This is a genomic window from Pseudovibrio sp. Alg231-02, assembly GCF_900143565.1.
GTDB lineage: Bacteria > Pseudomonadota > Alphaproteobacteria > Rhizobiales > Stappiaceae > Pseudovibrio.
On the sequence record NZ_FREX01000011.1, the window covers coordinates 115,344 to 171,493 of the forward strand.

The 56,150-nt window shown below is 51.3% G+C and carries 47 protein-coding genes (1 of these 47 only partly in view); 22 read left to right on the forward strand and 25 right to left on the reverse strand.

What is annotated here, in order from left to right:
* Window positions 1-59 carry the 3' portion of an Lrp/AsnC family transcriptional regulator gene (locus DHN43_RS23230; protein ID WP_108820223.1) on the forward strand. 394 nt of this gene lie to the left of the window's left edge, so 59 of the gene's 453 nt are visible here — the last part of the coding sequence; its start codon lies beyond the left edge, outside the window; its stop codon occupies window positions 57-59.
* Here DHN43_RS23230 and DHN43_RS23235 read toward each other — a convergent pair.
* The 7 genes from DHN43_RS23235 to DHN43_RS23265 form a co-directional block, all read right to left on the reverse strand.
* A complete protein-coding gene (locus tag DHN43_RS23235; RefSeq protein WP_108820224.1) occupies window positions 56-562 on the reverse strand; it encodes a GNAT family N-acetyltransferase in 507 nt (168 codons plus the stop codon). The genes DHN43_RS23230 and DHN43_RS23235 overlap by 4 nt on opposite strands.
* A 23-nt stretch (window positions 563-585) precedes the next feature.
* Window positions 586-2,070, reverse strand: coding sequence for a Na+/H+ antiporter NhaC (gene nhaC / locus DHN43_RS23240; RefSeq protein ID WP_108820225.1), 1,485 nt, complete (start codon window positions 2,068-2,070; stop codon window positions 586-588).
* Between the two features lie 118 nt (window positions 2,071-2,188).
* Window positions 2,189-3,121, reverse strand: coding sequence for a carbamate kinase (arcC, locus tag DHN43_RS23245; RefSeq protein ID WP_063295328.1), 933 nt, complete (start codon window positions 3,119-3,121; stop codon window positions 2,189-2,191).
* Entirely contained in the window at window positions 3,121-4,125 is a 1,005-nt protein-coding gene (argF, locus tag DHN43_RS23250; RefSeq protein ID WP_108820226.1) for an ornithine carbamoyltransferase, read from the reverse strand. Before argF ends, arcC begins: the two co-directional genes overlap by 1 nt.
* Window positions 4,126-4,181: 56 nt before the next feature.
* Window positions 4,182-5,408: an arginine deiminase gene (arcA, locus tag DHN43_RS23255; RefSeq protein WP_063290799.1), complete on the reverse strand. Its 1,227-nt coding sequence runs from the start codon at window positions 5,406-5,408 to the stop codon at window positions 4,182-4,184.
* Window positions 5,409-5,530: 122 nt separating this feature from the next.
* Window positions 5,531-6,931, reverse strand: coding sequence for a YfcC family protein (locus DHN43_RS23260; protein ID WP_057464770.1), 1,401 nt, complete (start codon window positions 6,929-6,931; stop codon window positions 5,531-5,533).
* 304 nt (window positions 6,932-7,235) lie between these two features.
* On the reverse strand, window positions 7,236-8,420 hold the full coding sequence (locus tag DHN43_RS23265; protein ID WP_108820227.1) for a GAK system CofD-like protein: 1,185 nt from the start codon (window positions 8,418-8,420) through the stop codon (window positions 7,236-7,238).
* A gap of 372 nt (window positions 8,421-8,792) precedes the next feature.
* Between DHN43_RS23265 and DHN43_RS23270 the strand changes: the two genes are divergently transcribed.
* Complete coding sequence (locus tag DHN43_RS23270; protein WP_108820228.1) at window positions 8,793-10,619, forward strand: AMP-dependent synthetase/ligase; 1,827 nt, start codon at window positions 8,793-8,795, stop codon at window positions 10,617-10,619.
* An 84-nt stretch (window positions 10,620-10,703) separates the two neighbouring features.
* Here the strand turns inward: DHN43_RS23270 and uxaC are convergent, their stop codons facing one another.
* From uxaC to DHN43_RS23295, 5 genes are all read right to left on the reverse strand, one after another.
* Entirely contained in the window at window positions 10,704-12,119 is a 1,416-nt protein-coding gene (uxaC, locus tag DHN43_RS23275) for a glucuronate isomerase (RefSeq protein WP_108820229.1), read from the reverse strand.
* Between the two features lie 96 nt (window positions 12,120-12,215).
* Window positions 12,216-13,694: a mannitol dehydrogenase family protein gene (locus tag DHN43_RS23280; RefSeq protein WP_108820230.1), complete on the reverse strand. Its 1,479-nt coding sequence runs from the start codon at window positions 13,692-13,694 to the stop codon at window positions 12,216-12,218.
* Between the two features lie 15 nt (window positions 13,695-13,709).
* A complete protein-coding gene (locus tag DHN43_RS23285) occupies window positions 13,710-16,109 on the reverse strand; it encodes a glycoside hydrolase family 31 protein (protein ID WP_108820231.1) in 2,400 nt (799 codons plus the stop codon).
* Window positions 16,110-16,162: 53 nt separating this feature from the next.
* Window positions 16,163-17,485, reverse strand: a complete 1,323-nt coding sequence (locus tag DHN43_RS23290; RefSeq protein WP_108820232.1) for a TRAP transporter large permease — start codon at window positions 17,483-17,485, stop codon at window positions 16,163-16,165.
* An 11-nt stretch (window positions 17,486-17,496) separates the two neighbouring features.
* Complete coding sequence (locus DHN43_RS23295; protein WP_063304239.1) at window positions 17,497-18,021, reverse strand: TRAP transporter small permease; 525 nt, start codon at window positions 18,019-18,021, stop codon at window positions 17,497-17,499.
* Between the two features lie 655 nt (window positions 18,022-18,676).
* Between DHN43_RS23295 and DHN43_RS23300 the strand changes: the two genes are divergently transcribed.
* From DHN43_RS23300 to DHN43_RS23325, 6 genes are all read left to right on the forward strand, one after another.
* Entirely contained in the window at window positions 18,677-20,476 is a 1,800-nt protein-coding gene (locus tag DHN43_RS23300) for a glycoside hydrolase family 2 protein (RefSeq protein ID WP_108820233.1), read from the forward strand.
* Between the two features lie 13 nt (window positions 20,477-20,489).
* Entirely contained in the window at window positions 20,490-21,254 is a 765-nt protein-coding gene (locus DHN43_RS23305; protein ID WP_057464761.1) for an FCD domain-containing protein, read from the forward strand.
* Between the two features lie 59 nt (window positions 21,255-21,313).
* Window positions 21,314-22,498, forward strand: a complete 1,185-nt coding sequence (uxuA, locus tag DHN43_RS23310; protein WP_108820234.1) for a mannonate dehydratase — start codon at window positions 21,314-21,316, stop codon at window positions 22,496-22,498.
* A 176-nt stretch (window positions 22,499-22,674) separates the two neighbouring features.
* A complete protein-coding gene (locus DHN43_RS23315) occupies window positions 22,675-23,427 on the forward strand; it encodes an ATP-binding cassette domain-containing protein (protein ID WP_208995598.1) in 753 nt (250 codons plus the stop codon).
* Entirely contained in the window at window positions 23,420-24,235 is an 816-nt protein-coding gene (locus tag DHN43_RS23320; RefSeq protein WP_063286938.1) for a metal ABC transporter permease, read from the forward strand. Before DHN43_RS23315 ends, DHN43_RS23320 begins: the two co-directional genes overlap by 8 nt.
* Before the next feature lie 119 nt (window positions 24,236-24,354).
* Window positions 24,355-24,780: a Fur family transcriptional regulator gene (locus DHN43_RS23325; RefSeq protein ID WP_063295352.1), complete on the forward strand. Its 426-nt coding sequence runs from the start codon at window positions 24,355-24,357 to the stop codon at window positions 24,778-24,780.
* Here DHN43_RS23325 and DHN43_RS23330 read toward each other — a convergent pair.
* Both DHN43_RS23330 and DHN43_RS23335 read right to left on the reverse strand, forming a co-directional pair.
* On the reverse strand, window positions 24,766-25,518 hold the full coding sequence (locus DHN43_RS23330) for a hypothetical protein (protein ID WP_063309748.1): 753 nt from the start codon (window positions 25,516-25,518) through the stop codon (window positions 24,766-24,768). The genes DHN43_RS23325 and DHN43_RS23330 overlap by 15 nt on opposite strands.
* A gap of 253 nt (window positions 25,519-25,771) precedes the next feature.
* Complete coding sequence (locus tag DHN43_RS23335) at window positions 25,772-26,527, reverse strand: response regulator transcription factor (protein WP_208860220.1); 756 nt, start codon at window positions 26,525-26,527, stop codon at window positions 25,772-25,774.
* A gap of 148 nt (window positions 26,528-26,675) precedes the next feature.
* Here DHN43_RS23335 and DHN43_RS23340 point away from each other — a divergent pair, with 148 nt between their 5' ends.
* Window positions 26,676-27,323 (forward strand): TetR/AcrR family transcriptional regulator, encoded by a 648-nt coding sequence (locus DHN43_RS23340; protein WP_057464755.1) that lies wholly within the window; start codon window positions 26,676-26,678, stop codon window positions 27,321-27,323.
* Between the two features lie 61 nt (window positions 27,324-27,384).
* Here the strand turns inward: DHN43_RS23340 and DHN43_RS23345 are convergent, their stop codons facing one another.
* Both DHN43_RS23345 and DHN43_RS23350 read right to left on the reverse strand, forming a co-directional pair.
* On the reverse strand, window positions 27,385-27,666 hold the full coding sequence (locus tag DHN43_RS23345) for an SCP2 sterol-binding domain-containing protein (protein ID WP_057464754.1): 282 nt from the start codon (window positions 27,664-27,666) through the stop codon (window positions 27,385-27,387).
* A 188-nt stretch (window positions 27,667-27,854) separates the two neighbouring features.
* Window positions 27,855-28,214, reverse strand: a complete 360-nt coding sequence (locus DHN43_RS23350) for a cupin domain-containing protein (RefSeq protein WP_108820236.1) — start codon at window positions 28,212-28,214, stop codon at window positions 27,855-27,857.
* 112 nt (window positions 28,215-28,326) lie between these two features.
* Between DHN43_RS23350 and DHN43_RS23355 the strand changes: the two genes are divergently transcribed.
* The 5 genes from DHN43_RS23355 to DHN43_RS23375 all read left to right on the forward strand — a co-directional run bounded on the left by DHN43_RS23355 (window position 28,327) and on the right by DHN43_RS23375 (window position 35,466).
* The gene (locus tag DHN43_RS23355; RefSeq protein WP_208995591.1) at window positions 28,327-29,004 is read left to right on the forward strand and encodes a pseudouridine synthase; all 678 of its coding nucleotides are present in this window, start codon (window positions 28,327-28,329) and stop codon (window positions 29,002-29,004) included.
* 533 nt (window positions 29,005-29,537) lie between these two features.
* Entirely contained in the window at window positions 29,538-32,207 is a 2,670-nt protein-coding gene (gene adhE, locus DHN43_RS23360; protein WP_108820237.1) for a bifunctional acetaldehyde-CoA/alcohol dehydrogenase, read from the forward strand.
* A 111-nt stretch (window positions 32,208-32,318) separates the two neighbouring features.
* On the forward strand, window positions 32,319-32,777 hold the full coding sequence (locus DHN43_RS23365) for a thiol-disulfide oxidoreductase DCC family protein (RefSeq protein WP_108820238.1): 459 nt from the start codon (window positions 32,319-32,321) through the stop codon (window positions 32,775-32,777).
* Between the two features lie 5 nt (window positions 32,778-32,782).
* Window positions 32,783-34,435: a DUF4166 domain-containing protein gene (locus tag DHN43_RS23370; RefSeq protein ID WP_256387197.1), complete on the forward strand. Its 1,653-nt coding sequence runs from the start codon at window positions 32,783-32,785 to the stop codon at window positions 34,433-34,435.
* Between the two features lie 383 nt (window positions 34,436-34,818).
* Window positions 34,819-35,466 carry a DUF1062 domain-containing protein gene (locus tag DHN43_RS23375; protein WP_108820240.1) on the forward strand — a complete coding sequence of 216 codons (648 nt, stop codon included), beginning with the start codon at window positions 34,819-34,821 and terminating at the stop codon, window positions 35,464-35,466.
* Window positions 35,467-35,537: 71 nt separating this feature from the next.
* Here DHN43_RS23375 and DHN43_RS23380 read toward each other — a convergent pair whose 3' ends face one another.
* Entirely contained in the window at window positions 35,538-36,923 is a 1,386-nt protein-coding gene (locus DHN43_RS23380; RefSeq protein ID WP_108820241.1) for an aminotransferase-like domain-containing protein, read from the reverse strand.
* 117 nt (window positions 36,924-37,040) lie between these two features.
* On the opposite strand from DHN43_RS23380, the gene DHN43_RS23385 reads away from it, so the two are divergent.
* Window positions 37,041-37,916, forward strand: coding sequence for a DMT family transporter (locus DHN43_RS23385; protein ID WP_108820257.1), 876 nt, complete (start codon window positions 37,041-37,043; stop codon window positions 37,914-37,916).
* Between the two features lie 51 nt (window positions 37,917-37,967).
* Here the strand turns inward: DHN43_RS23385 and DHN43_RS23390 are convergent, their stop codons facing one another.
* Window positions 37,968-38,969 carry a succinylglutamate desuccinylase/aspartoacylase family protein gene (locus DHN43_RS23390; protein ID WP_108820242.1) on the reverse strand — a complete coding sequence of 334 codons (1,002 nt, stop codon included), beginning with the start codon at window positions 38,967-38,969 and terminating at the stop codon, window positions 37,968-37,970.
* A 186-nt stretch (window positions 38,970-39,155) separates the two neighbouring features.
* On the opposite strand from DHN43_RS23390, the gene DHN43_RS23395 reads away from it, so the two are divergent.
* Entirely contained in the window at window positions 39,156-39,929 is a 774-nt protein-coding gene (locus tag DHN43_RS23395; protein ID WP_108820243.1) for a class I SAM-dependent methyltransferase, read from the forward strand.
* A gap of 141 nt (window positions 39,930-40,070) precedes the next feature.
* Window positions 40,071-41,261, forward strand: coding sequence for a cation:proton antiporter (locus DHN43_RS23400; protein WP_063294677.1), 1,191 nt, complete (start codon window positions 40,071-40,073; stop codon window positions 41,259-41,261).
* Between the two features lie 43 nt (window positions 41,262-41,304).
* Here DHN43_RS23400 and DHN43_RS23405 read toward each other — a convergent pair whose 3' ends face one another.
* Window positions 41,305-41,937, reverse strand: a complete 633-nt coding sequence (locus DHN43_RS23405; protein ID WP_108820258.1) for a tetratricopeptide repeat protein — start codon at window positions 41,935-41,937, stop codon at window positions 41,305-41,307.
* Between the two features lie 165 nt (window positions 41,938-42,102).
* Between DHN43_RS23405 and DHN43_RS23410 the strand changes: the two genes are divergently transcribed.
* The 3 genes from DHN43_RS23410 to DHN43_RS23420 all read left to right on the forward strand — a co-directional run bounded on the left by DHN43_RS23410 (window position 42,103) and on the right by DHN43_RS23420 (window position 44,646).
* Window positions 42,103-42,687 carry a TetR/AcrR family transcriptional regulator gene (locus tag DHN43_RS23410; RefSeq protein ID WP_208995592.1) on the forward strand — a complete coding sequence of 195 codons (585 nt, stop codon included), beginning with the start codon at window positions 42,103-42,105 and terminating at the stop codon, window positions 42,685-42,687.
* A gap of 149 nt (window positions 42,688-42,836) precedes the next feature.
* Window positions 42,837-43,892, forward strand: coding sequence for a DUF418 domain-containing protein (locus tag DHN43_RS23415; RefSeq protein WP_108820244.1), 1,056 nt, complete (start codon window positions 42,837-42,839; stop codon window positions 43,890-43,892).
* Between the two features lie 85 nt (window positions 43,893-43,977).
* Window positions 43,978-44,646 (forward strand): HAD family hydrolase, encoded by a 669-nt coding sequence (locus tag DHN43_RS23420; protein ID WP_208995593.1) that lies wholly within the window; start codon window positions 43,978-43,980, stop codon window positions 44,644-44,646.
* A 195-nt stretch (window positions 44,647-44,841) separates the two neighbouring features.
* On the opposite strand, the gene DHN43_RS23425 is transcribed toward DHN43_RS23420, so the two are convergent.
* Together DHN43_RS23425 and DHN43_RS23430 are read right to left on the reverse strand one after the other, a co-directional pair.
* The gene (locus DHN43_RS23425; RefSeq protein ID WP_108820245.1) at window positions 44,842-45,168 is read right to left on the reverse strand and encodes a hypothetical protein; all 327 of its coding nucleotides are present in this window, start codon (window positions 45,166-45,168) and stop codon (window positions 44,842-44,844) included.
* Between the two features lie 481 nt (window positions 45,169-45,649).
* Complete coding sequence (locus DHN43_RS23430) at window positions 45,650-46,531, reverse strand: calcium-binding protein (RefSeq protein WP_108820246.1); 882 nt, start codon at window positions 46,529-46,531, stop codon at window positions 45,650-45,652.
* A 481-nt stretch (window positions 46,532-47,012) separates the two neighbouring features.
* Between DHN43_RS23430 and DHN43_RS23435 the strand changes: the two genes are divergently transcribed.
* Window positions 47,013-48,485 (forward strand): DEAD/DEAH box helicase, encoded by a 1,473-nt coding sequence (locus DHN43_RS23435; protein WP_108820247.1) that lies wholly within the window; start codon window positions 47,013-47,015, stop codon window positions 48,483-48,485.
* A 42-nt stretch (window positions 48,486-48,527) separates the two neighbouring features.
* Here DHN43_RS23435 and DHN43_RS23440 read toward each other — a convergent pair whose 3' ends face one another.
* Together DHN43_RS23440 and mgtE are read right to left on the reverse strand one after the other, a co-directional pair.
* The gene (locus tag DHN43_RS23440) at window positions 48,528-48,935 is read right to left on the reverse strand and encodes a cupin domain-containing protein (protein ID WP_108820248.1); all 408 of its coding nucleotides are present in this window, start codon (window positions 48,933-48,935) and stop codon (window positions 48,528-48,530) included.
* A gap of 56 nt (window positions 48,936-48,991) precedes the next feature.
* Window positions 48,992-50,398, reverse strand: a complete 1,407-nt coding sequence (gene mgtE, locus DHN43_RS23445; protein WP_108820249.1) for a magnesium transporter — start codon at window positions 50,396-50,398, stop codon at window positions 48,992-48,994.
* Window positions 50,399-50,659: 261 nt separating this feature from the next.
* On the opposite strand from mgtE, the gene DHN43_RS23450 reads away from it, so the two are divergent.
* Complete coding sequence (locus tag DHN43_RS23450) at window positions 50,660-51,775, forward strand: extracellular solute-binding protein (RefSeq protein ID WP_057464736.1); 1,116 nt, start codon at window positions 50,660-50,662, stop codon at window positions 51,773-51,775.
* Window positions 51,776-51,872: 97 nt separating this feature from the next.
* On the opposite strand, the gene DHN43_RS23455 is transcribed toward DHN43_RS23450, so the two are convergent.
* Together DHN43_RS23455 and DHN43_RS23465 are read right to left on the reverse strand one after the other, a co-directional pair.
* Entirely contained in the window at window positions 51,873-53,483 is a 1,611-nt protein-coding gene (locus DHN43_RS23455; RefSeq protein ID WP_057464735.1) for a BCCT family transporter, read from the reverse strand.
* 1,122 nt (window positions 53,484-54,605) lie between these two features.
* Complete coding sequence (locus tag DHN43_RS23465) at window positions 54,606-55,583, reverse strand: aldo/keto reductase (protein WP_108820250.1); 978 nt, start codon at window positions 55,581-55,583, stop codon at window positions 54,606-54,608.
* Window positions 55,584-56,150: the final 567 nt, after the last annotated feature.

The following is a 56,150-nucleotide window of genomic DNA, read 5'->3' on the forward strand; positions in this document are numbered from 1 at the left end:
ATGTAGCGCAGACATCTACATTCGTTTGTATGGAGCAGGTCAAAGACAGGCCGTTCTAGTCGACACCACGCTGCATGTAGTGTGCATTCGCTCCATATGCTCTGAGTTTATCCTTGAGCAGTTGTTCGTGCACTGTTCGAAAGCCACGTGCCCGCCAGAACTCATTGGCGGTGCCCAGAGCAACCAGCGCAAACTTGTTGATGTACAGACTACGCGCCACCTGACTCAGTTGCTCAAGAACATCTCGGGCTGCGCCAATGCCTTGTGACTCCGGCAGCAGGGCTATGTCGTGAATGTAATAGACTTCGGCCTTAAAGGGCAGGGAGCCCAGTAAGCTGGAGAGCGGTGGGATACTACGATTTTCCCATGGATGCGAGATGATGTAGCCGAGGATGGCGTCTCTATCGTTTTGTCGCAGCACCTGACAGCCATGAGGAAACAGTCGCACACGTTCCCGAATACAGTCGATATCCTCCGGCAAATGCGGATAGGTCTGCTGCATGATCTGGTCGATCTCGTGCAGGTCGTCTTCTTGCATCTGGTGCCAGCTAAAATTCTCCATGGCGGTGCTGCATTTCTCACTAATCAGGCTTCTTGCTCATCATCCGGCAGCACAATACGCTCAGGCTTGTGATCTGTCATCGTCAACATTCTCCATCCCATCACGGCAAACAGAATTGTCAGGAGGGGGCTGACAATGTTGAAGAAGGCAAATCCAGCAAAAGCCAGCGTTGGAACACCAAGTGTAGCCGCCATATAAGCGCCACAGCTGTTCCATGGAATGAGAGCGGAGGTCACTGTTGCGCTATCCCCAACCGCACGGGACAGAACCTCAGGTCGCAATCGGCGTTGACGGAAAGACTTGCGGTACATCCTGCCCGGAATAACAATCGCAATGTACTGGTCTGCCGCCAAAATGTTAGTCGCGATTGCGGTTGAAACCAGCGACAACACCAGCGCACCAGTGGTTTTAGCTGCGTGCAGGATCGGGCCGATAATCCGGTCCAGAATACCGGCTTTCTCAACCACCCCACCAAACGCCAAAGCTGTCATGATCAACCAAATGGTCGTCAGCATATTGCCCATGCCACCACGGCTCAGCAGTGCATCAATAGAAGGGTCTCCTGTCACGCTCACATAACCGTTAGACATGGCGATCCAGACGCCTTTGATCACCTCCAGTGTGTAGGGCAGCGCCGGAGAGGCAGCAAGGCCAACCACTTTGTCTGGGTCCATGATGACTGCATAAAGACCGCCCGCCAATGCACCAATAAAGATGGTCGTAAACGGCGGGTAGCGGACAATTGCCAGTCCCAAAACCAGCAGGAGCGGAAGGAAATTGAGCAAGGTAATGTCGTAGTGCTGCTCAATGCTGGTTAACGTGCCTTGTGCGACAAAGTCTCCGGGTTCTCCGAGCCACCAGAAGAGGGCTAGCGAAATGATGAGAGCAGGTATGGACGTCCAGAGATTTTCTTTGATGTGCGTGTAAAGATTAGATCCCGCCGCCGCAGTTGCCAGATTAGTTGCATCAGAAAGTGGGGAGGACTTATCTCCGAAATAGGCGCCCGACAGGATAGCGCCGGCAGTGATAGCGGGATCGAGACCCATCTTTGTTGAAATCCCCATCAAACCGATGCCAATGGTTCCTGCTACAGTCCACGAGCTACCGATGCTGACTGAAACAAGGGCACAAATAATGACGGTCGTGAAGTAGAAGTAATTCGGGCTAAGGAGCTGTAATCCATAATAAACCATCGCCATGATGGTGCCGGACATAGCCCATGTGCCGATCAACGAGCCCACTGCAAATAAAATGAAGATCGCATGAAGGCCGGTGCTCACGCTATCAACGACAGCATCCTTCAGTTCATCAAAGTGAAAACCATGAAACAGCGCCACAAAGCTGGCGATCAGGGCACAAAACAAGAGCGCAATCTGGTTTGGTCCTGAGGAGGCTTCATCTCCAAACAGATAGTAGGAAAGCGCAAGCAGGATAACGAGCGAGGCAACGGGAATGATCGCTCCGACCAGCGACATTTTTTGAGAATATGGAGCTGGCACTTTGGCCATATGCAATTCGTCCTTTGTGTTCCTGTTGTTTTTGATGGGCAAAATGAAGCCCAAGGACAATCAAATGCATTTGAAAACAGGAACGCCCCAAAGCTCACTCAGCTTCGGGGCATCCATCTCAGTAAAACGTGGTGTCACCAGCCGCTGTGGTGATTGAAGTCCCTTTCTCTCCCAAAATTGCTTGAGGCACTTCAGCGAGCGTGCATATGACGGATTTTTTGCCGGTTTGCCGAGCAAAAGTCTGTGCTGCTTCTACCTTTGGTCCCATAGAACCTGCGGCAAAACCATATGCATCCAGTGCATCCGGAGAAGCCGATTTGATCGCGCGTTGGCTCGGTGTACCCCAATCCAGATAAACGGCATCCGCATCTGTCGCCATAATGTAGACGTCAGCATCTATCTCTTTGGCAAGAAGGCCTGAACACCGGTCTTTATCGATCACACATTCCACACCAACGAGCTTCTTTTCTTCGTTGTACATAGTTGGAATGCCGCCCCCACCTGCTGCGATGACAAGCACATCATGGTCCAGAAGCCACTTGATAGGCCGGATCTCAAAGATGTGTTTGGGTAAGGGGCTTGGCACAACGCGCCGCCACTTATCTCCATCTTCTCGAATGGACCAGCCTTTCTCATCGGCTAGTCTCTCCGCTTCTTCTTTGGAATAAAGCGGACCGATGGGCTTTGTTGGATCTTTGAAAGCAGGATCGTTTGGGTCAACTTCAACCTGCGTGAGGATCGTGGCAAATGGCTTTTCAAAGGGCAGCAGGTTCCCAAGCTCCTGCTCAATCATGTAGCCAATCATGCCAACTGTTTCAGCACCCAACACATCCAGAGGGTAGGCCTCAACCTGCTCGTAAGCAGCACCTTGCAGTGCCAGCAAGCCGACCTGAGGGCCATTCCCGTGCGTGATGACCACCTCATGACCATCATCATAAAGTGGCGCTAGCGCTTCTGCGGCGATCCGCGCATTCTTTCGTTGGTTTTCGGCAGTCATTGCCTCTCCACGCCGGAGAAGGGCATTTCCGCCAAGAGCGACGACAACACGCATTATCGGCCTCCAATCGTCGCAACCATGATGGCTTTAATTGTGTGGAGCCGGTTTTCAGCTTGCTCAAACGCCAGATTACGATCTGATTCAAAGACATCTTCAGTCACTTCCATCTCGGAGATCCCGAACTTCTGGAAGATCTCTTCGCCCACCTTAGTTTCCCGGTTATGGAAAGCTGGCAAGCAATGCATGAAGAATGTGTTCGGGTTACCGGTGCCTTCAATCAAGGCCTTATTGACCTGATAGTCACGCAGCAACTTGATCCGGCTGTCCCAGACATCCGGCGGCTCACCCATGGAGACCCAGACATCTGTATGGATGAAGTCAACACCCTCAGTACCTTCTTTGGCATCATCTGTAATCGTGATGCGCGCACCATACCGCTTTGCATTGACTTCAGCTGCTTTCAACACATGCGGTTCAGGGTGCAGTTCTTGCGGGCCAATAATGCGAACATCACAGCCACATAGAGCGCCCAGCATCAGCAATGAGTTGCCCATGTTGTTGCGGGCATCGCCCAGATAGGCAAACGAAATTTCATGCAACGGCTTGGGGCTGTGTTCGGTCATTGTCAACATGTCAGCGAGCATCTGGGTTGGATGCCAGTCATCAGTCAACCCGTTATAGACCGGGACGCCAGAGTACTCGGCGAGGGTTTCAACGGCCTTTTGCCCGGAACCGCGAAACTCAATGGCATCGAACATCCGACCCAGCACACGTGCGGTATCCTTCATGGATTCCTTGTGGCCGATCTGAGAGCCGGATGGATCCAGGTAGGTGACATGTGCTCCCTGATCGTGAGCGGCAACCTCGAAGGCACAACGGGTACGGGTAGAGGTTTTTTCGAAGATCAGACAGATGTTCTTATCGACAAGTGTCTGCCGTTCTGTTCCAGAGTATTTGGCTCGCTTGAGATCACGGGCCAGATCCAGCATGTAAAGCACTTCGCGTTGGCTGAAGTCTTTGAGCTTGAGGTAACTGCGACCTTTCAGATTGAAAGCCATTTTTCCTTACTCTCCATCTCTTGGATGTTTTTATTGTTCAACGGAGTTTGAAAACACTAGAACTCCACGGCGTCACGCACTGTTGGACAGGTCATGCAGTGTCCACCACCGCGACCACGACCAAGTTCAGACCCGTCAATGGCGATGACTTCGACACCAGCTCGTTGGAGTTTTGAGTTTGTGTAGGTGTTTCGGCGATACCCAACCACGACACCAGGTTCGAGGCAGACAACGTTGTTGCCATCATCCCATTGCTCGCGTTCCTGGTCATAAGCATTGCCGCCTGTGGTCACCACATGCAGCTTCTGCATACCAAGTGCATTGGCGATGACATCGAACAGATGTCCCTCATCCTGCCTGTAATCGACACTCTCGGGTTTGTCTCCGGGACGGATCGAGAAGCAAATAATCTCATCACAAACGCCTGAGAACGCTGTTGCTTTGTCGCGATCAAGAAGGGTGAAAACAGTGTCCAAGTGCATCGCTGCACGGCTCTTTGGCATCTGGCAGGCAATGACGCGAGTTGCCGCCTTATTGCGGAAGAGGGCACGCGCCACCTGACCGACAGCTTGAGGTGTGGTGCGCTCACCCATCCCAATTAATACAACCCCATTGCCGATTGGCATGACGTCGCCGCCTTCCACGGTAGATTCATGGAAGTCCTCATCCGGATCACCCCACCAGAAATTGACCTTGCCCTTGAAATGAGGGTGGAATTTGTAAATTGCAGTGGTGAGGAGCGTCTCGTTCTGGCGCGCCTGCCAGAACATCGGATTAAGCGTAACGCCGTTATAGATCCAGCAGGTCGTATCGCGGGTGAACAAGGTATTCGGTAAGGGCGGAATGACAAAGTCGTTCGGGTCCAGATAACTGCCAAACACACCTGTTGGTTTGAACCCCAACTCACACCGCGCAATGCCGCCAATCAGATGATCCGCGAGAAACTTCTCGGGCTGCTCGTAAAGCCAGGCCCGCAGGTCCTCGGCCATGCCATAGCCAACGCGATTGTGTGTGATGCGCCGTTCCAGCACCCACTTACGAGCTTCCTGATCCTCCAGCGTCTCTTTCAGAAGATTGTGCATCTCCAGCACATTCACACCGCGCTCTTCCATTCTGAGGCAGAAGTCGTAGTGGTGTTTTTGTGCTTCTCGAACCCAGATCACATCATCAAACAGCAACTCCTGACAGTTGCCGGGCGTAAGGCGCATATGCGCAAGCCCGGGACGGCAAACCATCACTTCTTTCAGTTTGCCAACTTCCGAATGAACACCAAATTCAGTCATGTTGCAGACTCCGTTCCAGAATTCTTGTTTGTGAGAGATCAGTGTCTCTATGTTTGGTTCAGAGGTTTGATTTGTGCGGCGCAGAGGCATGCTTGCCTCTGCGAAGATTGGAGAAACCGCCTTTAAACGCTGAGCGACAGCGCAAGTGAGATCAAAACGAACAGAATGATCACGAGCGGGATGGCAAACCGAAGCCACTTGTCATAAGGCACGCGCCCAATCGCAAGCCCGCCCATCACAACGGCAAAGGTGGGGTTGAACAGGTTCAACAGCCCACTGGCGGATTGGAAGGCCGTGACCACATATTCCGCCCCAACATTGGAGAACCCTGCCAGCGGTGCCATAATCGGCATGGACAACACGGCAAGACCTGAGGAAGAGGGCACGAAGAACGACAGCACCAGTTCCAGCCAGAACATCACATTGATAAAGGCAACTTTGCTCAGTCCACTGACGGCCTGTTCGGACCAGTAAAGGATCGTGTCGGTAATCGAACCAGCATCCATCACCACAACGATACCGCGGGCAACCCCGATGATCAGCGCGACACCAAGCAGATCACGTGCACCATCCAGGAAGTTGTCAACGAACTCGTGTTCACCTTGTCGGGCAACGATCCCCACGAGTATAGAGGCAGCAAGGAAAAGGGCAGCCATTTCGCCCATCCACCAGCCAAGAACAGCAACGCCGTAGATCAACAGGCCGAATGTGACGACGAAGATCGTCATGATCCAACCGTGCTTCGCCGTGAAATCGGGAATGTCGTCCGTTGAGACACCTTGCAGGAAGTGTTTTTCGTTTTCATCCTTCATTTCGGAAACAAGGGAAGAAGTGTGATCAGCTTTCACCTTTGCAGCGTAACGCATGACCCAAGCCACACAGACCAGCCAACCAACAATCAAGATAAGGAAGCGAAGACCGATGCCGTCTGTAAAAGGCACACCAGCTGCATTCGAGGCGATTACAGTTGCAAACGGGTTGATCGTTGAGCCAAGCGTTCCGATGCCTGCACCCAAAAGAATAACGGCAACACCCGTCATAGAGTCATAACCAGCGCGGATCATCACGGGAATGATGAGCGCGTAAAACGCAAGACTTTCCTCCGCCATCCCATAGATCGTGCCCCCAGCTGCAAAGAAGGCCATCAATATGGGGATCATCAGGTTCTCTCGCCCCTTCAATCCCGTCATAATCTTGGCGATCCCTGCATCAATTGCACCTGTTCGGGTCACAACCATCAGGAAGCCACCAATCACAAGAACAAAGACCGCAACATCGATTGCATTTGCCGTGTAGGAGATCGGGTCATAAAGACCTGCAATTGGAGCCATAAAGACTTCAACAGGGCCTTGAGGATTAGCCTCGACCAGATGATAGGTGCCGGGGACCGGCACTTCCTTGTCGAGGATTGGGTTGATCACCCGATCGTACTTACCAGCAGGAACGAACCAGGTTGCTATCGCAACGAGAATGATGAGGGCAAATAGAATTGTAAACGCGGTAGGAAACTTGAACTTCGACATTTGCTTTTCCGCTTGGTTATGTGTCGAATGTAAACATGCTCCTGCTACCTAATATCTATGCGTATACTTGCGTCAACATGTCTTCTGTTTCTTGATTAAGCGTCATTGCAAATAAAATATTGTGAAGTGTTGGGGGGGTTTTAAGTAAAGTTGAAGATGATGTTCGAGATGATCTAACTAAGTTGCAACAACAAACCTACGATAGCGCAAGGCAAACTATTGCAAATCATCTGCTTCTGTCAGATGTTGCATGCGAAAGACATAAATCACGAATTTACAGTGAGTTAACTGAACGAAAAGGACTTCAGAGAAAACTCAATAACATGCAAACTAGTTTTTCCGGGTCGTAATAAGGAACCGAATGCGTGCTTGTCAGATCAGCACCAATCAGGGAAATGCCCTGTGCTTCCAGCTCAGCCCAATCAAATTCAGCAGCATGTTTTTCATCTGTGACGACAAAATTGAGCAGCTTGTCTGTTGGCGTATCTTCCCCCGCATCAGCGCGCAAATGTTTCAAGAGTGCATCTACCGTCTCATTTGGACTCATCCCGAATTGCTCGGGATCATTGCCGAGGTTGGGGACATACACTTTCGGATTTGGGCTACGTGCAATGGACTTACCCACGCCCATTGGCAGTAGGTTTGCAATCAGGCTGCTGTGAAAGCTTCCCGGAGGATAGCAGATCATGTCTGCAGTCTCGATAAGATGCTGCTTTTTAGGAGAGACCTCAATCTCCACCGGATCACCTCCGGCCAGAGAGCGGGTCAGATAGGTCCGTTTAATCCTGCTTGCAATGGGCGAGGTTTCTTTGCCAGTCATATTATGCTGGCCCACAATGATCTCACCAGAATCCAGCTCAACAGCCAGATGTAAACGTGCATCAACAGTCGCCAGAACCGTGCCGAGTGTGTTCACCAGTTTTGAGAACAGGAAGATGATCGGATCAAGCTTCTGATTGTTGTTCAGATACCCCCCGGCAAGGATCAGATTTCCAATGCTGGCGCCTCTTAGATCGAAGTCTGATGGCATCGCATCATGAAAAAATGCCAGCTGATGCCGGATCAGGCGTCGCATTGGGTTGGGAACTCGTGCGATCAGTTGATCATGCCCTTCCAACAAATCCACCAGTTCACCGTGCAAGTCCTCAAGAGAAGCCGTTTTTGGAAACCGATGTGTGAAAAGACGGTAGATCTCGGACTGCCCAAGAACACTTTCATCTGCCAGTGCGATCAAACGCGAGCGTAGGTCTCCAATTGCGGGCATACCAAAGGCGTGACGCAAAACAGCAGAACTTCCACCGCTATCAAACGGTGTCATCAGGTGAATGGAGTTGTGGGTGTACTGCTTCAAAGCGCGAGCTGTTGGATTAAGCGCGCTTCCTCCGCTGAAGAACAAGAGGGCAGGGCCAAGTTCTGGCAGACGCTTGTAGCGACTGATGCGAACAGGATCTGGTAGGTTTAGACCGCGCGTAACACTGAACTGCTGCATAAATGAACTTGCCCGACTGAGTGATTGTCGATCCCTGTTACCATAGGAGATCTATTCCTCTGGTTTACCGCTAAATTGCAGAAACCACTCAACTAAATAAGCAGCATCCCCAAAGAACTCTAGCGATAATGATTAATCTTTAATGCCTCTAAGAAGCATTAAAGTAAATTTCCAATTAGATATATCAGGAATTCAGTAAAAACTCTGTCAAATCAAAAATGAATATTCGTTGCTCATGAACCAGAGAGATGAAAATAAGAGAAAATACCTGTAGTTCTTGTGGGTTTGATGGGTATTCTTGGTATCTGTATTTGACACCGACAAATTCAGAGGATGTAAAGCTCTGGAAATAATAAAAATAGAGAGAATAACATGAGTTCGCAGGCCCGGCCCGTTGCTCAAGCACAAGCTCAAAACACGTTTAAGTCCATTCCCCAAGCATTCATGGAATCTGTCGAACGCCTTGCCGACAAACCAGCATACTTTGTTCGTGGGAAAGATGGATGGGAAGCAACGAGCTGGACTGAATATGGCGAGCAGGTACGTAACGCTGCAAAAGCACTGCTCGCACTGGGCGTTAATCCCGGCGATGCCGTTTGTATTTTAAGTTACAATCGTCCTGAATGGACTATCATGGATGTAGCTGCCATGATGATCGGGGCTGTTCCAACGGGCATTTACTGGACAGCTGCCGCTCCTGAAATCAATTACATCCTGCGCCATTCGCAAGGCCGCATCTTGCTTGCTGAAACCAAAGCTCAGCTCAAAGGCATAGGCGAGCAGGCAGAGAATATGCGCCACCTGCGTAAGACCATTCGTTTGGATGGGCGCGTCGAAAATCCAGATCAATACACATGGGCCAGCTTTATGTCCCTGGGTGAGAACAGTCCTGGACTGGATGCTGAGCTTAACCAACGCCTCAATGACATTGTTGCTGAGGACATTGCACTCCAGATTTACACCTCAGGGACAACAGGTCTGCCGAAAGCAGTGCAGATCAGCCATCGCGCAATTCGCACAGAATCTGATGCACTGAATCTGGCCTTCAAACCGACACCGGCTGACCGTTATATTTCCTATCTGCCCATGGCTCATATCGCAGAGCAGTGCGGCACCATCATTCAGGCTTGTGACACTGGCTACCCGGTTTACTACGCTAAGTCCGTGACCAGCCTCGGTGAACACTTGCCAGAGGTGAGGCCGACTGTAACATTCGGTGTTCCAAGGATTTTTGAGAAGATCAATGAGAAAGTCGAAAAGCAGCTCAGCAAAGAGAAAGGCTTCAAAGGTAAGCTTATTCAATGGTCTCTTCAAACGAGTAAGGACTGGTACAAAGAAAGCATAAACGGCAAGTCTGCTGGTTTGGTGCTGAACACCAAAAAGAAGATCGCAAACCGCCTCGTGCTCGATAAGATCAAACACAAGATCGGCCTCGACAAAATGCGCATGTTCGTAAGTGGTGGAGCGCCCGTATCCAAGCGTGTTCTGGAGGCCTTTACAGGACTGGATATTGTCATCCGCGAAGTCTATGGCCAGTCAGAGAACTGTGGTGGTGCGACCATCAATATCATTGGAGCAACCCGTCTGGGGTCTGTCGGTAAGCCGATGGATGGTGTCACGATCAAAATCGCCGCAGATGGTGAGATACTCTGCAAAGCAGACACCAACTTCTCTGGTTATGCGCATGACCCTGCCGCAACAGATGAAGCTTTACGCGATGGTTGGCTCTATAGCGGTGATATCGGCTATTTCGACAAGGAAGGCTATCTCTTTATCACAGGCCGTAAAAAAGAGCTTATCATCACGTCTGGAGGTAAGAACATCTCGCCTGCGATGCTCGAGCAAGACCTTATGGAAATACCTTTGGTCGAATATGCTGTTGTTGCAGGCAACAATCAGAACTTTTTAAGCGCTCTGATCACCGTTGATGGGGCAATGGCACAGCGATTTGCAACTGAGAACAACATCGAGCCTGAAGATGTTCTGAAATCAGATCAGTTGCGGAGTGTGATTCAGGCCAGCATCAAAAAAGTGAATGCACGTCATTCGCGGGTTGAACGCATTCGCAAGTTTGAGATCTTACCAGATGGCTTCTCGATCCAGACAGGCGAACTGACGCCAACACTGAAAATCAGGCGTGCGAAAGTGCTCAATAACCATGCTGATGCTCTGGATACAATTTACAAGCATGACGATTAAAGCAGGTCCCTGATGTCAGAAACCCCTTGGTCCAGAGGCATGGTCCAAGGGGCTTCATGGGATAAAGCAGGGGCCAAAGCTTACCTACTTTTCATCAAGGAACCAGTTTGCTGCATTGTTGTAGCAAATGTCCCTGATCATGCCTCCCGCAAGCTCAAAATCACCCGGAATGTGGCCTTTATCCATCCACTCCCCAACGATCCTGCAAAGCAAGCGACGGAAATACTCGTGTCGAGGGAAAGATAGGAACGATCTGCTGTCTGTCAACATGCCGAGGAACTGAGAAAGCAATCCCATCTGCGCAAGTTGTGTCATCTGGCGTTCCATGCCGTCCAGCTGGTCATTGTGCCACCAGCCTGTTCCTGCTTGAATTTTGCCGCCGAAGGAACCGTCCTGGAAATTTCCGGCTGTTGTTACGACAACTTCGTTCTTGGTTGGATCAAGAGAATACAGCACAGTTCTGGGCAATGCTTTTTCACGATCCAAAGTGTCGAGGAACTGGTTGAGTGGATTAGCAAGCTCACGATCATCAATGCCATCACAGCCGACATCTGGCCCCAATGCTTTGAACATGCGGCTACGGTTGTTCCGTGTTGCGCCAATGTGCATCTGCATCACCCAGCCACGTTTTGCGTATTCCTTTCCTAGGAACACCTGAACAGCTGATTGAAATGCAGTCACATCGTCAATACTCAGCGTTGCTCCGCCTTGCCCTTCTTTGAAGATGCGGTTCAATTCGGTGCCGGACGGAACCGGGCAGAACAGCATGGAGTCCAGACCATGGTCCGCCGCACGGCAACCATGTCGTCCAAAGTGATCCAGTCGCATGGAAAGTGCCTCAAGCAAACGCTCATACTTGTCGATATGAAAACCAACGGTTCTGCTGAGTTTCATGATGTAATCAGGAAACGTCGGCTTATCGATCTTAAAGGCCGGGTCAGGCCGGAAGGTAGGCCGAACAACCATTGTAGAGGTTGGATCCTGCGCGATCATCTTATGCCAATGCAGGTCATCACAAGGGTCATCAGTCGTTCCCAGCATCTTCACGTGCTGCATCTGCAACAGGCCACGAGCGGAAAATGGTTTGGTCGCAAGCTTTCCGTTACAAACTTCCCAGACAGTCTCAGCGGACTTCTCTGAGAGGATCACACCCTCCAGCCCAAAGTAGCGATACATCTCCAGATGCGTCCAATGGTACAGCGGGTTCCCAAGAAACTTCGGCATCACGGAAGCGTAGGCGAGGAACTTCTCTTTGAAGCTGGTGTCCTTGCCGGTGATCAGGCTTTCATCAATCCCGGCCCACCGCATAGCACGCCATTTGTAGTGATCGCCCTCAAGCCAGACGCGGCCAATGTCATCAAAGCGATGGTCTTCAGCAATGGTCTGCGGACATAAGTGGTTGTGGTAGTCCACGATTGGCATTTCAGCTGCATAGTCGTGGTAAAGCCGCTGTGCTGCTTCTGTCTCGAGGAGGAAGTCTTGTCCAAGAAATGGCTGCATCGTTTTTGCCCTGAAGGTAGGGGGATTGATCCTGTCACCAATCCCTGAGTATGAGCGTTTGCTCAGCCTGTAGCCGAGCAAGGATTTCCGTAAAACCTAGTCAGCCAAATCAGCGACAGCCTGCGCGGCACCTTTTTCTGCCACTGCTTGGTAGGCCTTGTGAACCGCTTTCTTGAACTCATCGTTAGCAACAAGTTCAGATGGGAACACAGAATCCAAGGCAAGCAGTGCATCGACATAGGTTGTTGTGTCCCCGCCGTCTTTGGCGACAATTTCAGCAAGCTTCTCCTTCATCGGATCAACCACTTCGTAGCTTTCGCCATTGCGATCCGCGCGGATGTAGTTCATCCAGCCACCAATTCCGAGCACCAGATGACGATAGTCACCGCCATTGGCGAGATGGAACTTCACAGAGTTTAACCAGCGCTGCGGCATCTTCTGTGTTCCATCTGCAGCAATCTGCCAGGTACGGTGTTTCAGCTTGGAGTTGGAGTAGCGTTTGAGCAATGAGTCCGCATAAGCCTCCAAATCCACATCGCCTGGAACATCCAGTGTGGGCAACTGTTCATCCACCATCAGCTTGCGCGCTTCTGCGTAAAATACAGGATCGGCAGCGCAATCTGCAATGGTCTCCTTGCCTGCAAGGAAGCCAAGGTAGGCAAGGAAGGAATGAGAGCCGTTCAGAGTGCGAAGCTTCATCTCTTCAAACGGCTCAACATCCGCAACAAGTTGCGCACCAGCAAGCTCCCACTGTGGCCGTCCAGCTTTGAAGTTGTCTTCAATCACCCACTGACGGAACGGCTCGCATACGATGCCATTCAGATCAACTTGTCCGCCAAGGCTCTCGCGGATGAGGTCTCGGGACTCGTCAGTCAACGCAGGCACGATGCGGTCCACCATGGTGGATGGAAAAGAGACATTTTCCTCGATCCACGCAGCCAATTCTGCATTCTGCTTGGCCGCAAACTCACGAACAGCAACTCCGCAGAGCACGCCATTATGAGGTAAGTTATCGCAAGACATCACCGTGATAGGGCCGTTGCCAAGCGCCCGACGTTTCGCAAGGCCAGCAACGATCAAACCAATTGCGGTTTGGGGCGCTTCTGGTGCTTTAAGATCCTGCTGGATCATTGGATTATCCAGATCCAGCTTCCCGTTTGTAACGCAGTAGCCTTTCTCGGTAATGGTGAGAGAAATGACCTTCAGCTGCTCTTCTGCAAGCCCATCAATCAGAGCCGCTACACCATCGCGTGCTACGTGCTGTGTCTCGCATACAGCCCCGAGGAGCCGGGTATTTGTGCCTTCATCAGCAGTCTCAACCAACGTGTAGAGGTGATCATTTTCTGCAAGCTTATCAAACAGATCCGGCGTTCCGAACAACTCAATCACCCGCAAGCCCCAATCACCGCCACCAGCAGCAAGTGTTTCGTGCAGATGCATTGCAACGTGAGCACGGGCAAAGGCACCAAAACCAATATGAGCAACACGCGGCTTTAGTGATGTACGATCATAAGATGGGACAGACACATCACCTGGAAGCGCATTGAGATCGAGTTTCTGAAATTCAATAGTCATAGGAGGTGGACCTTATCAAAGCTCATTGAGTGAGAAAGTGTGAGTGTCATCCGAAACCTGTTGTCCGTTCACGACCACAGTTGGAACAAGACCATTCGGTGAGCGGCCTTTGATGAAAACGGAGAGTTCTCGTCCATCAATCTCAAGTGAACCGCTGCGGTACAAAGTTAAATTTTGCTCGTTGGAACTGCTGGAAAGAGCCATATGCAAGGTGATGTGTGCGCCATCTAGCCAATTATGGCTGATGCCATCATCTTCAAAAACAGCAAGCTCTCGCTTTCCGGTGCCTTGGAACGGGAAGATTGCCAGGGCTTGAAGATGACACTCAGTGGTGTTCTTAGCTGTTGGGTTAGCAAGCGGAATGACGGTACCTGCACGCACGAACAGGGGGAGGCGTTCCAAAGGTGCATCAACAACGATGGTTTGTCCGCCCTTGTGATACGCGCCTGTATCGAATTCGTACCAGCCATCGCCATTATCTGGCAGATAAACCTCACGTGTTGCAGCACCTTGCTCAACCACAGAAGCAACCAACAGGTCCTTACCGAGCAGATAGTCATCTGTCTCCGCAAAGGTGTGCGCGTCTCCTTCGTGATCAAGGAATGTTGGGCGCAAAAACGGCTCATCCATCACATGCATATCGTGCAGCATGGTGTAGAAATACGGCATGAGATGCTGACGCAGTTGGATCGCATTGCGGATAAGGGGCGTAACTTCTGGATACATCCAGGCTTCATTGACAGTTGCATCATCATTCCACGAATGGATCGTGAAACGCGGATGCATGACGCCATTTTGAACCCAGCGTACAAACAACTCAGGATCAGGACGAGCACCTGAAAAGCCGCCCACATCGTGGCCAACATTGTAGATACCTGACATCGACAGGCCGAGACCCATCTTGATGTTGTATTTCAGGTTGTTCCAGCCAGTTCGGTTATCACCAGTCCACGTCTGTACATAGCGTTGCAAGCCGGGGCAGCCACTGCGCGAGATAAGATAAGGGCGCTCTTCCGGTGCATACTCCACCTGTGCTTCATAAGAAGCACGCATCATCAGGAAAGAATGAAGCGGACGAATGAGCCCGACGTCAATCTCTTCACCAAACCCCTGACAGCGAGCAAAGAAATCCCAGATCTCATACTCGTTATTATCGTTCCAGGTGGAACCGATACCACGCTCAAGCAGCTGCTTGGTGACGTTGGCTTTCCACCAACTCACAGTATCCAGATTGGTGAAGTCGAGGTGAGAACCTTCATCATCCCAGAACAGAGACCGCTCTGGCTGATCAGCCTCACTGTCTTGAATGAACAGGCCTTTCGCTGCCACATCACCATACATAGGATGGTCCTGTAGTAGACATGGCTTGATGTTCGCGGCGAGATGAACGCCAGCATCCAGAAACTTTAAGGTCATGGTCTTTGGATCAGGACATTTCTCGTAGTTCCAGTTGAACACATAGCGCTTGGAGCCAATTGATGTGTAACCGGAGGAAAGCTGGAAACTGTCGCAAGGAATGGCGTGCTCTTTGATCAGATCAACAAAGCCTTCCAGCTGTTCCTGCGCATTCTCCGCATCGGTGTAATACATGGTCGAGCCGGAATACCCGAGGCTCCACTTCGGCGGAAAGATATGCTTGCCAGTCAGCCAAACCTGCGTCTTAGTCACCTCCAATAGGGAAGGGCCAAGCATAAAGTAATAGTCCAGATCTCCGTCTTCAGCACGGTATGATCTGTAGGGTTGATGATAATTGTCGATCTCATTGCCAAGATCAAACCAGCAGCTCACCAGATTATCGTAGAACACGCCATAAGAGACACCAGAACCGGTACGTGTCAGCGTAAACGGCAGATGTTTGTAAAGTGGGTCGGTGGTCTCTGCATCATACCCCATCGCATCAAGATTACGCATTTCGTAGCGGCGACCATTGCGCAGTAGATTGCCAGCCTTTTCACCGAGGCCATAAATCCGGTCATCTGCAGGTTGGCTGAAGAAATGCGAGTTCTTGTGGTCTTTAACGCCTAGCATATAAGCGCCTGTAGGCCGTTCGCTGGCGATAACCTGGTATGACCCGTCTTCGCATTTTGCCTCCCAGATTATCTGAAGCGGCGTTTTCACGCAGACGCGCAAAGCCCGTGTCTCCAGTGTAAGTGTGCCCTCAGCAAGCTCTTGCTTAAACTCTGGTAGCGAGAAGCCTTCGACAGAAAGACGAGACCGGCCTTCAAACGGTACCGGCGTTTCTGCCGGAGTGATGGACCATGTCCGTCCTTGCCGGAACTCACCATTCTTGCGCAAAAGAACCCGAACAAGCTTGTCTTCAAGAACGAACAGAGAAAGCAGATGCTTGTTATCTACAAGCAGGTCAACCCGGTTCTGTTCGGTCTCGATGTAGGACCACTTACCTAGCGTTTTCATTATGCTTCAACCAGTTTTGTTGGGTGTTGTTATGGTTGCAAAGTGTCTGTCTGTTATCCGCCGTAACCAAGAATGACGCGCGGCAGGAACAGGCTGATTTCTGGAATGAAAGTCACCAGCATCAGGATGAAAATCACCGCGGCATAGAATGGCAGCATTGGTTTGATCAGATCCTGAATAGCAACCTTGCCCACAGAGCAGCTGATGAACAGCGCACTGCCCACTGGCGGCGTAATGATGCCGATGCACAGGTTGTAGGTCATCATGATACCGAAGTGCACAGGATCCATGCCAAGCTCAGTCGCGACTGGCAGGAATATCGGTGTGAAGATCAGCAGCGCAGGGGTCATGTCCATAAAAGTACCAATCACCAGCAAGCAGATGTTGATCACTAGCATGATGATGAACGGGTTCTCGGAAACATTCGCCAGTGCTTCACCAATTGCGTATGGAATGTCAGAGAATGTCATGGCCCAGGACATGCCGATAGAGCAACCAATCAGCAGCAGCACGATGGAACTGGTGATCGCACTCTCAAGAATGATGGTGGGTAGATCAGTGACCTTCACTTCGCGGTAAATGCCAACCGCCAGCAGCAAGGTGTAAACAACCGCCACCGCAGAAGCTTCAGTTGCTGTGAAGACGCCACCAATGATACCGCCCATGATGATGAAGATGAGCAACAACGGCAGGAAAGCATCAGCGATCTTGAAGAGGATCTCTTTGAAACTTGGCAGCGGGATCAGCGGATAGCCACGTTTCGCAGCAACGATACCAGCCACAACCATCACACCAAGACCCATCAGGATACCCGGCAAGTATCCGGCAACGAACAACGTTGCCACGGATGTACCACCAGAAATTAGAGAGTAAACGATCAGCGTTGAGGAAGGTGGGATCAGCATGCCAGTTGGGCAGGAGGCTGCATTCACCGCAGCAGAAAAGGCAGGGTCATAGCCTTCTTTGCGCTGTAGCGGAGACATGATGCCACCGATTGCAGCAGCAGAGGCTACAGCAGAGCCCGAAATGGAGCCAAACAGCATATTTGCCAGCACGTTGACGTGTGCCAAAGCCCCCGGCAAACGTCCGCCAACAATCTTGGCCAGCTCAATCAAGCGACGTGCGATACCACCAGAGTTCATGATGTTGCCAGCGAGAATGAAGAAGGGGATCGCCAACAGCGTAAAGCTGTCCAGACCACTCGCCATCTTCTGTGAAACAACAAAAAGGGCCTGATCAAAAGAGATCAGAAAGGTGATTGTTGCTGTTGCCGCCAACCCGATTGCAAAGGAGATCGGCACGCCGAGTGTAACGAGAATGCCAAACACACCAAACAGAATAAGACCGCTTTGAAGCTCACTACTTAAAAATTCCATCAGACTTACTCTTATTTTGCAGCAGGATCAGCGGCGTCAGGCATCTGGTCGTTTGGACCTGTACCCGTGCCATTGACGAGACCAATGAAGAACTCAATGCAGTAGAACAGCATGATGCCGCCAGAGAACGGAATAGCTGCGTAGATGTAGCCCATTGGAACGCGAAGAGCGGGCGAGACCTGCCCGTTGGCGAGTGTCTTCAGGACCAGTTGTCCGCCGCCGTAAAGCATGACAACACCTGAGAAGAACGCGATCGCCAGAATGATGAAGTAATCTGAAAACAATTTTCGATTGCCGACCAGTGAGCCGGTTAAAAGATCAATTGCCAGGTGTCTTCGCATTCCAAGCGTATAGGCCGCACCAATCAGGCCGATCCACATAAACATGAAACGAGCAAGTTCATCGGTCACGGTGCTTGGCGTGCCAAGAACGTATCTCGAAAAAACCTGCCAAACCACACACACCACGAGCACGACAAAAACCGACACCGTGACGGCCTTGAGGATCGTGTTAACTATTTTGGTCAGCGCTTGCATTTTATTTCCCTAATCCAGGTGAAGGCGCGGGCTCAGTATGCAGAAAGAATCTACAGTGGGCGACCAATTTCTCCTGAGGGGTTGTTCAGGAGATCTTGAATTCGTGAGAGGGTTTCAGTTGGAGATCTGCAAATCTACGGATATCCAATGAATCCAATTAAATTACCTCTCCTCCAATTAATTGCTGATTTTTGATTATTGGTCAACCAATATGATAAAATGGTTTGACAATGTCGCAGTTTTGTACAAATGTGACATGTGTGGAGAGAGGTTTGGTTGATCTCCTTTCTCCACAATTCAACGGTATCAGCGGAATTGCTCTGAGCTCTTGTTTTTAAAGGAAGATGTAGAGACGGGAGCAACGCCAACCAATGGTAGCGTGCTGAAAGATGTATTCTGAGGCAAAGGGAAGGGGAAGAAACTCTCAATCAGCTATTTAAACTATTTATAACAGCAGCTTGAGAGTTTGGATTGTTGGTTTGATACATACATTTCGGAATGATGACGCTCTTCGAGTGTATAGAGGTTCCGGTGTGATGATTTTCAGATCAATGGCACATTCGCCTGATTTTCTCAAATACGCACAAATAGGTCGACCAACTTGGACGGATGTCCCAACAACGACGAAACCAATATTGGTCAACGAGGATCAGTGATGCTTGAGCGGATGGAAGGTGCCGATAACGGCCTGGCTTGCTTGCATGATGAGGACTATGACGTTCCTTTCAATAAGCAGAATCTGAACAGCAGCATGCTGATTTTCACGGGCGGCCGTAAAGCTGAGTCGCTAAACGGAGAGTGGAACTTCTGCGTCGACCTGCTGGACACCGGGCTGCGCCAAAAATGGTTCTCTTTCACGCCAGAAGCACCAGAAGATAAGACTGAGCCTTACGATTACGACCCTTATGCAGGCGAAACCGTTCCAGTTCCTTCGTGCTGGTCTATGCTCAAGGACAAATGGTATTTTTTTGAAGGCAGTGCGTGGTACACCCGCTCACTGGATCTGGAAGAGGTGCGGAAAGACGAACGCCTTTTCCTCAGAGTAGGGGCGGCTCAATACGACTGTAAGGTGTTCCTGAATGGGGAGTTTCTCGGCAACCACTACGGCGGGTCCACGCCATTCAATGTAGAGCTAACCGATCACGCAAAACCGGGCCGTAATTGGTTGATGCTGTGCGTGAACAACACCCGCACCCTCGACCGTGTCCCGATGCGAAATACCGATTGGTTCAACTACGGTGGCATCTATCGGGATGTAGAGCTCTATAGAACCCCGAAAACATTCATCTCAGATTTCTTCGCCTACCTGGTCCCTGACAGCTCCTACGATAAAATCGCGGTTGAGCTGCAGGTCAACGGTCCAGACAGAGCGCCCGTTACAGTCGAGTTCAAAGAGTTGGGCATCAAGTCTGAGGTTCCCATTGACGAAGACGGCTTCGGAAAACTGGTTATCCCATCAAAACCAGAGCTGTGGTCACCAGAACACCCGCGCCTCTATCAGGCAACAGCCTCTGTTGGTGAAGATCGTGTCGAAGACATGATCGGGTTCCGTCAGATAGATCAAGTCGGAACGGACGTTCTGCTCAATGGCAAGCCAATCTTTTTCCGTGGCATCTCCGTGCACGAGGATGACGAGTTTACCGGCAAAGTCTTGCGTGATGAGGATCTGGAGCAACGGTTCCGACATGCCAAGGAGCTGAACTGCAATTTCATGCGGTTCGCCCATTATCCGCACGATGAACGCGCCGCAAAAATGGCAGATCGTGAAGGAATTCTTCTTTGGGAAGAGATACCCGTTTACTGGGCAATCGACTTCAAGAACACGGATACTCTCAATGATGCCCGCAACCAGCTTCAGGAGCTGATCAAGCGTGATCGCAACAGAGCATCTGTCGTCATCTGGTCTGTTGGAAACGAGAACCCCGACACTGACGAGCGCCTTTCGTTCATGAAGCACCTGGTCGATACCGCAAAAGAGATGGACCCAACACGCCTGACCTCTGCTGCTTGCCTTGTGAACCACACCAAGAACCGTATCGAGGATCGCCTGATCCAGCATATCAATGTGATCGGCATCAACGAGTACTATGGTTGGTATGAGGAGAATTTCGACGACCTGATCGACTTCCTGGACAACTCAGAGCCGGGCAAACCTGTCGTCATCTCCGAAACTGGTGCGGATGGTTACATCGGTGAGGGCAAGTTGGAGAAGGGCTTCTTCAGTGAGAGTTACATGGCTGAGGTTTACCGCAAGCAGATTGCCACCTTACGCCAGCGAGAATTCGTAAAGGGCATCTCACCATGGATCCTCTATGATTTCCGTGTCGAACGTCGACAGAATATGTTCCAGCAAGGCTGGAACCGCAAAGGCTTGATCGCCTCAGACAAGAAAACAAAGAAAACAGCCTTCAAACTTCTTGCAGATTTTTATGCAGAGCTGAAAGCGAAAAACTGATCTGGATTGCACCATGACATTAGACTCGAACAGAAGACGTTATCAGGATGTAGCAGAAGAGCTGGTTCGCGATTTGGCGAACGGTGCATTCGCCATTGGTGACAAGCTCCCTACAGAGCGCAAGATTTCTGAGGATCTGGGCGTCAGTCGGTCACTGGTCAGAGACGCGATGATCATGTTGGAAGTGCAGGGGCTGGTTGATGTCCGTAAAGGTTCAGGTACTTATGTTCTTCGTCTTCCGGGTGATGTGACACCAGACAGTTCCTTAGAGCAGGACATTGGCCCATTTGAGCTGCTGCAGGCACGTCAGTTGCTGGAAAGCAATATTGCAGCTTTTGCCGCGACAATGGCGACCAAAGCTGATGTGATGCAAATGCGCGAGACGCTGGCAAAGGAACGGGTTGAAATTGAATCGGGTTCCGGAAGTCACAAAGCTGACGAGGAGTTCCACCGTCTGGTCGCTCAGGCAAGCCAGAACTCTGTCCTGACTGAATCAGTTGAGCATCTTTGGACCCTGCGCAAACGTTCCCGCATGTGGGAGCAGCTGCATCAGCGCATCTTTGACCAAGGCTATCAGATTAAGTGGCTGGATGATCACCAGGCAATCCTGTCGGCGCTGCAATGCCGGGATCCGCAAATGGCCCGACAAGCCATGTGGCAGCATCTGGAGAATGTGCGCATGACACTGCTGGAGCTCTCTGATGTCGATGATCCTGCATTTGATGCATATCTTTTTGATACCGATCCGCTGGCAGCGGTGAACGATCTCAAAAAATAACCGAAGTGAAATGTTAAACCGGGCTTTGGCCCCAAAATTTGAAAAGCAAAGAGCTAAACATGGAACAGACTTGGCGCTGGTATGGCCCACATGATCCGGTCACTCTCAAAGATGTTCGGCAGGCAGGGGCAACGGGCATTGTCACCGCTCTTCATCACATCCCGAATGGCGTGGTGTGGCCAGTTGAAGAAATTCAAAAGCGCAAAGACGAGATCGAAGCTGCCGGTCTTGTCTGGTCTGTTGTCGAAAGTGTTCCGGTCCATGAGCATGTAAAAACGCGCACTGGGGATTTCGAAAAGTATATCGAGACCTATAAGCAATCTATCCGCAATCTGGTGGCCTGCGGCATCACCAAGATCTGCTACAACTTCATGCCTGTACTGGACTGGACACGTACAGATTTGACCTACGAACTGGAAACAGGCGCGACCTGTCTTCGCTTTGATGCAGATGTCTTCACAGCCTTCGATATCTTCATTCTCGAGCGCCCGAACGCTAAAGAAGAATACTCTGCAGAAGAAGTTGCGCGCGCAACCGCAGTCTTCGAGGCGATGTCTCAGGAAGATAAAGACGGATTGGTTAGAACGATCCTGGCCGGCCTTCCAGGTTCGGAAGAATCCTACACGGTTGCAGATATTCGCGCCCACCTGGAGCGTTACAACGGCATTGATGCGGATAAGCTAAGAGAGCATCTAGCGCTGTTCCTCAAAGAGGTCATTCCAGTGTGTGCAGAAACTGGAGCGGTGATGGCAATCCATCCGGATGATCCTCCGCGCCCGCTGCTGGGCTTACCGCGGGTATGCTCAACTGAATCCGATTATGAATATATTTCGAAGGCAGTCGATGTACCTGAAAACGGCTTTACATTCTGCACTGGCTCTCTGGGTGTTCGGGCTGATAATGATCTTGTAGGCATTGTGCAGCGCTACGCCAAACGCATCCATTTCGTCCACCTGCGGGCCACCAAACGCGAAGACAATCCGCTGTCCTTCCACGAGGCGGATCATCTGACCGGCGACGTTGATATGGTTGGTGTGATCTCAGCCTTGGTGGATGAAGAAGAGCGTAGGAAAGCATCTGGCTCTGATGATCTGATCCCGTTCCGTCCAGACCACGGTCATGCCATGCTCTCAGATCTGCAAATGAAATCTGCACCGGGTTATCCAGCAGTGGGCCGTTTGCGGGGCCTTGCAGAGTTACGAGGTGTTGAAACAGCAATACGAGCGATGCGCGAATCTGCATAAGCCAAATTCAGAAAAACAAACATCAACAAGCCGGGGCATTGCTCCGGCTTTTTTGTACTCACTGTGAAATCAACGAATATTTTATTTGTGTAATATTATTACATAACATATAAAAGTCATCCCCTTCGTGGAGCTGCCCACGGTGAGTTGAGGTGCCTATTGTGCAATTGATTGAGATGGATGGAGTTGGGATCAAGCGGCAAGGCCGTTGGTTGATCCAGAATGTGACTCTGAGTGTAAAAGCTGGTGAGATTGTAACCCTCATCGGCCCGAATGGCGCTGGCAAAAGCACGACCGCGAAAACCGCATTAGGCGTGTTGAAAGCAGATGCCGGAAAGATCAAGCGCAAGCCCAATCTCAAAGTCGGCTATGTCCCTCAAAAGCTCGCTGTGGACTGGACAATGCCTTTGACTGTCGGCCGATTGATGAGCCTGACCGCCAAACCGTCTAGGGATGAGATTGATAAGGTGCTGGAGAAAACGGGCATCTCGCATCTCATCAATGCCAATGTGCAGCAGCTTTCGGGTGGTGAATATCAAAGAGCACTGTTGGCAAGAGCGATCCTGCGCACGCCAGACCTTCTCGTTCTGGATGAGCCAGTACAGGGTGTCGACTATTCCGGTGAGATAGCTCTTTACAATCTGATCCTCCAAATTCGTGAGGAGCTGAACTGCGGTATCCTGCTCATTTCGCACGACTTGCACGTGGTGATGGCGCAGACAGATACAGTGGTTTGCCTTAACGGTCATGTGTGCTGCAGCGGTGCACCAGAACATGTGGCAGCTTCTGATGCCTACAAGCAGCTCTTCGGGGATGCTGCCTCACAGTCCCTGGCGATCTACCACCATCATCACGACCACAGCCACAAGGCCGACGGAACAATCGTTCCATCCAAAGGGGATTCTGGAGACTGCTGCGATCATGGATGATTTTATTCTAAGAGCCATGTTGGCCGGGATTGGACTTGCGCTTGTCAGCGGACCACTCGGCTGCTTCGTCGTCTGGCGTCGGATGGCTTATTTCGGCGATACCATGTCCCACTCAGCGCTTCTTGGCGTTGCGCTTGCCTTCCTGTTGAACATCAATCTCATGGTAGGCGTACTGGGGGTGACAGTGACGGTTTCCCTGTGTTTGCTCATCTTGCAAAAACGTGGGGCGCTCTCAACGGATGCTTTGCTCGGGTTACTGTCGCATTCGGCCCTTGCGCTCGGCATGGTGCTGATTGCGTTCATGAGCTCAGTGCGTTTTGATCTGCTCTCTTTGCTGTTTGGGGATATCCTCGCTGTTGGCAATGAGGACGTCATTGCAATTTACGCCTGCGCCGCAGTTATTCTCGGTTTGATGTACTTTCTCTGGCGCCCATTGCTGGCGTCCACGGTCAATCGGGAACTGGCGGAAGCTGAAGGTTTCAATCCAGACCTGACACAGCTCGTTTTCATGGTCATGATGGCAGCAATCATCGCCATTGCCATGAAGATTGTCGGCGTTTTGCTGATCACTGCGCTTCTGATTATCCCAGCAGCGACAGCGCGCTGGTTTGCCAGAACACCGGAGCAAATGGCCGTTGCCTCATCTATCATCGGTGTGGCGAGTGTTATCCTCGGTCTGGAAGGCTCACTGCAGTTTGACAGTGCGTCCGGTCCATCCATCGTTGTGGCCAGCCTGTGCTTATTTTTGCTTTCATTGTTTGCATCCCGGCTCATAAACAGAGTATTGGGAAAGGAGCGAGGGCAGTAGAGCGTATTCCCGAAAAGTAGTTCCGGTTTTTGGATAAGAAGACGCTTGAGAATAAAGTGTTCGGGCTTGATGCGTGAATGCATAGGAATGCAACAAGCTTTGGAGTGAAAGAAGTGGCAATGGCAACTGCAGAAGTGAAGCTCACTAAAAATCAGCGTCTGGTTCTGGATTTGCTGTGCGCTTCAGATGCACCTATGAGCGCGTACTCCATTCTGGATCAACTTCGCTCTGAGGGACTTCGCGCACCATTGCAGGTCTACCGTGCTCTGGACAAGCTCATCGGGCTGGGCCTGATCCATCGCCTCGAAAGCATGAACGCTTTTGTCGCGTGTGCACACCCCTCATGTCATTCTGTAGAGATGGTTGGCTTTGCGATTTGTGAAGCTTGTGGCAAAGCGCTGGAATTTGCTGACAATGATGTCGCGGAAATTCTGAGCGGTTGGGCAAGCGCGAATGGCTTTGATGCGAAATCAACCTCTATTGAGATCAAAGGCACCTGTGCATCCTGCCAAGAAAAGTTGGAAAACTCTTCAGGAACTGAGTGAAAATCTGCGCCGTAGATCAAAGAGGCTGGGTACATCACTCTCTGTGTGGTGCAGTTCTGAAGGTTCGATCAGTTCTCGCGAAATCCAGTTTGTCGTGTAAAGCAAAGGCTTCTTCTGTTGGCGCGACGTTGGTTGGCCGCCAAACCCGCTGCCATCGACAAGAATAAGATCACTTGGAAGTTTTCGCCGAAGTTCAGAGAGGCTGGAAAACAGCAGGGAACGGTTCTTACTACATACCTGTAACCCAGTAGCTCTTTCTGCAAGTCTTGCAAGGATATCCGGGAATGAGCGTGTACGTTCACTCACCACATACCTCAGAAAGATGCCGGGTGAGTAATCCCCAAACAGACTTTCAATGTCGTCCTCCGGATGCACTTCGCTCCAATTGCGAAACGGAACATACAGAGCATTTTCGTTGTTGTAGAAGGCTTCATGGCTAACTGTGTTGAAGTGGCCTTGATGTTTGGACGAAAACACAAGGTTCAACTGGTTCTGCTCAGGCGCGGCAGCTTCGTCTATAATGCGGAGCCCACCATTATAGAGCGGATCTCCATAGGCAAGCACAAGCGCACCAGAAATGCGTTGAAACGTTTGGTCAAACTCTCTGTCCGGTGAGGGACCGATGCTTAAGAGCAAATCAGAAGCAACAAGGGTGCGCGTGGGGATCGGACATATACCGCCATGATCGCTCCAAATGACCTCAAGGTCGCTCAAACTGGCAAAATCGCTTGGCTGCACAGTTTTCTAGTCCTCTGAAAGATTGAAGCCGGGCCTTGGGAGCCTACAAAATCAATAATGAGGAAAAGTTGACGATACGGCAAGTGCTTGTAAGGCGCAAATAGTCAAACTGGAAAAACAAATTGCTTGCTGTGGCAAGAGCGCTACAGCAACGCCACCTGTTGGACTGGTCGTTGCTGTAACACCCGTAAAAGGAAGGAGAATAAACTGCGGCGAGGGAGCTGTAAACTCGCCACAGGTGTGTCAGTTCCGTTTAAGGAGCTGCAACATACGTTGGCTGCAATGTGGAGGACGGTGTCACACCAGCACCCGCGCCTGAGATTTTGTAGCCATTGGCTCCGCGGCGTGCATTGGTCTTGGCACGTGCCGCTTTGCGGTTGCCGCCACGATAATCCACGTTGATGCCCAGCTCATTGATCATTGCGACCAGCTGAGAGCGGGAATAGAAGCCCAGGGTGCTCAGCAGTGCAGAAACATGATGCTTCACGGTCGCTTCGGAAATTCCGAGCTCATGAGCGATCTGTTTGTTCAACTTACCTTCTTTCAAGTAAGTCAAAATGGTTGCCTGACGGCGTGTCAGATTGGCCAGACCTTCATAAAAGTCGATACCAAATGCGTTCTGTGCATCTTCGGACTCAGTGGTCACCTCAACAGTGCCGCCGGTCAAAATCGCTTTGAAGACAGAAAAATCAGCAGTCTTTGGAACAGCTGCACTTGCACCGCGGGCAATGAAGTAATCTGCAAGGCCCGGATTGTCTTGCTCAAGCAGCATGACAAGGCTGGAAATCTCATAGGTCTCCAGCAGTGCGGATGCCGTGCCGAGTCCTGGTGCCCCCTTCATACGAGGGTTCACAAGTACCACTGCGGAAGGGTGAAGTTCTACCCAAGTCTGCAACTCGGAAAAGCTTTTTGTCACAAGTACATTCACGCCATGACACTCATTGGAGTAGATACTCGCAAGTGCTCTGGAAAATGCCGGATGTGGATCACCAATAATAACAGTGTGCATGGAAACCTTCTCCCTTAGGGTTCCAACAGTGGACTGACGCTCCCGATACATAATTTCTCCTCCCTAAACTATGCACTACGTGTTTCGTCTTATCTCTTGAAAAAAATACATGCATATGGTTTTTTTACAAGCGTTGATGTGAGGCTCCATGAAAAATAATTTTCAAGATACCGGCGAAACGCGAAAATCTACTCAGGCAGAGAAGAGTGACCGCATGCGTAAGGAGATCCTCCTTGCGGCTATCAGCTGTTTGCACGAGTTTGGCTATCACCGTGCATCTATTAAGAAAATTACCGAAAAGACCAGATTTTCGCAGGGTGCGCTGCAGCATCATTTCCCGACTAAAGAAGATCTGATGGTCTTTGTTCTGGAAAGGTTGCTCGCGAAATCCGTTAGGTTGACTTTGGAGTGGTTGAACGAAATCGGTGAGGATAAAAGCAGAATTTCTGAGCTGACTATCAAATGGTGGACGAATCAGGCGAACTCTCCTGAGTACCTCACCATGGTGGAAATTCTTGTTGCAGCGCGAACGGAAGACTCGCTGCGTCGCCGCATCAAACCCACCTTCGACAATTTCGCGAAAGTGACTGACGATCGAATTTTGGCAATTTTTGATAGCAATAAAATAAGTCAGACAATCGCACGTACGCTCATCACAGCCTCGCGTCAGATGATGACAGGCCTGATCAGCTCAGATGGTTTGTTTATGAAGGAAGAAGATAAGCAGGCCTACATCGAGCACTGGGCGATGTTTTTGCAGCAACTTATCGAGCATAGAATGCAGGAATCTGCGTAGACTTTAGTCTATGTGGCATCCGGGCACGTGGCCCGAATGCACGATCTTTTAGCAGCCGAGATTACATCAGCTGGCTAAGTTTCATTGCAACGCTCATGTCACCATCAATAGTGAACTTGCCCTGCATGAATGCCGCTGTTGGATCCAGATCGCCAGCAATCAGAGACTGCAGGTCTTCAAAGGTAACGCCGATTGTGCAATCAACGTCTTTGTTGTCGGTGGAGATGGAATTGCCATCAATCACCAGAACACCTTCGTCACCACAGTCAAACTTGATTGAGCTGTCAAAGTCGCTGGATTCTACGCGGCCTTTCAGGTCATTCAAAAGTGCGTCCATGCTCATATTTGTTCCCTCCATCTGTTAAATTACAGTGTTTGAAAAATCCGGGCAGATGCCTAAGGTGTTCTAAGTAGCGCACTACGTATTACGCATCAGGCATCGTGTTAACGTAAGCGTAATTCAGCATGCGTTGAATGTAAAGACACCAGATTCCGCTTATTCGGGATTAGCCCTGCTGCCTTAGTTGGGCGTTATGCCAACTGATCTGCCAAAGACTTCGTCTTCTCAGTCACAACATCGCCCGTGTGCTTTGTTGCTACCGGCTCAATGAGCACGATCCAGCATTCCTCTTGAGCAACCGGGTTATGCATTTTACCTTTGGGGACAACATGAAAGTCACCCTCATTTAGGGTAACAGCTTCCCCTTCGTACTCAATAATGACACTGCCTTTTACAACATAGAAGAGCTCATCTTCCTCATCATGCTTGTGCCAGGCGAGATCTCCTTTGACCTTGGCGACCTTAACATACTGGTCGTTCACTTGAGCGACGATCCTAGGGGACCAGTAGTCAGTGATCTTTTCAAATTCAGAATTAAAATTGCCAATCATAGGAACCTCATAAAAACAGGATACTGACGGTTATATGGGGCTGTTGCAGTCTCGTACAACACAGACAGGCTCATCCGTTGACGTTTGCTTACAAGCCGTTATAAGCCCCTCCATGAACACTCCGAGCCCATCCTTTATCTACGCACCGCCCATAGAGCCCTTCCTTGATGTTGTCCATCAGGATGAGCAGCTTCTGGTCCTTAATAAGCCGAGTGGTTTGTTGAGTGTCCCCGGTCGCGCAGAAGAGCATAGGGACTGTTTGGAAAGCCGCGCACAATCCGTCTATCCAACAGCAACAACCATCCACCGATTGGATATGGATACCTCTGGCCTGCTTGTGATGGCCATGAACAAAGACGCGCACCGTCATGTCGGGCTTCAATTCGAAAAGCGCATGACGCGAAAAACTTACATTGCCCGCGTATGGGGTCATGTCTCTGAGGATCAGGGAGAGGTTGATCTTCCTCTACGATGTGACTGGCCCAATCGCCCAAAACAGATGGTTGACCATGAGCAGGGCCGTTCAGCACTCACGCGTTGGGAAGTGGTCCACCGCGAGGAAGCGACAACCCTTGTAAAGCTGATGCCAGTCACAGGCCGCTCTCACCAACTTCGCGTACATATGCTCGCGCTTGGTCATGTCATTGTGGGAGACCGCTTCTACGCTGACGGAGAGGCGCTGGTGTTCTCAGAGCGATTGCACCTCCACGCGCAAACGCTTGAGCTGCGTCATCCCATAGGTGGTGAATACAATACCTTTACAGCTTCCTGTCCGTTTTGGGATCTGTAAGTCGCCAATACCTGCCAGACTCATTGAATTTGTAAAAATGAGTCACATTAAATACGGGTAATATCGTATTTTGTGCAGCCAGAGCGCACTATTCACAAGCACTAGGTGAAACTACCAGCAAATTATTGCAGGAAAAGAACTTTCACACAGTATAAGACAGCGCACTTGTCCTATAAGCAAATCGCTGGCTATCTCCCAGTAAAAATCGCGATCTCACCTCGCATTAACTCATTGAATATAAAGTGTAATATCACTGATTTTACGGGTGAAAACTGTATGCAATGCTATGCAATAAATGACAAGTTTGATTATTATGGCAATTCTGGTCTCTCAGAGTAGCCTTCAGATTGCCAGTTTTATGACATCCTATTCATATATCTCTGATTTTTGACTTAAGTCATGCGCCTAAAGTACAATGTGACCCAATAATACCTGTGTCGAACAGAAGAGCGGTTTCCTCCCTAGAGCTGTTTTGTGACATGTACGGATAGTTTGTCACGTTTCTGCTTCGGATTTTGCCTACGGAGAAGAGAATGCCTGTCACTAATCGCGAAGAATTAGACGCCCTGGTTGCTCGGGTTAAAAAAGCGCAACGGACTTACGCTACATACACACAAGAGCAGGTAGATAAGATTTTCCGTGCAGCGGCTTTGGCTGCTGCGGATGCTCGCATCCCACTCTCCCGCATGGCGGTTGAAGAGACTGGAATGGGCGTAATGGAAGACAAGGTTATCAAAAACCAGTTTGCTTCCGAATACATCTACAACAAATACAAGGATGAAAAGACCTGCGGTATCCTCGATGAAGATGACACCTTTGGTACCATCACCATTGCAGAACCAACAGGCATCATCTGCGGCATTGTCCCAACCACAAACCCGACCTCTACTGCGATCTTTAAAGCACTGATTTCTTTGAAGACCCGCAACGGTATCATCTTCAGCCCGCACCCTCGTGCAAAGCTGGCAACCAACGAAGCCGCTCGCATCGTTCTGGACGCAGCAATCAAAGCTGGTGCGCCAAAAGACATCATCGGCTGGATTGACGTTCCAACAGTGGAACTCTCCAACGCATTGATGACACACGATGAGATCAACCTGATCCTCGCAACCGGTGGTCCGGGCATGGTGAAGGCAGCTTACTCTTCTGGTAAACCAGCCATCGGCGTGGGCGCAGGTAACACTCCGGTTGTGGTTGATGAGTTTGCAGACGTGAAACGCCTTGTTGCTTCTGTCCTCATGTCCAAAACATTCGATAACGGCGTGATCTGCGCATCTGAGCAGTCTGTTATTGTTGTCGAGGAAATCTACGAGCAGGTTAAAGAGCGCTTCTCCAGCCACCAGGGCTACGTGCTGAAAGGCAAAGAGCTTCAGGCTGTTAAAGACGTACTGCTGAAGAACGGCGGCCTCAACGCAGCGATCGTAGGTCAGCCAGCACCAAAAATTGCTGAAATGGCCGGCGTAAAGGTTCCTGCAGGGACCAAGATCCTGATCGGTGAAGTCACCGAAGCCAGTGAAGCCGAAGCATTCGCACACGAAAAGCTGTCTCCAACGCTTGCCATGTACAAAGCAAAAAGCTTTGAAGACGCATGTGACACCGCTGAAAAGCTCGTCACCATGGGCGGCATCGGTCACACCTCAGTGTTCTATACAGATCAGGACCGCTGCGCAGATCGTGTGAAAGAATTTGGCCGTCGGATGAAGACTGCCCGTATTCTCATCAACTCTCCTGCATCCCACGGCGGCATTGGTGACCTTTACAACTTCTCCCTCGCACCAAGCCTCACACTGGGCTGCGGCTCTTGGGGTGGTAACTCCATCAGTGAGAACGTAGGTCCAAAGCACCTGATCAACAAAAAGACCGTTGCGAAGCGAGCTGAAAACATGCTGTGGCACAAACTGCCTGAATCCATTTACTTCCGTCGCGGCTGTCTGCCAATCGCTCTGGGTGATCTGGAAGGCAAAAAGCGCGCACTGATCGTAACCGATGGGTTCTTGTTCAAGAACGGCTACGCTGATGAGACTGTTCGTGTTCTCAAAGGCCTGGGCATGGAAACAGATGTCTTCTACGAAGTAGAGGCAGATCCAACACTGTCCATCGTGCGCAAAGGCGCTGACCTTTGTAAAGCATTCAAGCCAGATGTGATTGTTGCAATTGGTGGTGGTTCCCCAATGGATGCAGCAAAGATCATGTGGGTTATGTACGAACATCCGGAAGTTGACTTTGCTGATCTGGCATTGCGCTTCATGGACATTCGTAAACGTATCTACAAGTTCCCTAAAATGGGCGAAAAAGCCAAGATGGTTGCGATCCCAACCACCTCTGGCACCGGCTCTGAAGTAACCCCGTTTGCGGTGGTGACTGATGACGAAACCGGCATGAAGTACCCAATTGCGGATTACGAACTCACACCAAACATGGCAATCGTGGATGCGAACCTTGTCATGAACATGCCGAAGTCTCTGACAGCGTTTGGCGGCATTGATGCCATCACTCACGCAACAGAAGCTTACGTCTCTGTTCTGGCAAACGAGTACTCTGATGGTCAGGCTCTGCAGGCTCTCAAACTGCTTAAAGAGAACCTCGTAGAATCCTACGAAATGGGTGCCGAATCCCCGAATGCACGTGAGAAAGTGCACAACGGTGCAACCATCGCAGGTATCGCATTTGCGAACTCCTTCCTCGGTGTTTGTCACTCTATCGCACACAAAGTAGGTGCAGCGTTCCACGTACCGCACGGTTTGGCCAATGCCATGCTGATCTCTAACGTGATCCGCTACAACTCAAATGACAACCCAACCAAGCAGACTGCATTCTCTCAGTATGCACGTCCTCAGGCAAAATGCCGGTACGGTGATATTGCTGACCATCTGGGCCTCACAGCAACTGGAGACAGCCGTGAAGCAAAGGTTGAGAAACTGGTTGCTTGGGTAGAAAGCGTTAAGAAGGCTCTTGAGATCCCGGCAGGCTTCAAAGACCTGGGTATCACTGAAGAGCAGTTCATGGCGAAACTCGACGAAGTCGCTGTGGAAGCATTCGATGACCAGTGCACCGGAGCAAACCCACGGTACCCACTGATCGATGAGATCAAACAGCTCCTTCTCGATGGTTATTACGGTCGCGTCTACGTAGAGGGCCGCGCGGAGGATGTTGTAGATCTTGCGCAGGAAAAAGCGAAAAAAGCCTCTAAAGCGAAAGCTTAAGTCCAACGCCATTCCTGCAAGCTAAACATTGCGGCTCGAAAAAAGACCCCGGGGCACCAGCTCCGGGGCTTTTGCGTTTCAGGGACCAACATAAAGTGATAACTCTTGCGTATGGAAACGAAGCAACTCAAGTTCTCCTATCGGGATGATAGCAGCATCCCAAGGTTCCCAGATGATGGCCCTATTTCAGTCATGGATGCCCACTGCGGACTTTGCGCAAAAGGAGCGGCATGGATAGCAAGGAACGATCAGGACGAAGAGTTCAGGATCGTACCGCTGCAGTCCGAATTGGGAGAAGCGTTAGCAGTCCATTATGGGCTCGATCCATCTAATCCATTGAGCTGGCTATATCTCGAAAATGGAGTTGCATATACCTCACTGGATGCATTGATCCGTGTTGGGTTACGCTTGGGGGGAGTATGGAACATTTTGGTTGTATTGCGAATTTTACCACGATCTGTGCAGGATGCGATGTACGGAGTTGTTGCCCGCAATCGCTATAAGTTTTTCGGTAGGGCTGATTTGTGTTCAGTGCAGAATTCTGAAGTCAGAAAAAGGCTGTTACTTTGAAAATATTGGTACTTGGCGGCTACGGTGTCTTTGGTGGGCGGTTGGTTGAGCTTCTTTTAGATATCGAAAGCCTTGAGCTTGTTGTTTCAGGCCGCGATCAAAACAAGGCTGAAGCTTTTTGTAAAAGACATAGCGGTAGCGCTGCGCTCACCCCATTAGCCTTGGATCGCACAGAAATTGCTCTTTGCCTCCCAACAATAAAACCCGATATCGTAATCGATGCTTCAGGTCCATTTCAGTCCTATGGCCAACATAAATATGCCACCGTTGAAGCGTGCATCGCAGCTAAGGTGAATTACCTCGACTTTGCAGATGCTGCGGATTTTGTCTTTGGTGTTTCTCAGTTTGACCAGCAGGCAAAGACCGCCGGGATTTTTGTGATTTCTGGCGTGAGCAGTTTTCCGGTTCTGACAGCAAGTGTCCTTCGGGAGATCTCTAAGACGATGGAGATACACCATGTGACTGGAGGTATTGCACCGTCTCCATTCGCGGGAGTTGGGCTCAACGTAATGCGTGCGATTGTTGGTTATGCTGGCTCACCAATCACGCTGTTTCGTGAAGGTGAACGTGCTCAAGCAATTGGTCTTGCTGAAACTCGACGCTACACGATCTCTGTGCCGGGTAAACTGCCCATGAGAAACACTCACTTTTCGCTTGTCGATGTGCCTGACCTGCAAGTCCTGCCACCTGAGCATCCTACAATGCAATCGATCTGGATGGGGGCGGGACCTATTCCGGAGGTTTTGCATAAGATGTTAAACTGGATGGCTCGGGTGAGGTCAACACTGAGGCTCCCGTCCTTTGAGCCGTTGTCTCCGCTTTTCTATCGGGTCCTTAACCTCTTTAAATATGGAGAGCATCGGGGAGGTATGTTTGTTCATGTAAGCGGCTCAGCGAATAAAGGGCCTGTTGAGCAGTCATGGCATATGTTGGCCGAAGGCGATGACGGCCCATATATTCCTTCTATGGCCATCGAAGCAATTATTCGGAAAATTCTTGCAGGCGAAGTACCCAAAACAGGAGCAAGATCTGCAACCCGGGAATTGGAGCTGGAAGACTATAGTAAACTCTTTGAAAAGAGACCGATCACTATGGGATTCCGGCAGGATCAAAGAGCCGAGCTCAACCCGTTCAAACAGGTGCTTGGGAGTGCCTTCAATCTTCTTCCAACTGCATTACAGAACTTTCATGGCTCAGACCAAAAACAAACGTGGCAAGGTCAGGCAGTAGTTCATCGAGGCTCAGGGCTGCTTTCGAAAATGATAGGTCGTGTGTTCGGTTTTCCCAAAACGAACGACGCGGCGAATGTGTGTGTCACCCAGATTCCAGATGAAAATGGTCTAAGCTGGACCCGGTCGTTTGATGGAAAAGAATTTGAATCTTTTCTGAAAGTGGGTAGAGGAAAAGACAGTTACCTTCTGAGTGAACAATTTGGACCCGTGAAGGTTGCTCTGGCACTCGTCTTAGATGAGGGAAAGCTGCGCTTTATTCCTCGGAGATGGTCTATATTCTCAATACCCATGCCACGAATTTTGCTGCCTCACGGAGAGAGCTTTGAGCAAGAGACGGATGGGCGGTTTTCGTTTGATGTCCAGATTTCAGCTCCAGCGGTAGGGCACATCGTTTCCTATAAAGGTTACCTCGAACCAGAGACTTAGTACCCGTAAATAGCCTTTACACCTAAGTAAATGTGACGGCAAAGCTACAGCAAGCTCTCGGAAACTTCCGTAGCGTTCAAAGTCTCTTCCGCTGATTGGCGTGTTTTGCTAGAGCTGACTGCCTAGTTAAACAACGTGAGAAATCAATTTTGCCTATGTAATCACCGGTCTCTTTTAGTCAATCATTGTTCTGCAAAAGATACTCCTTTGCGGCGCGCTTTCTGTTGCGCGGATGGTGGCATGAGACCGGTTTGGCCTCGTGATTTCTGGCACTATCCTTGCGCATTTTTGCGCGCTGCTTTCTATAAAATCCTTAGCCTTACCGTGTGCTGTAACGGCGTCATGCTGCGCATCCGCTTTTTGACAAGTGGAAATCCAAAAGCATGTCGAAATCGCTTAAATGCGTCTGGACGCTTCAACCCGAAAACCCACCAAACCCGATTATTCCCTGCAAGAACTGCGGTGTTCTTAAGCCCTTCAAACCATCAGGGAAGTTCCGTCTCAATGCAAATGGCACCAGACTGGACGCATGGCTCATTTACAAATGCATGACCTGCGATGCCACGTGGAATCGCTCGATTTTTGAACGCTGTAACCGCAAGCAGATCGCCCCGGACTTTTTGGAAGCAATGCAAATCAATTGCCCGGAGCAAGTGAAAAGGTATGCCTTTGATAAAACTGGTTTACCTGCTGTCGCTGCACTAAGTGAAGGTGAGGGGATGGTCACCGTTCACAAGCAAATCGTGGAGGGCACGGCACGGGACTGGACGGTTCTTGAAATCACACTGAACGCAGCAGTGCCCGTCAATCTGAGATTGGACAGGTTGCTCGCTCAGCAGCTGGGAGTGTCACGAAGTGCCCTGAAACAGCTTGCTAGGCAAGGAGGGCTTCTTGATGGAAACGACGAGCCTCTTCAATTGAAGAAACCTCCCAAACACGGCATTGTCCTGCGCCTTCAACTTGCTGATCACACTAACCTGAGAGCACAAGTGCACTCAGCCTTACTCGCAGATGAATTTGTAGAGGCGTGACATCAACCACAAGCCCCCAGAACAAAGACTTGGGGGCTTGTTCCTACTGAATTGAGGTCGGCAATAAGCCACTAAAGATTACACATCACGTCCGCCAGAATCTCGTAGGTCATTGGGTTCCCCATCTGGCTGACGTTGAAGCGCATGAACTGGCCCATGGATTGGGTTGGGCTGAAAACATCACCTGGGGCAAGAACCATGTTTTGCTGCAGGGCTGCGCGGGCGAGTTCAGCTGAATCGATGCCTTCCGGCAGCGAGCACCAGAGGTAAAATCCGCCCTCTGGCATCAACCAGGTCTGGATGCCCAGCTCAACCAGATTGGCGGAAACCTCGCGCCGTGTCTTGGCAAGGCGAGTACGCAAGGCCTCCATGTGCTTTCGATAGGAACCATCACTCAGGCAAGCATAAATCAGCTCCGTGGTGATCGGGCTAGGGCCACCGAAGGTCGTGGCCACCTGAAGATCAACCAGAGCTTCAATCCAGTCTGGTTTGGCAGCGATATATCCGCAGCGTGCGGAAGCCGACAATGTCTTTGAAAAGCTGCCAAGTCGGATCACGCGATCAAACCCGCCCAAGGCAGTCAGGCGCGGCGTTATTTCTGGCAGAAACTCAGAAAACACATCATCCTCAATCAGGATGAGATCATGCCGGGCTGCAATACTCAGGATCTTATGAGCACCTTGAGGAGAGAGGGTGACCCCCGTGGGGTTATGCAATGAGGTGTTGGAGATGTAAAAACGTGGCTTATGCTCCACAACAGCCTGCTCAAACTGCTCACAATCCATGCCTGTCCTGGTGTACGGCACGCTCACAATCTCAACTTGATGCGCTTTCAGGATTGCCTGAAAGTTGAAGTAACACGGGTCACTGACAAGAACCTTGTCTCCGGGGCGCAGCAAGAAACGGCACAACAGGTCAATAGATTGAGTAGCAGAACCTGTCAGCAAAATCTGGTTCGGATCAACCTCAATCCCTTCTGCCGCAAACTGCCTAGCCTGCAACCGTCTCAGATTGCTGGCCCCTCGTGTGCTGGCATAATCTGATAGCAAGTGATCATCCGCCTTGCTCAAATTACGAATGGCCTTGCGCAGGGATGCGTTCGGCATCCAGTCCGCAGGCATCCAGCCACAGCCGGGTTTGAGCATATCCCGTCCGGTATCCAGCGATTGTCGAGAGACCCAGAACGGATCGATCTCTCTATCCAGATGCGGCCCAATCTCTGAAACCGTAAAGGGCTGCGTTTTCGGGGAGACATAAAATCCGGCCCCTTTGCGGGCAAAGATAATCCCTTCGGCAGCAAGCCGGTCATAAGCCTCAACCACTGTCGAGGCGGAAACATTCATTGTAGAGGCAAACCCTCGGATGCTTGGCAGTTTCTCGCCCGGTTCCAACGCGCGGCTGCTGATCTTGCTGCGCACCGCTTGCATCACGCGTTGTGTTTGTTGCCCATAAGCCATTTTACATCTCACCTGCTGTATTGACGATTGTAGCAGTACAGTTTCTCGCAATTGTATTGTTTTGTGGCTGTTGTGCCTAGCCCCACCTCGCTAAAAAACAGAAAACGGAGGTGAATGATGCAAGCATCACTGGCACAAAGAGGCTCAGCAGGCTGGGGAAACGGTCTGCTCGGTGTCATAATTTTCAGCGGCTCTTTGCCCGCAACACGCACAGCTGTCGCCGGATTTGATCCATTCTTTCTGACAAGCATACGCGCAGTGATTGCTGCATTGCTGGGCATTGCGTTGCTGAGCGTGCTGAGGCAGCCTTTCCCAAAGCGGCAGGATATCTTGTCCTTGACAGTCGTTGCCCTCGGTGTGGTGATAGGCTTCCCGCTGCTTTCTGCATTGGCGCTTGCACAGATGACGGCAGCGCAGTCGCTGGTTCTGATGGGAGTTTTACCATTCTCGACAGCTATCTTCGCTGTTTTGAGAGGAGGGGAAAGACCAAAGCCATTCTTTTGGGTGTTCTCTGGCGTCGGCAGTCTAGCTGTGGCGGTGTTCGCGCTCTCACAAAACGCAGAAGGCTCACTGCTTGGCTCTCTTTACATGTTCGGCGCAATTGTTGTGTGCGGCCTTGGATATGCAGAAGGGGCGACACTTTCAAGAAAGCTGGGAGGCTGGCAGGTCATTTCATGGGCACTTGTACTGGCTCTTCCAGTCATGCTGGTAGCTGCAATCCTAAGTGTACCTGCTCAGCTGCCAGACAGTCAGTCCACCGCGTGGTATGGCCTCATGTACGTTTCTGTCTTCTCAATGCTGGTTGGCTTTGTGTTCTGGTATCGCGGGCTGGCTTTGGGCGGTGCTGCGGGGGTTGGACAGCTTATGCTCCTGCAACCATTCTTCGGCCTCATGCTTGCAGCACTGCTGCTTCAGGAGACGATTTCGTCAATGATGATTGCAGCGACAGTCGTTGTGGTTGGCTGTGTGGTCGGTGCCAAACGATATGCATAAATAAAAGACGAGAGCAGGTCACTACGAAGCGGCCTGCTCTCACTGTGAGACCTATACCCGTCGCAGTATCTGCACGATGGTCGCGCCCGGTTCCCGTAAAGGAGTGGTGCAAACGGAAAGCACGCGCCCGTCACATGGGGCTGCGTACTTCGCCACTACATCGCCGAAAGCGTTTGTCATGGTGGCAACCAGCTGGCCTTTGGTCACCTCCTGATTGAGCTGCACCAACACACGCGCAAACCCGCCAGTGTCTGCAGTGATCGACATATCGTCGTTCCCCACATAGCTTTCAATCCCAAGCAGGTTCACTTTGCCCGCAATCATCCCATAGTCGATCAAGGTGTTCAAAATGCCCTGAACACCGCGCTGGGTCATATCCGGATCAAACACATTGGCACAGCCCAGCTCGATGGTAAGCGATGGAACGCCAGCCCGAACCAACTCAGTCTCAACCGAGCCATCAATACCGTCATCTTCTAGGATCTGATCTGCAGGTTGAAGAGCGGCCAGTCGACATACATCTGCACTGCGGAAGTCTGCGAACATAAAGAATGGGAAAGCTGTTCCGGTTGAATCCGTGTGCAGATCCAGAAAGATATCCGCATTGTCCATGTAAAGATTATGCCAAAGCGCATAGGCATACCGGCTTCCCGCATTTGAGCTCTTCGCATCCCCCGGCATCATGCGATTGAGGTTTGTGAAGGTCTGTGTCTCATTTTGCGAAGGGTAGTAGCGCGAAGCCAGCTGCATGCCAGGAGGGTTTGCGCCCGGTACCAGAACAACAGTACCTTTCAGAGCCGCTGGATCAAGATGCGGTAACAACTGGTGGATCACATCCACCCCCTGAACCTCATCGCCATGCAGCGTTGACTGAATGAATAGCTTTGTTCCGCGCTCCGCACCCTTGATCACAATCACTGGAATACGGTGGTAATTTCCCAGGGAGTCTGTGGAGGCTTTAAAGAAGAAACGGTGTTTCCCAGCAGCAAGCTCATCAACACTGAGCTTTTCGATGACGGGTACACCATCAATGATATCATTCGTTGTTTTCATGGAAGAAACCTACCGCGCCCGACACAGATGGAACAAGTGAGTTTACATCAAACATCACAGTGTTGATTGGCCTGAGTATCTGAAACTGAACATCCCGCCTTCGGGTGTCTGATGCATGATCTGCCAATAACAACTTGAGCTAGGTTTGATTTTTGTATACTTATGTATGCAAAATTGAGGTGCTTCATGAATATCGCAAGTGATCACGCATTTTCCGGCCTGCAAAAAATCTATGACCAAGCTCGTCCGCGCTACCCACAGGATGCGCTGGAACACATCGTGGATCTGTTGGAGATGCCCAAAGGTGCAGAGCAGGGGCATCTATTGGATGTTGGCTGCGGCACCGGAATTTTGACGCGCCAACTTCAAGGGCTGTCACCAGGCAGCAAGTTTACAGGATGCGACGTCAACGAAGACATGCTGTTTCAGGCAAAAGCAAGGGATAAGGCAGGTGAAGTGTCTTGGCATCAAGCCGCTGCTGAAAAGCTTCCGTTCGAAGACAGTGCTTTTCATCTCATCACCGTCGCACAGGCCGCACAATGGTTTGATCGACCGAAGTTCTACCGGGAAGTACAGCGTGTTCTCACCTCACAAGGGTGTCTGGTAATTATCGAGAACAACCGGCAGCTGGAAGCCTGCGCTTTCATGCACGCCTATGAAACCTTAATCGAAACGCACAACACCAGTTACTCCAGAGATTACCGCAGGTTCGACTATGCGCAGGAGATGCAAAAGGCAGGCTTTGCTCAGGCAAACGTTCGGCGGTTCCCTTGGTCCCGTTCCATGTCACATCAGGATTTTGTTGAAATGGCCAAATCCTCCTCAAAAGTTCAAGCTGCGATCAAAGCAAGCAATGGCGTTTTCCTGATTGAGCTTGATCAGATCCTGCAAGAACATTGGGGGGAGGACGAGCAAATAGTGATTGATTATTCGACACAGGTCTTCGTTGGGCAGCAATGAGACTGTTGAGGCGCTGAGGCAAATCGGCTTGTGCAGCTTAAACCAATGCAAAGACTATCTTCTTAGAGTGTCGGGAATGCGCAACTTAAAGGCGATCCATTGAACACGAATAGTGGACACCGCCGGGATTAAAATGGCCAAATGTCCTATCAAAATCTGACCGTCATCTTTGCAGTGGTTTTTTTGTACAGCGTGATGAGCCGACGGCTGGAGCAAAAGCCGATCAATGGAGCATTGCTGTTTTGCATTATTGGCTTTTTGCTTGGCAATGACGGTTTGGGGTGGTTTCAGGTCAAGCTCACCAATGAATCCATCAAGACATTGGCTGAGTTGGCTCTTGCAATCGTTTTGTTTACGGATGCGGCCAAAGCAAATCTCAAAGTCCTTGCCACCAACATTGACTTACCACGGCGCCTCCTCTTGGTTGGCCTGCCGCTCACAATCATATTTGGCATCGGAGCCGGGATGGCGTTGTTGCCACAACTCCCTGTCATCGAGATTGCAATTCTGGCTGCTTTACTCGCTCCAACGGATGCCGCGCTTGGCAAGGCCGTGGTGACAGATCCCTCTGTACCGGCCAAGATCAGAGGAACTTTGAATGCCGAAAGCGGGTTAAACGACGGCATCTGCGTTCCAATTGTGTTTTCTCTCCTCCCAATTGCAGCTGATCCATCCCTGATAAGCCACCTGAACAAAATGGCCGCGCAATTGCTTGCTGAGCAGATCGGCCTGGGTGTTCTTGTGGGGATTGGCATTGCCATTCTCGCTGGGCAGATCATTGATTACTCTTTCCAGACCAAGGAGCAATCCAAAACGTGGGAGCAGGTGACTGTCGTCGCTCTGGCGATCTGCTGCTTCTCAGTCGCGCAACTGGCAGGTGGCAGCGGGTTCATCGCTGCCTTTGTGGGCGGTATTGTTTTCGGCTGGTTGGAGAAGCCCTACAAAGAGCAGCTCCTGGATTCAGCAGAAGGAATAGGAGACTCGCTCTCCCTCATGACATGGCTCATTTTTGGCGCAGCTATCATCGGCTCAGTCCTGCATGAGTTCACTTGGGAAATCCTGGCCTACTCCATCCTGAGCTTGACGGTCGTCAGAATTTTGCCTGTCCTTTTCGTCTTGCGCGGTGAGCCTTTGAGCACAAAAGAAAAGCTCTTTATTGGTTGGTTTGGCCCACGAGGTCTGGCAAGCATCGTCTTCGCTATTATCGTGCTGGATGCGAACTTGCCGGGCAGTTCCGTCATCGCATCAACAGCTGTAACCACCATCGGCCTCAGTGTTATCCTGCACGGACTAACAGCGCATTCCTTCATCAAAGCATTGAAGAAAAAGTAGCAGGAGAGGGGCTGGCAAGAGGTTATCTCGCCAGCACATCAGATCAGTCGATCATTTTTGCATGCAGTGCTTCGTTATTGGGGAAGTGCTGCAGGCCTTCTGTCCAGATTTCTTTGGCAGTCAGAAAATCCCGCTTCTGTTCATAAATCGCCCCAAGCACCAGATACGGGTACACATGATGCCAGTTGGACTTGGTTTTCTGCTGCGCCTCAATCATGGACTTCAGGATTTTGATGGAGGAAGCCTCCTGATCCCGCTTATGAGAGAAGCCATAGAGTGTCGCTTTCCCAAGCCACGCGCCCCAGCTGGCCTTATCTTGACTCAGGGCCTGATCAAAATAAACATCAGCACGGGCTGCCAGCTCAGCCATCTCGCTTTCATCCTCCGACATATAGACCCCATACGTCAGAAGCGTGCCATACCTGGCAATCAGTTCCGGATTGCTGTTGGAGGAAATGTCCTTGCCCAGCAACTCAACTGTCTCTTTGAAGCTCTTGGAAGAAACCAGCTGAACCACCAGCAGCTCCCCATCCGGGCTCCACAGAGAGGTTGTCTTTATTTTACTCAAACCCTGTTGTGGGCTGATATGCTGCTGTGTTGCGCCATTTTTATCCCATGAAAACGCCCAGGGCACCCAATGGTCAGCCAAGGCTGGCGGGCTAAGAATCACGCTCATGAAAAGAGCCGGTGCCACAAAGCAAGCTTGGCACATTCTTTTGATAATACTCATAAAAAATCCGTCGTATTGAGAAGAAACATGGGCTTTTGACCTTCTTATTTCCTGCAGAAAATTACAGGACCTTTATTGACAGTTGTGTATCTAATAATACATATAAGTATCATGTCGATACCATTGAACAACACCACAAAAGACAAACTGCTGGAAGCAGCCGTACGTGTGCTCAACAATCAGCCACGGGCGTCTCTGGCAGATATTGCAGAGGCCGCAGGCGTAAAACGCGTAACTCTTCACCGTGTTATTGGCACACGTGAGGAATTGCTGCGTGACGTGGCCTTGCGCGCTTTAGACCAGATGGACGAAGCGTCTTATGCAGCCATCAAAGGCAAGCGCAAAGCGTTTGAACAGCTCAAAGCCATTGTAGGCGCTCTGGTGCCTTATGCAGATTCCTGTCACTTCCTCTGGAAGAATCCCGACGTCTGGGATGATCCCGAAATTGCTAGAGAAATCAAGCGCCACGACAAGGAACTCTGTGATTTAATTGATCGTGCAAAGGAAGAAGGCGACATTCTCTCCTTCATCCCAAACAGCTGGATCATCGCCTCGCTGGACGCTGTTTTGTATGCAGCAGCAAGCACATCACAGGCCGGAAACATCGCAACCAATGATGCCAGCGCACTTGCAATTCAAACCTTGTTTGGCGGCATTACGAAGAAGGTAAAGGGCGTGCAACCCGTTGGGGTTTAGAGCGTGTTCCGTTTGATTGGATTCAAGCAAACGAAAAGAATTCGCTCCGACAAAGATGTTAGAGTGCGGTGCGTAGTTGTAAATGAACGCGGCGTGCTCTGGGAGGCAGAACGAACAGTATAGGCCATATCAGGTCGGATAGGAACGTGATGGCTGCAGCAACTAAAATCGGGCGACTGGAGGGGCTGGACCTCGCCAGGTTCATCGCCTTCGTGGGTATGGTGATTGTCAACTTCTCCATCGTGATGGGCGCAGAAGGTGCTGAGGGTATTCTCAGCAACATCATCTACGCACTGGAAGGACGCGCTGCAGCCACCTTCGTCGTGCTGGCAGGCATCGGCCTTGGTCTGGCGGGGATGAAAGGGGAGCTTAACCTCACCATCTTCACCACGGTCAAACGCGCTGCCTTCCTGCTCGTGCTCGGCCTGCTCAATATGCTCATTTTTGATGCTGACATCCTGCACTACTACGCGTTTTACTTCCTCTTCGGTGCTCTGCTGCTGCCAGTGGGCACCCGCACTCTGGGCTGGCTCATTGCGGGTCTGGCCACCACCTCTGTGCTCATGGTCATCCTGTTGGATTATGACGCTGGCTGGAACTGGAACGACCTGACCTATCCTGAGTTCTGGACACCCGTCGGCTTCATCCGCAATCTGTTCTTCAACGGCTGGCATCCGGTCATCCCGTGGCTTGGGTTCCTGCTGTTTGGCGTGATGCTCAGCCGCTCAAGCCTCTCCTCAACCAAAACGCAAGATGCGCTCATGTTCGGCGGCCTTCTGGTCTTCCTGTTCGTCAACGCTGTCAGTGCTTACCTGCAACCACTCATCGCGATGGTAGAGCCGGAACTGGCCGATCTGGTGGGCACAAGCCCGGTGCCGCCAATGCCGTTTTACATGATGGCTGGCATGTCCGTCGCCTCCATGGTCGTCGGCGTATGTCTGCGCTCAGCCCCAATGCTGAAAAGCTCCGGCGTGCTGACTATCCTCAACCCCGCAGGCCGCCAGACCCTCACACTCTACCTCGCCCACATCCTGCTCGGCATGGGCGTCATGGAGGAGCTGGGCCTGCTCGGCGGCCAAACCCCGCAGGCAGCCTTCCTCGCCTCAGCCATTTTCTGCGCTACAGCAGTCATCTACGCTCTCATCTGGAGCCAGTTCTTCAAACGCGGCCCAATCGAAGCCCTCATGCGCAAAGTGGCAGGCTAGCCCTCGCAAGGCCCGCCAATCAAACCACGCTTGCCACGCCCGCCTCCAAAAGCTAGGCTCCGGTTTTACTCTCGGGAATATTGCAGTGTCTTTTTTATCGGCCCCACCCAAACTTGTGATTTTTGATTGTGACGGCGTGCTTGTGGACTCCGAGCCGCTCTACATCCGCACTCTGCACCGTTTGCTGCAGTCCTACGGGGCGCCGCTCACCTTTCAGCAATGCTGGGAGATGTTCGTCGGCAAAACCAGCCGCGAGGTTGACGCCTACCTCAAAGAGCAAGGCCTGAACGCGCCCAGCCATTGGAACAAGGACTTCCACGAGCAGTCAAACGCTCTGCTGGAAAAGGAAGTCCAGCCCGTTGCCGGCATTCAGCAGGTGATAAAGCAACTCGCCAACGCAAAAATCCCCATCTGCGTTGGCTCCAACGGACATCCGTTCACGGTCCGCATGACGCTGGAAATCACCGGCCTGCTGCCATGGTTTGACGGCAACGTCTTCACCGCAACGGATGTCGGCGCCAGCAAACCCGCGCCAGACCTGTTCCTGCATGCCGCAAATAAGGCAGGCATCAACCCGGAGCACTGCGTCGTCATTGAGGACAGCGCCACCGGCATGAAAGCCGCCGCCAGCGCCGGCATGCGCTGCTTCGCCTACACGCCAGAAACCATCCCGGCACCCCAAAACCTCTTCGGCGCCCACCCGTTCCAATCCATGACCACCCTACCAAACCTGCTCGGCCTCGTTCCAGCTTAGCTCTTGGTGTCATCCCGGGCGGAGCGTAGCGGAGACCCGGGACCCAAAATTCACGCACCAACACATCCATACAAACCCACACACAAAAACGCTGGCCTGCGGGCACAATTCGCCCGGCCGCAGACCAGCAGGACACTCATGAAGGGCTGTGTAAGGGTGGTACTGCCAGCCCTTGGAGTGCCGTTTCACAGTGATCTAATCAAGAGACACAGTTTTCGTATTGACCAATGTTGGAGAGGCGACGCTGCGTGTTGCGTGACCGGAAAATCCTTTAGGGAAGGATGTGCCGGACAACGCATCAGTTAAAATTCCGCAGGTCTTGTTGAGTGCCTCTAGGCGGTCAGATAATGCATGGTGCAGAGTGAACAAAGCATCACGCTCGCAGCTGTTCTTCATCCGCTCGCTCAGCACCATATGCTGGATGTATGCAAGGTTCTGAAGATCAGAAACAACAACGTTTACTTCGTCAAATTCGTTTTGGAGAGTATTTGTGGCGCCACAGGCGCATGCAGTGTCGTCCATATTCAAAGCCTTCTTTTCTGGCTGTTGAAGTTCCGCGACGACAGATGAGCTTTCGAAGACCCACTGGCGAGCGGGAGGTTCGAAACCTGGAAAAGACAGGCGAGTTTATTCCCCCCCGAAGGAGGTGTTGTATTCACCGCCCTCCCGCTCATAGCAAAGGGTTTGCGCCTTTAGAAAAAAGACACAAAAAATCCGCTAGTTAACGGGAGCGGTAGCCGCTTTTCAGAGGTTTCGAAGCCTCACATATGAATGTGGAATGGAACGTCCGCCCTGTCAACGAAAAGTTGCAGAAGAAGGCGGAGGTGTTGCCGTGGGGATACGCTGGGAAAGGATGTGATGGACGCTAGTTTTGTTCAATTGTTGTTTGATTGCTCAGACTGCCAAAAAATGATTGCAGCCAGTCTACGCTGTATTCCGGATGAATGTATCAATGTAAGAAAATTGCCGCCATCGAATGATGGCAGCAATTAATTTTGTAGTTTTATGAAAGTAAGTCCATAGTTTCAGTCGCAGGAGGAGGTGAGACATTATAAAGGTCGGCATTGGAAAACTGATCAACTGTAATGCCGTCCAATACAGCATAAGCATCATCAATTTTCACCAATGTAGAGCCGACAAACAATCCGCCAAAAAGTTCTTCAGAGATTTCGATGGATTGAATAACTTCGGCGTTATCAGCAAAATAACCAATACGATCTACACCATCTTCAAAATCAGTGATAATGCTGATGCCATCGCCGGCACCGAAGACAAAGATGTCTGTATCTGCCCCACCTGTCAGGCTGTTAGTGCCGCTGCCACCTCGAATAATGTCGATACCGGCACCCCCTTCGATTGTATCGTTTCCTGAACCGCCTAGAATTGTATCATTCCCGGTTCCCCCTTTGATCTGGTCTGCACCTTCTCCACCTAGAATTGTATCATTTCCCGATTCACCTTCGATCCGGTCGTCACCTGCATCGCCGGATAGATAGTCGTCCCCAGAGCCGCCATTAATGAAGTCGTTGTCATTGCCACCATAGACAGTGTCTTCACCCTCATTGGCCGTCATAATGTCTTCGCCATTGCCGCCGAGCAATTGATCATCTCCGTCAGCGCCACGGAAGGTGTCGTTGCCGTCTCCACCTATAAGGCTGTCGTTACCTTCTCCACCGTGTAGAAAGTCATCGCCATCTTCGCCGTAAAGGGTATCATCACCTTCATTGCCTGAGATGTTATCGTTACCTGTGCCGCCCCAAACGATGTCAGAGTGAGTTCCGGCACTAATGCTGTCATTACCACCATGGCCATAAATGTGGTCGATCTGGAAATCGTAAACGTTAAAAGAATCGTCGCCTTCAGTGAGATGAGTAACTCTAGCCATAAAAATTCTCCAGTGATTGGAATCAACTATAGGTATATGCAAGATGCATTAATGCTCCTATAGATTGTGTGAAGCTTACCTTAAGTCATGAGTAGAGAATGCTGCATGGTTCAGCGTAGGAGGACGTCGGTGAGGGGAGCTCGGCAGGGGCATTTGAACCCCACCCCCTTGCATTCCCGCGCATTTACCTATATCTCCCGAGGCAACGCGCTTATCGGGCATATGCTTGGAGCGCCACCCCGCTGCCTGCAATATATTCAGCAAGGCAGCCTGCTCGAGTGGGATGTAACACGGGCACGCACCGTGGTCCGCAGCGTTTCTAGGTCGCTTTCAAAGCTCCTCTCAAACTCCATGGATCTCAATTTTAGCCAGTCTGGCCGCGTAGACATATGTCTGCGGGGTATATGCTGGCGTTTAATCTATGAGTACCTGCCTGATCCCATATCAGGGGGCGTGCTCTGCACATCTTGGAAGTACGAGAGTGAAGAATTTTGACGAAGCTGGCCTCGCAGAGCCTATCCTGCGCGCTGTAAAAGAAGAGGGCTATGAGGCCCCAACCCCAATCCAGCGTGAAGTAATTCCGCACATGAAAGCGGGCGAGGACATCCTCGGCATCGCACAAACAGGCACCGGCAAAACCGCAGCCTTCGTGCTGCCGCTGCTGACCCGTCTGGCAGAAGACCGCAAAAAACCAGCGCCGCACACCTGCCGTGCGCTTATTCTTGCGCCAACCCGTGAGCTTGCCTCGCAGATCGCTGATAGCGTGCGCACCTATGGCCAGTATATCGGCCCATCGACTGCTGTGATTTTTGGTGGTGTGAAACCCGGCCCACAGCTGCGCGCCCTGTCCAGAGGTCTGGACATTGTGATCGCCACTCCGGGCCGTCTGGAAGACCACATGAGCACCGGCGGCATCAAGCTGGACGCCACAACAACAGTGGTACTGGACGAAGCCGACCAGATGCTGGACCTTGGCTTTGCGCCAGCCATTCGCCGTATTCTTGGCAAACTGCCAAAAGTGCGTCAGACAGTGCTGCTCTCCGCAACCATGCCACACCAGATCCGCAAGCTGGCCAAAGAATTCCAGAGTAACCCGCGTGAAATCTCCGTGGCGCCGGTCTCCCGTCCAATTGAGAAAATCGAGCAGTCCGTTCGCTTCCTCAATTCAAGCTCAAAGCGAGCTGCCCTACAGGAAATCCTGTCAGAAAAAGACATCGAACGCGCCATCGTCTTCACCCGCACCAAGCGCGGGGCAGACCGTGTCAGCGGTCATCTGGACAAAGCAGGCCTCAGCTCAGCAGCCATCCACGGCAACAAGAGCCAGCGCCAGCGCGAAAGATCGCTGGATGGCTTCAAAAATGGCTCCATCAAAATCCTCGTGGCAACAGACATCGCTGCCCGCGGAATTGATATTGATGGTGTCAGCCACGTGGTCAACTACGAGCTGCCAAATGTGCCGGAAGCGTACGTTCACCGCATTGGCCGGACAGCCCGCGCAGGCAAAAGCGGTGTTGCCATCTCCCTGTGTGATGGAACCGAACAGCCATACCTGCGCGACATTGAGCGCCTGATTGGCCGCAAAATCCCGTCTGGTGATGGCGATTGGGCGGACGGCGAAATGCCTGCGTACGACCCAACAAACGAACAGACACAGCTGAAACGCCACAAACGCCCGCAAGGCAACCGTCGCCGCAGTGGCGGTGGTGGTGGCGGCGCTGGCCGCTCAGCCGGTGGTGCTGGTCGTCCAGCTGGCGGTGCAGGCCGCAACGGTGCCGCACAAGGCAGCAAACCAGCAGGTGAGGCAGGCGCAAGACCAGCTGGTGCAAAGCCAAATGCAGGTCGTGGCCGCGGCGGCAAACCAAACGCAAATGCGCGCCCAGCTCAAAAAAGCGGTCCAAACCGCAGCCAGAGCAACAGACCACGCCGCGCAAAACCAGCAGCTGCACAGCGCTGATTTCATAAAACACGCCGGGGCTCACAAGCCCCGGTTTTGCTTTCAGGCCTCAGTGGTCTCTGTGGCCTCGTCTTCCGCCTGAGTGCCAAAACCGGCAGGCGAGACGATCTCGATCAGCTCAAAATCCTCAGAATGCTCAATCTCGCGGTGGCGAATGCCCGCTGGCTGCACCACACAGTCCCCCGGCTTCACCGTGCGGATGCCATGCCCCTCATACTCAAACCGCGCCCAGCCTTTCAGCACATAATAAAACTGAAAGGAGCAATCATGCACATGCCACTGACCTGTCGCATTGTGCCCCTCACGCGCTTTAATCACATGCGCAACCACAGCCCCGTTGGTGGCGTCAGCCACGCCAAGGTCGCGGTACTCAAAATAACTGCGCAACCCCCGCGCCTCAAACTCCCCAGCCTCACCTTCGCTGTGGCTGAAACTCTGTTCCTGTTCCATGAAAGTCCCTCCCTCATCGTTGGGTAGTAGGGACCGTTAGGGCAGGGAACGTCAAGTTACAGATAAAGATAACTGGCCGTCGTGAAGTAAACCAACACCCCAAGCACGTCATTGCTAGTGGTGATGAAAACACCCGTCGCCGCTGCTGGATCAATGCCAATCTTGTCCAGCACCACAGGCACCGTCGCCCCCACCATCGCCGCCACCGTGGTGACGATGACCAGAGAGGACGCAGCCGTAAGCGCCAGCCACACCGGATCATGAATCTCAAACAGCACGGCCCCAATGCTGATGAGCACAGTCAGCACACTGCCTGCAATCACGCCGTTAGACAGCGCCCCGCAAAACTCCTTCCAAAGCCGAAACAGCGTACTGCCCGTCCAGATAGACCCCGTCGCAATGCCCTGCACCGCAACAGCAGACGCCTGAAGCCCGGAATTGCCCGCCATCGACATGATCACCGGAATAAACGCCGCCAAAATAGCGGCTTTCTCCAGCTCATCCTCAAAAGATCCAACCACCAGCGCCGCAACAGCAGACCCAATCAGCCCCGTCATCAACCAGGGCAACCGGCCTTTGATGATCCGGCGCACGGAGTCTGAAGGCCGTGCTTCCGGCGAAACCCCGCCCATCAACATCAGATCCTCGGAGAGCTCCTCGCGTACAATCTGGTTCATCTGCTCAGTCGTAATCCGCCCAATCAGCTTCCCATCACTGTCAATCACAGGCATGGAGGAGATTTGCCGCTTCGCCGCCTTACGCAGCACATCCTCCTGATCCATTTCTGCCGACACCGCCAGCACATTGGCATCCATCACATCCCCGATGCGAGCTTTGGGCTCCAGCGTCAGCAAGCGCGTCACATCCAGCCGCCCCACTAGCCGGTATTTTGCATCCACCACAAACACCGTACGAAATCGCCCCACCAGATCATACTGGCTCTTGATCGCGGCAATCGCCTTCCCTGCCGTATAATCCTCGTTGAACGCCACAAACTTCCGGCTCATCAACCGCCCAGCCGTATCCTCCCCATGCAAAATCCGCTCCTCAATCTCCGCCCGCGCATCCAGCTGCGGCACGATGATGTCGAGCAAACTCTGCGGAAACTCATCGAGCGTATCCGCCAGATCATTCTCCTTCAGCGTATTGAGAATCTCCACCAGCCGTGTGGTCGTCCCGTCTTTCAGCAGTTCAGCCCGAAAATCCGGATAAAGCTCAGCAAGGATCTTGGTGGAAGGCCGAATAGGCAACAGCGCAAACAGCTTGCGAGCGTCCGGCAAGGGGAGGGCGGTTAGCAACTGCAGCAAATCGGTGGGCGACCACTTCTTCAACCGCTTTACCAGCCAGTTGGTCTCGTGCGCACGCAGCAAATGGCGCACCGTCTTCAGCACTTGCTTGTTGTGCTCATGCGCGGTGGTGTCTGTCTTGCTGCTCCACTGAAGTGGCTTCTTGTTCTTTGCCATCCTCCGCACCTTTGTTTGGGTACGATATTTGTCTGTGCAGACCATGCCTCAGCGAAGTAAATCCCTCCCTAAGATCAAGCAAAACCAATGCTGTGTTTCTATAGCTAAAGTTTTCAAAGAATACCGCAGCCGACAATGAGAAAGCCTTTATGAAATCTAAGTTATGAGGGGCCTTGCACGGGCGGTTATATCAGCGCCCAACAGCATAAAATGACGCACACCAGCGTCTACATATTGGAAAATCTCCGAGAAAGATGTGCCATGCTCAACCGGATCTCTCCAAAACTGTGCGTTCAGATTGTAGCTGCTTCGTTCCTTTCGCTTTTGGCAACCGGTTTTCTGATTAACTCCTCAATGGCTCAGGACAGCTACGCTCAGGCAGAACCCTACGAGGAACTGAGCGGAGCGGGCTCCATGTATCCAGACGTCCTGTTCAATGAAACTTTGCGTCTCTTCAAAACATCAAACCCCGAGATCGAAGTGCGATACGACCCGATCGGCAGTGGAGCTGGGGTGCTGGCATTGCAGGCTGGCAAGGTCGATTTTGCTGTCTCCAGCGCTCCGCTGGAAGCGATCCTCGAGCAAGACCTTGATATTGATGCCGCCGATGAGCCTGTCGCCATAGAGGATAAACTACTGGAGATCCCCATCACCGCAGGCATGCTCGGCATTCTTTACAATATTGAAGGTGTTGGCCATTTGAAGCTCACGCGCAACGCACTCTCCGGTATCTTCGATGGCTCCATCCAATACTGGAACCACCGCGAAATCCGCATGGTGAACCCGGACCTGCGCTTGCCAAAGCTGAAAATCACCATTGTTGGCCGTAGTGATGCCAGCGGCGCAAACCTTGCCCTCTCCAAGCACTTGTACACCGCCGAAAATGCATGGTCTGGCAAATCTGCCAGCATTTGGCCACTGGAAACCTTCCCGAAAGACGCTGTCCTTGTGCCCAGTTCTTCTGAGGTCGTCACCAAGATCACAGAGAATAATGGCTCAATCGGCTATGCCCCCTCAGCCTTTGGCAGCACACTGGGAATCCCGATGGCTCTGGTCGAAAATCAAAAGGGCAACTTCGTAGCACCTTCACTCAATGCCGGAGAAGCAGCCATTGAAGAGATTAGCAGAAGTGGTGACCCGCTCTCCATTGATGAGATTCACAACCCTGAAGCTCCCAGCGCTTATCCCATCATTTCATTCTTTTGGCTGGTGACGGAAGACGTCTACCCTGATGTGAAAACCGGTACTGCGGTGCGCCAGTTTGCTGAATTTGTTTTGAGCGGACAGGCAAGGGGAGCCGCAATTTCATCCGGCTACATCCCGCTTCCGGCCAACATGCGCGCAGATGCCAAGAAGCTGGCAGCAACCATTCACTGATGTAGGCGGGTCAAACGACGATCCCACATGCAACCATTTCAAACAAAAAAGCGGCGGAAATGATCCCGCCGCTTTTTGAATTTAGTATGAAGTTTGCTTATCTAGGCTCGCTACGCAAACCTTTGACGATTGCAAAACATGCGCCAAGCAAGATAATCGCAAACGGGAAGCCGGTTGAAACCGTCATAGCCTGAAGGCTGGAAAGACCACCGCCAAGCAGCAATGCAATCGCAACAAGGCCAACCAAAGACGCCCAGAAGATGCGCTGCTGAACCGGTGCGTTCACCTTGCCACCAGCTGTAATGGTATCGATCACTAAAGAGCCGGAGTCTGAAGACGTCACAAAGAATGTGATGATCAAAACAACACCCAGTACAGATGTGATTTCAGCAAGTGGCAGGTTGCTCAGCATCTCGAACAGCTGAATCTCAGTCGCCGCACCTGCAATTTTGCCAAGGGTAGAAGTCGCTTCCAGCTCAATCGCTGTGCCGCCAAAGGCTGTCATCCAGAGGGTGGTAACAACACTTGGAATAACCAGCACGCAAATCATGAACTCACGAACGGAGCGGCCACGGCTGATGCGAGCGATAAACATGCCCACAAACGGTGCCCAGGAGAACCACCAAGCCCAGTAGAAAGTTGTCCAGCCCTGACGGAAGTTATCGTCAACGCGGCCAACTGGGTTGGAAAGTGCTGGCAGATATTCCAGATAAGCTTCCAAATTCCAGAACAGCTTCTGCAGGATGTCCAATGTTGGACCGGCCAACAGAACAAAACCAAGCAGCAAAGCAGCGGTGATTACGTTGAAGGTGGAAAGGTGTTTAATGCCTTTATCCAGCCCCATAACAACGGAACAAAGTGCAATAGCAGAGATCGCGATGATCAAAATGACTTTGGTTGTTGTCGTGATTTCAAGACCAAACAAATGGTTCAAACCAGCATTGGCTTGTTCTGCACCAATACCCAGAGAGGTTGCCAGACCAAACATGGTGGCAAACACAGCCAGAATATCAATCACGTGACCCGGCCAACCCCAAACACGCTCACCCAGAATTGGATAAAAGATAGAGCGGACGGTCAGCGGCAGGCCTTTGTTATAGGAAAACAGAGCCAGACCAAGAGCAATCACAGCATAAGTTGCCCATGGGTGCAGGGCCCAATGGAAGATGGTGGAGGCCATGGCAAGGCGCTCTGCTTCCGCACCGCTCAGCGCTTCACCGCCCAATGGGGCCCAGCTGCTGCCAGAAGTGATGGAAGAGAAATGGCCAAGTGGCTCAGCCACGCCGTAAAAGACAAGGCCGATGCCCATGCCCGCAGCAAACAGCATGGAGAACCATTCGCTGTAGCTGTAATCTGGTTTTGCATCTCTGCCGCCGATGCGAACCTTTCCCAGTGGAGACACAATAAGGAAGAGGCAAAGCAACACAAAGATATTGCCGGCAATTAGGAAAAACCAGTCAAAACTAGAAGTGAGCCAAACACGTAGATCACCAAAGACCGGACCAATAGCGTCTTTATAGAGCAGAGTAATTGCAACAAAAATTGCAATCGCAATACTGGAAATAGTGAAAACGATATTGTGGACGTCAAACGCAACACCAGCGATTCGCGGTGTAATATTGTCTTGTCCTACTTCATAATCAGTATCAATAAGATTGGACGGCCCTTCGGGGGCCGGAATAAGATCTGCGCAGGTTTGATCAGTCATACTGGTCCTGTTTATTGGCAGATATCCACGCATGCAGCCCGAATGCGCACGTCACGTGGATTTAGCAGCTCAACCAAGAGCCATGATCCGCTTGTTAGCCATCTGCCGCGAAAGCTCATGGGCGAGCCTATACGATCACTGCCAGAAATGGGTTCCACGCACAAAGGGCGGAAGCTGGCAACGCGGTTGCCTCCATGGCGGAGGCACAGATGGATAGCGATGCCATACAGCGAAAGTGATCTGGCTTAGCATGAAGCCGTCGCTGACAGTGATTGGTTAGGCACCACTTGGTGTGCGCGAAACCTACAAATTTAAATGCATTACACACAAGAGTAAAAATACTTAGTCTTGGGGATAGCTTTTGCCGATTTGCCTGATCCTGCAAAAGCAATATCAAAGAGACCTAAAAACCTGTCTCACATCTCTAAGCTTGTGATCTTCATATTCTATTTTCGGGCCTCATACTGCTCGAACACGCCAGTTTCAGAGAATACCAATCTCTTCCATGCTGTATTGACTGTGCAAAGATGAAGATATTTCAGGCCTAATGAGGCACGTGAGTAGGGTTGCTCTCTCTATTGATGGCTTTCTCATAGCAAACCTTAGTGTGAGACGTGAGGTTCGGACGCAGCGCAGAAAATACCATTCAAAGTAAGAGCAGCTCAGTTTCGGTTCCGTGGGAAGTTGGATCCGTTGCACTTTGGAGCATGTTGCATTCGGCCTTACGGCGAGAGGTGCAATCGAGGTGTAAGGTGGCGATGATGTTTGAGGCGAGAGCGTGAAGTTGCCATCTATGACCTGAAAGGCGAACTGTGGTTGGAACTCAGTTTCATGCCTGACTCAGATGTTCGCTCAGACTTTGAAACAGATTTGTGCACGTTCTGGAGTTCCACATCAAAACAGCGGTTCCCTATCGATTTATAAAAGAGAAGGAGATCAACTTTGCGTTTGAATATAAACCCAATGCTGATCTTGGAGGCCGCGATCAGAGGGATAAGCTGCTTCTAAATGGTGTCGCCAAACTATGAGGGCAAAGCCTATATATAAAGTCACATTGCTCTGGATTGCGAAGTGAAAACCCAGTTCCTCAGAACTGGGTTTTGTTGGCTCGATCTCGATAAGTTAAGATAGCGCCCATTTAGCAACGATGTCTTCAGCACCTTTCAAAAGGTCCGCATCGTAAGAGCGTGTTGTGACCGCAATGTTCTCTTTCACCTGCCATTCCTGATAGGCTCCGGTAATAATGGGCCCGACCGCATCCTGCGCCATCAACCACCCCATAGCCAGATGGGCCAGAGGCATACCGGCTTTTTCAGCGAAAGCTTTCAACTCGTCAGCACAGCCGAGATACTTCTCCAGTAGCGGAGAATTCAGTTTCGGGTTATTGGCGCGGTCATCATTTTGGTCGAAGTTACCGCTTGCTTTGAAGGTTCCTGCCAGCAATCCCTGCATTAATGGGCTATAAGGCAAGTACTTGAGGTCATGCTCCTCGCAAAGCGGAATGATCTCATCACGACTACGGTAGCTCAGCGGTATATTATGATAATGCGTGGCATTCGGCTCCAGAAGGTTATAAAGCCCCTGATAAGTGGCCAGCTCACAATGTTGCATCAGCTCTTTAGTCATCTTCAATGAGAAGTTGGAGACGCCAAGATGTCGAACCTTCCCACTCTCCACAACAGCGCGTAAACCTTCGGCGGTCTCTTCAACAGGTGTATGGGGATCAGGCCAATGGCACTGCAGCACATCAATATATTCTGTCTGCAAACGCTCGAGTGATTGATCCACCTCTTCTATAATAGAAGTTTTGGTCAGATTGTTTTTGACAGCCCTCTCTGGGTTGTTCCAAACCAGCCCGCATTTGGTGGCAATATACAGCTGGTCACGCTCAAAGGTCTTGAGGGCCTCACCCAAAAGCGTTTCCGCATGCCCAAGCCCGTAAACCGGTGCGACATCAAAGAAATTGATGCCCAGCTCAACGGCTGTTCGCATGGTTCGGATAGAGGTTTGATCCTCTGTGTCATTCCAGGTGCCACCGACAGCCCAGCAACCGAACCCCAGCACAGACGCATTCATATCTTTCAAAGCTCTGAAAATCATTGTTTTTTCCGCTATTAAAACTCCCAGGGGGAGGGGAGCACACAAAAATAAACAGCGCAATGCGCCATAACCGCCTTTCCAGACCTGAAGCTGATGATCAAAAGCCCACTTCGGCGGGGATAGTTTTTTGGTTTGCGTTTATAAGATTTGATAGAAGGAGGATAAGTCCTGTCCCTCAGTTGGCTGGAGCAAGAGGCGTTTGCTGATGTCGTTCTTAGTTCCGCGTCTTCCCATACGTGCTGTTTCCTTGTCGTCTTGCACATTCGAGCGCATAAAAACGCTGTTTCGCGCAAAATCACGCAAACGAACGCAATGGCGGGGCTTTCCATTGGGCGTCTCTCAGCACATTAATGCCATCTCGGCGAGTTCAGGCGCTGCAGCCTGTGTCACGACCACCATACACCCTCATTCATTATTCAGTTTTCAAAGAACGCGGATTGCTCCGAAGTCTGCTTGCCGGCGTTCTGAGAGAGTGCAGCCTGATTTGATCGCGGTCTATTCCTGTAATGTTCTCCCTGAGTCTTTGGTGGCCGGGAGTTGGAGCATGGAGAATGGCTGGTGTGATTA

Excerpts from the sequence above, each read along its gene's own strand:
- DHN43_RS23235 (WP_108820224.1), bottom strand. The coding sequence starts at position 562 with ATGGAGAATTTTAGCTGGCACCAGATGCAAGAAGACGACCTGCACGAG.
- nhaC (WP_108820225.1), bottom strand. The coding sequence starts at position 2,070 with ATGGCCAAAGTGCCAGCTCCATATTCTCAAAAAATGTCGCTGGTCGGA.
- arcC (WP_063295328.1), bottom strand. The coding sequence starts at position 3,121 with ATGCGTGTTGTCGTCGCTCTTGGCGGAAATGCCCTTCTCCGGCGTGGA.
- argF (WP_108820226.1), bottom strand. The coding sequence starts at position 4,125 with ATGGCTTTCAATCTGAAAGGTCGCAGTTACCTCAAGCTCAAAGACTTC.
- arcA (WP_063290799.1), bottom strand. The coding sequence starts at position 5,408 with ATGACTGAATTTGGTGTTCATTCGGAAGTTGGCAAACTGAAAGAAGTG.
- DHN43_RS23260 (WP_057464770.1), bottom strand. The coding sequence starts at position 6,931 with ATGTCGAAGTTCAAGTTTCCTACCGCGTTTACAATTCTATTTGCCCTC.
- DHN43_RS23265 (WP_108820227.1), bottom strand. The coding sequence starts at position 8,420 with ATGCAGCAGTTCAGTGTTACGCGCGGTCTAAACCTACCAGATCCTGTT.
- DHN43_RS23270 (WP_108820228.1), top strand. The coding sequence starts at position 8,793 with ATGAGTTCGCAGGCCCGGCCCGTTGCTCAAGCACAAGCTCAAAACACG.
- uxaC (WP_108820229.1), bottom strand. The coding sequence starts at position 12,119 with ATGCAGCCATTTCTTGGACAAGACTTCCTCCTCGAGACAGAAGCAGCA.
- DHN43_RS23280 (WP_108820230.1), bottom strand. The coding sequence starts at position 13,694 with ATGACTATTGAATTTCAGAAACTCGATCTCAATGCGCTTCCAGGTGAT.
- DHN43_RS23285 (WP_108820231.1), bottom strand. The coding sequence starts at position 16,109 with ATGAAAACGCTAGGTAAGTGGTCCTACATCGAGACCGAACAGAACCGG.
- DHN43_RS23290 (WP_108820232.1), bottom strand. The coding sequence starts at position 17,485 with ATGGAATTTTTAAGTAGTGAGCTTCAAAGCGGTCTTATTCTGTTTGGT.
- DHN43_RS23295 (WP_063304239.1), bottom strand. The coding sequence starts at position 18,021 with ATGCAAGCGCTGACCAAAATAGTTAACACGATCCTCAAGGCCGTCACG.
- DHN43_RS23300 (WP_108820233.1), top strand. The coding sequence starts at position 18,677 with ATGCTTGAGCGGATGGAAGGTGCCGATAACGGCCTGGCTTGCTTGCAT.
- DHN43_RS23305 (WP_057464761.1), top strand. The coding sequence starts at position 20,490 with ATGACATTAGACTCGAACAGAAGACGTTATCAGGATGTAGCAGAAGAG.
- uxuA (WP_108820234.1), top strand. The coding sequence starts at position 21,314 with ATGGAACAGACTTGGCGCTGGTATGGCCCACATGATCCGGTCACTCTC.
- DHN43_RS23315 (WP_208995598.1), top strand. The coding sequence starts at position 22,675 with ATGGATGGAGTTGGGATCAAGCGGCAAGGCCGTTGGTTGATCCAGAAT.
- DHN43_RS23320 (WP_063286938.1), top strand. The coding sequence starts at position 23,420 with ATGGATGATTTTATTCTAAGAGCCATGTTGGCCGGGATTGGACTTGCG.
- DHN43_RS23325 (WP_063295352.1), top strand. The coding sequence starts at position 24,355 with ATGGCAACTGCAGAAGTGAAGCTCACTAAAAATCAGCGTCTGGTTCTG.
- DHN43_RS23335 (WP_208860220.1), bottom strand. The coding sequence starts at position 26,527 with ATGCACACTGTTATTATTGGTGATCCACATCCGGCATTTTCCAGAGCA.
- DHN43_RS23340 (WP_057464755.1), top strand. The coding sequence starts at position 26,676 with ATGAAAAATAATTTTCAAGATACCGGCGAAACGCGAAAATCTACTCAG.
- DHN43_RS23345 (WP_057464754.1), bottom strand. The coding sequence starts at position 27,666 with ATGAGCATGGACGCACTTTTGAATGACCTGAAAGGCCGCGTAGAATCC.
- DHN43_RS23350 (WP_108820236.1), bottom strand. The coding sequence starts at position 28,214 with ATGATTGGCAATTTTAATTCTGAATTTGAAAAGATCACTGACTACTGG.
- DHN43_RS23355 (WP_208995591.1), top strand. The coding sequence starts at position 28,327 with ATGAACACTCCGAGCCCATCCTTTATCTACGCACCGCCCATAGAGCCC.
- adhE (WP_108820237.1), top strand. The coding sequence starts at position 29,538 with ATGCCTGTCACTAATCGCGAAGAATTAGACGCCCTGGTTGCTCGGGTT.
- DHN43_RS23365 (WP_108820238.1), top strand. The coding sequence starts at position 32,319 with ATGGAAACGAAGCAACTCAAGTTCTCCTATCGGGATGATAGCAGCATC.
- DHN43_RS23375 (WP_108820240.1), top strand. The coding sequence starts at position 34,819 with ATGTCGAAATCGCTTAAATGCGTCTGGACGCTTCAACCCGAAAACCCA.
- DHN43_RS23380 (WP_108820241.1), bottom strand. The coding sequence starts at position 36,923 with ATGGCTTATGGGCAACAAACACAACGCGTGATGCAAGCGGTGCGCAGC.
- DHN43_RS23385 (WP_108820257.1), top strand. The coding sequence starts at position 37,041 with ATGCAAGCATCACTGGCACAAAGAGGCTCAGCAGGCTGGGGAAACGGT.
- DHN43_RS23390 (WP_108820242.1), bottom strand. The coding sequence starts at position 38,969 with ATGAAAACAACGAATGATATCATTGATGGTGTACCCGTCATCGAAAAG.
- DHN43_RS23395 (WP_108820243.1), top strand. The coding sequence starts at position 39,156 with ATGAATATCGCAAGTGATCACGCATTTTCCGGCCTGCAAAAAATCTAT.
- DHN43_RS23400 (WP_063294677.1), top strand. The coding sequence starts at position 40,071 with ATGTCCTATCAAAATCTGACCGTCATCTTTGCAGTGGTTTTTTTGTAC.
- DHN43_RS23405 (WP_108820258.1), bottom strand. The coding sequence starts at position 41,937 with ATGAGCGTGATTCTTAGCCCGCCAGCCTTGGCTGACCATTGGGTGCCC.
- DHN43_RS23410 (WP_208995592.1), top strand. The coding sequence starts at position 42,103 with ATGTCGATACCATTGAACAACACCACAAAAGACAAACTGCTGGAAGCA.
- DHN43_RS23415 (WP_108820244.1), top strand. The coding sequence starts at position 42,837 with ATGGCTGCAGCAACTAAAATCGGGCGACTGGAGGGGCTGGACCTCGCC.
- DHN43_RS23425 (WP_108820245.1), bottom strand. The coding sequence starts at position 45,168 with ATGGACGACACTGCATGCGCCTGTGGCGCCACAAATACTCTCCAAAAC.
- DHN43_RS23430 (WP_108820246.1), bottom strand. The coding sequence starts at position 46,531 with ATGGCTAGAGTTACTCATCTCACTGAAGGCGACGATTCTTTTAACGTT.
- DHN43_RS23440 (WP_108820248.1), bottom strand. The coding sequence starts at position 48,935 with ATGGAACAGGAACAGAGTTTCAGCCACAGCGAAGGTGAGGCTGGGGAG.
- mgtE (WP_108820249.1), bottom strand. The coding sequence starts at position 50,398 with ATGGCAAAGAACAAGAAGCCACTTCAGTGGAGCAGCAAGACAGACACC.
- DHN43_RS23450 (WP_057464736.1), top strand. The coding sequence starts at position 50,660 with ATGCTCAACCGGATCTCTCCAAAACTGTGCGTTCAGATTGTAGCTGCT.
- DHN43_RS23455 (WP_057464735.1), bottom strand. The coding sequence starts at position 53,483 with ATGACTGATCAAACCTGCGCAGATCTTATTCCGGCCCCCGAAGGGCCG.
- DHN43_RS23465 (WP_108820250.1), bottom strand. The coding sequence starts at position 55,583 with ATGATTTTCAGAGCTTTGAAAGATATGAATGCGTCTGTGCTGGGGTTC.